The sequence below is a fragment of the Scytonema sp. UIC 10036 genome, assembly GCF_009725235.1.
This window is the reverse complement of record NZ_WJFC01000022.1, coordinates 57,672-101,558: the sequence shown is the minus strand read 5'-3', so window position 1 is coordinate 101,558 and position 43,887 is coordinate 57,672. Positions and strand designations below refer to the sequence as shown.

Annotated in this window: 24 protein-coding genes and 1 pseudogene; 18 read left to right on the top strand and 7 right to left on the bottom strand. The window is 43.2% G+C overall.

From position 1 onward, the window contains the following. The first annotated feature begins 300 nt into the window (after positions 1 to 300). Together F7734_RS13090 and F7734_RS13085 are read left to right on the top strand one after the other, a co-directional pair. Positions 301 to 2,487, top strand: a complete 2,187-nt coding sequence (locus F7734_RS13090) for a peptidase domain-containing ABC transporter (RefSeq protein WP_155745139.1) — start codon at positions 301 to 303, stop codon at positions 2,485 to 2,487. 174 nt (positions 2,488 to 2,661) lie between these two features. Then, positions 2,662 to 4,167, top strand: coding sequence for an HlyD family efflux transporter periplasmic adaptor subunit (locus F7734_RS13085; RefSeq protein ID WP_155745138.1), 1,506 nt, complete (start codon positions 2,662 to 2,664; stop codon positions 4,165 to 4,167). Positions 4,168 to 4,173: 6 nt separating this feature from the next. Here the strand turns inward: F7734_RS13085 and F7734_RS13080 are convergent, their stop codons facing one another. After that, complete coding sequence (locus F7734_RS13080; protein ID WP_155745137.1) at positions 4,174 to 4,317, bottom strand: hypothetical protein; 144 nt, start codon at positions 4,315 to 4,317, stop codon at positions 4,174 to 4,176. Positions 4,318 to 4,447: 130 nt separating this feature from the next. Here F7734_RS13080 and F7734_RS13075 point away from each other — a divergent pair, with 130 nt between their 5' ends. From F7734_RS13075 to F7734_RS13060, 4 genes are all read left to right on the top strand, one after another. After that, positions 4,448 to 4,774 carry a DUF1778 domain-containing protein gene (locus tag F7734_RS13075; RefSeq protein ID WP_243146854.1) on the top strand — a complete coding sequence of 109 codons (327 nt, stop codon included), beginning with the start codon at positions 4,448 to 4,450 and terminating at the stop codon, positions 4,772 to 4,774. Beyond that, positions 4,764 to 5,288 (top strand): GNAT family N-acetyltransferase, encoded by a 525-nt coding sequence (locus F7734_RS13070; RefSeq protein ID WP_155745135.1) that lies wholly within the window; start codon positions 4,764 to 4,766, stop codon positions 5,286 to 5,288. The genes F7734_RS13075 and F7734_RS13070 overlap by 11 nt, the downstream gene beginning before the upstream one ends. 29 nt (positions 5,289 to 5,317) lie before the next feature. Continuing rightward, positions 5,318 to 7,738 (top strand): filamentous hemagglutinin N-terminal domain-containing protein, encoded by a 2,421-nt coding sequence (locus F7734_RS13065; RefSeq protein WP_155745134.1) that lies wholly within the window; start codon positions 5,318 to 5,320, stop codon positions 7,736 to 7,738. Positions 7,739 to 7,968: 230 nt separating this feature from the next. Continuing rightward, positions 7,969 to 10,608, top strand: a complete 2,640-nt coding sequence (locus tag F7734_RS13060) for a CHAT domain-containing protein (protein ID WP_155745133.1) — start codon at positions 7,969 to 7,971, stop codon at positions 10,606 to 10,608. Between the two features lie 13 nt (positions 10,609 to 10,621). On the opposite strand, the gene F7734_RS13055 is transcribed toward F7734_RS13060, so the two are convergent. The 4 genes and pseudogenes from F7734_RS13055 to F7734_RS13040 form a co-directional block, all read right to left on the bottom strand. Continuing rightward, a complete protein-coding gene (locus F7734_RS13055; RefSeq protein WP_155745132.1) occupies positions 10,622 to 10,996 on the bottom strand; it encodes a hypothetical protein in 375 nt (124 codons plus the stop codon). Between the two features lie 976 nt (positions 10,997 to 11,972). Next, positions 11,973 to 12,731 carry a DUF3991 and TOPRIM domain-containing protein gene (locus F7734_RS13050; protein WP_155745131.1) on the bottom strand — a complete coding sequence of 253 codons (759 nt, stop codon included), beginning with the start codon at positions 12,729 to 12,731 and terminating at the stop codon, positions 11,973 to 11,975. Between the two features lie 388 nt (positions 12,732 to 13,119). Further along, entirely contained in the window at positions 13,120 to 13,365 is a 246-nt protein-coding gene (locus tag F7734_RS13045) for a hypothetical protein (protein WP_155745130.1), read from the bottom strand. 255 nt (positions 13,366 to 13,620) lie between these two features. After that, a pseudogene (locus F7734_RS13040) lies at positions 13,621 to 14,533 on the bottom strand (IS982 family transposase). A 325-nt stretch (positions 14,534 to 14,858) separates the two neighbouring features. Here F7734_RS13040 and F7734_RS13035 point away from each other — a divergent pair. Continuing rightward, on the top strand, positions 14,859 to 15,104 hold the full coding sequence (locus tag F7734_RS13035) for a hypothetical protein (RefSeq protein WP_155745130.1): 246 nt from the start codon (positions 14,859 to 14,861) through the stop codon (positions 15,102 to 15,104). Positions 15,105 to 15,410: 306 nt separating this feature from the next. Here the strand turns inward: F7734_RS13035 and mobV are convergent, their stop codons facing one another. Then, entirely contained in the window at positions 15,411 to 16,325 is a 915-nt protein-coding gene (gene mobV / locus F7734_RS13030) for a MobV family relaxase (RefSeq protein WP_155745129.1), read from the bottom strand. Positions 16,326 to 16,923: 598 nt separating this feature from the next. Between mobV and F7734_RS13025 the strand changes: the two genes are divergently transcribed. The 5 genes from F7734_RS13025 to F7734_RS13005 all read left to right on the top strand — a co-directional run bounded on the left by F7734_RS13025 (position 16,924) and on the right by F7734_RS13005 (position 37,663). After that, a complete protein-coding gene (locus F7734_RS13025) occupies positions 16,924 to 18,231 on the top strand; it encodes a ParM/StbA family protein (RefSeq protein ID WP_155745128.1) in 1,308 nt (435 codons plus the stop codon). Beyond that, complete coding sequence (locus F7734_RS13020) at positions 18,206 to 18,664, top strand: hypothetical protein (protein ID WP_155745127.1); 459 nt, start codon at positions 18,206 to 18,208, stop codon at positions 18,662 to 18,664. The genes F7734_RS13025 and F7734_RS13020 overlap by 26 nt, the downstream gene beginning before the upstream one ends. Positions 18,665 to 19,464: 800 nt before the next feature. After that, positions 19,465 to 20,190 (top strand): hypothetical protein, encoded by a 726-nt coding sequence (locus tag F7734_RS13015; RefSeq protein WP_155745126.1) that lies wholly within the window; start codon positions 19,465 to 19,467, stop codon positions 20,188 to 20,190. Between the two features lie 642 nt (positions 20,191 to 20,832). After that, the gene (locus tag F7734_RS63395; RefSeq protein ID WP_155745125.1) at positions 20,833 to 36,858 is read left to right on the top strand and encodes a CARDB domain-containing protein; all 16,026 of its coding nucleotides are present in this window, start codon (positions 20,833 to 20,835) and stop codon (positions 36,856 to 36,858) included. Between the two features lie 229 nt (positions 36,859 to 37,087). After that, a complete protein-coding gene (locus F7734_RS13005; RefSeq protein WP_155745124.1) occupies positions 37,088 to 37,663 on the top strand; it encodes a hypothetical protein in 576 nt (191 codons plus the stop codon). Positions 37,664 to 37,842: 179 nt separating this feature from the next. Here F7734_RS13005 and F7734_RS13000 read toward each other — a convergent pair whose 3' ends face one another. Then, the gene (locus F7734_RS13000; RefSeq protein WP_155745123.1) at positions 37,843 to 38,601 is read right to left on the bottom strand and encodes a glycosyltransferase; all 759 of its coding nucleotides are present in this window, start codon (positions 38,599 to 38,601) and stop codon (positions 37,843 to 37,845) included. Between the two features lie 261 nt (positions 38,602 to 38,862). On the opposite strand from F7734_RS13000, the gene F7734_RS12995 reads away from it, so the two are divergent. The 6 genes from F7734_RS12995 to F7734_RS61875 all read left to right on the top strand — a co-directional run bounded on the left by F7734_RS12995 (position 38,863) and on the right by F7734_RS61875 (position 43,118). Further along, positions 38,863 to 39,534 carry a sulfotransferase gene (locus F7734_RS12995; RefSeq protein ID WP_155745122.1) on the top strand — a complete coding sequence of 224 codons (672 nt, stop codon included), beginning with the start codon at positions 38,863 to 38,865 and terminating at the stop codon, positions 39,532 to 39,534. 262 nt (positions 39,535 to 39,796) lie between these two features. Then, positions 39,797 to 40,429 carry a PEP-CTERM sorting domain-containing protein gene (locus tag F7734_RS12990; protein WP_155745121.1) on the top strand — a complete coding sequence of 211 codons (633 nt, stop codon included), beginning with the start codon at positions 39,797 to 39,799 and terminating at the stop codon, positions 40,427 to 40,429. 309 nt (positions 40,430 to 40,738) lie between these two features. After that, complete coding sequence (locus F7734_RS12985) at positions 40,739 to 40,939, top strand: hypothetical protein (RefSeq protein ID WP_155745120.1); 201 nt, start codon at positions 40,739 to 40,741, stop codon at positions 40,937 to 40,939. A 79-nt stretch (positions 40,940 to 41,018) separates the two neighbouring features. Beyond that, positions 41,019 to 41,363 carry a hypothetical protein gene (locus tag F7734_RS12980; protein WP_347566188.1) on the top strand — a complete coding sequence of 115 codons (345 nt, stop codon included), beginning with the start codon at positions 41,019 to 41,021 and terminating at the stop codon, positions 41,361 to 41,363. 49 nt (positions 41,364 to 41,412) lie between these two features. Continuing rightward, on the top strand, positions 41,413 to 42,177 hold the full coding sequence (locus F7734_RS61880) for a DUF4277 domain-containing protein (RefSeq protein ID WP_207714087.1): 765 nt from the start codon (positions 41,413 to 41,415) through the stop codon (positions 42,175 to 42,177). Beyond that, positions 42,120 to 43,118 (top strand): transposase, encoded by a 999-nt coding sequence (locus tag F7734_RS61875; protein ID WP_207714086.1) that lies wholly within the window; start codon positions 42,120 to 42,122, stop codon positions 43,116 to 43,118. Before F7734_RS61880 ends, F7734_RS61875 begins: the two co-directional genes overlap by 58 nt. The last annotated feature ends 769 nt before the right edge of the window (positions 43,119 to 43,887 follow it).

Sequence of the window (43,887 nt, the reverse complement as noted above, 5' to 3'; positions counted from 1 at the left end):
ATTTGTGAAATATAAATAGGTCTAACAGAATGTAAAAATGTATAAAATTTTACTTGAATTGGCTGACCATACATTCCTACGAACAAGCAGGGCAAAGCTGAACTTACCTGAATTTTCTGACTTTTTCTGACTTATTAACCAAAAAATGTATTGAGCAGCTTCTGAATTTAGCTCAACTTCTATACAAAATTATCAATCATACTAACAACAGAAAGCAACCAAAAAGCTTTCTGACAGGGAATTCACAATCTTACTGAAAATTTCCTCAGAAAGTTTTTGTACATTAATATTATTACAATTATGAAATACCAAGTTGTTTTACAACATAGTGAAGAAGACTGCGGTGCTGCCTGTATTGCCACTATTGCCAAATATTACGGACGTACTTTTGCCATCAGTCGGGTACGAGAAGCTGTGGGTACTGGTTCGCGAGGCACTTCCTTACTGGGTTTGAAACGGGGTGCAGAAGCACTGGGGTTTAATGCTCGTCAGGTAAAAGCTAATCCTGAAATGCTTGAGCGTTTAAACGAAGTACCTTTACCAGCAATTATTCATTGGAAAGGATATCACTGGGTTGTATTGTACGGTCAAAAAGGTAAAAAATACATCGTTGCTGACCCTAGCCTTGGTATGCGTTATCTTACTCGCAAAGAGTTAACTACAGGTTGGGTTAATGGCGTAATGCTCTTGCTAGAACCAGACTACAGCCGTTTTCTAGAACAACCAGAAGATAAAATTGGTGGATTTGGACGTTTTATTGCCCGTGCTTGGCCTTATCGCTTTATTCTTGCTCAGGCAACTGCCATTAATATAGTTGTTGGTCTCCTCTCGCTTGCTTCTCCCTTGATGATGCAACTGCTAACTGATGATGTGTTGGTACGGGGAGATACTCAATTGCTAACCACTGTCGCAATTGGGGTCATTAGTATGAATTTTATTAGAAGTGCGATCGCATTAGTACAATCTCACCTCATTGGTCACTTTGGTCAGCGCTTGCAATTCGGATTAATTTTAGAATACGGACGCAAACTTTTACACTTACCCTTGTCATACTTTGAAGGTCGTCGCAGTGGGGAAGTCGTCAGCCGCATTTCTGACGTAAATGCCATCAATGCCCTTGTTTCCCAAATTGTTCTCGGTTTACCCAGCCAATTTTTTATTGCTGTGGTTTCCTTGGGGATTATGCTGTTCTACAGTTGGCAACTGTCTTTAGCTTCTTTTCTTGCATTTCTCGTCCTGACCTGCGTTAACCTGCTTTTTCTACCGATGATGCGGAATAAAACCCGTAAATCCATCGTTTTACGAACAGAAAATCAAGGTTTTCTTGTAGAAACTTTTCGCGGTGTCCAAGTGCTAAAAACAACTCAAGCAACCCCCCAAGCATGGGAAGAGTATCAAACAAATTATGGCCGCCTTGCAAACCTGGGGTGGAGTACGATGAAACTGGGGTTATACAGTGGCACTATCACCGGTCTTATTTCCACGTTCACCAATATTGCCTTACTTTGGCTAGGAAGTTACTTAGTCATTAATCATACTTTAACAATTGGTCAACTCTTAATGTTTAACGGTATGAGTGGTAACTTTCTCGGTTTCTTAGGTTCGGCAATTGGCTTAGTTGATGAATTTATTACCGCCCAAGTTGTCATTCAGCGCCTGACAGAAGTTATTGACGCCACCCCAGAAGACGAAAACGACTTCAAAAAACCTTGGGCAGAAATTCCCGGTAATGCAGATATCACCTGCACCAACCTCAACTTCCACCATGCAGGTAGAGTAGACCTACTGCAAGACTTTTCTCTCACTATTCCTGGCGGTCAAGTCATTGCTTTAGTTGGTAAATCAGGTTGTGGCAAAAGCACCTTAGCTAAATTGATTACTGCTTTGTATCAGACTCAATCAGGTAATATCGCTTATGGCATATACAACCAACAAGACCTATCTTTAGAATGCTTGCGACAGCAAATCGTACTCGTACCTCAAGAACCCCATTTTTGGAGCCGTTCAATCATTGACAACTTCCGCTTCAGTTACCCCAACATTACTTTTGAACAAATTGTACAAGCTTGCCAAATTGCTGGTGCAGATGAATTCATCAACAAACTACCCGATAAATACCAAACAGTTTTAGGAGAATTTGGCGCAAATCTTTCAGGCGGGCAAAAGCAAAGATTAGCTATAGCCAGAGCGATTGTTACTGACCCACCCGTACTTATTTTAGATGAATCTACGGGTGCTCTCGACCCAGTTAGCGAAGCCGAAGTTCTAAATAAACTGTTACGCCATCGACGAGGCAAAACCACAATAATGATTAGCCATCGCCCCAAAGTGATTCAAAGAGCTGATTGGATTGTACTCCTTGAACAAGGTCGCTTAAAAATCCAAGGAACTCCAGAATATCTCCGACAAATTCCTGGCGAACACTTACACTTCTTAGAAGAAGTTAGCATTCAAAGGTCATTATTAACAGTGACCAGCGATCGGTAAACAGTAAACAGTGACCGATGAACAGTGGAGCTTCAGAGTTTGCTAGTTCCTTCAAGTGAATGGTTTGCATAACCTAAAATCCAAAATCTAAAATCTAAAATCCAAAATCTAAAATCCAAAATCTAAAATCTAAAATCCAAAATCTAAAATCCAAAATCTAAAATCTAAAATCCTATGCTTAGTCACTTCAAATCAGAGTCTATAGCCTTCAACCAAGAAAATGATTTTCTGCCCCCTATTAGTCGTTGGACAACTTACGGTGGAATGTTCATCTTAGGTGTCATAAGTTTAGCAGTGCCAGTTGCTTCTGTTAGTAAATATAAAGAGGTTGTTAAAACAGAAGCTGTTATTCGCCCAGCAGGTGAACTGCGAATTGTTCAAGCAGCGACAGAAGGTCAAATTATAAGAATTTCAGTTCAAGAAAATCAACCTATTAAAAAAGGAGATGTCATAGCGACCATTGACGACTCCCGCCTGCAAACTAAAAAAAGCCAACTGCAAAGCAATATTCAACAAGCGAAGTTACAACTTCTTCAAATTAATTCCCAAATTCGTGCTCTCAACAATCAAATCCACGCTGAAACTGACCGTATAAATCGCACTATTGCTTCCGCCGAAGCTGAACTCAGTGGGCGCGTTCGCTCATACCAAGATAAAAGAATGACTACTGTTGCAGAAGCTCAAGAAGCCGAAGCAAATGTTGGGATATCTGAAGAGGAATTACACAAGGCTCATGCAGAGTTAAGATCGGCACAAGCAAATTTAAATGCTGCTGGGTCAGCCTTGATAGCTGCACGCTCCAAACAAAATCGATATGAAATGGCGGCTATTGCAGGAGCGCTGTCAAAAGACCAGTTAGAAGAAGCACAACTCGCTGCTAGCCAACAAGAACAAGCAGTGGAAGCACAAAAAGCAGTTGTTGAAGCACAAAAACAAACCATCACTCGCCTCGAACAAGCTGTTTCTGCATCTATTGCTAGGCGACAAAAAGCACAAGTTGCTCTGAACCCCAGCCATTCAGAAGTCGCGATCGCAACAGAACGTATTGCCCAAGAAAAAGCAGCCGGAAAAGCTAGCTTGGCTACATTGGATAAAGAACGTCAAGCTCTCATAGCACAAAGGATTGAAGCTCAAAAACAGTTAGACCGCGATATCCGCGAATTGCAACAACTGGGAATGGATATTAGACAAACAATCGTCACTGCTCCGTCTGACGGGACTATATTTAAACTCAACTTGCGAAACTCCAGTCAAACCGTGCGATCGGGAGAGGAAATTGCCCAAATTGCTCCTAGCAACTCAAAACTAGTAGCTAAGAGTGCAGTGAGTGCAGGGGACGTCAGTAAAGTCAAAGTTGGTCAACAAGTTCACCTGCGGATATCTGCGTGTCCTCATCCAGATTACGGCACTCTTAAAGGTAAGGTCACAGCCATTTCCCCAGATGCCATCTCACCTCAAGCCCAAGGTGCTAATCCCAATAGCGGGACGACTGCTAGCAAGATGATGACGGGTGGTGCTTTCTACGAGGTGAGTGTAGAACCAGAAAACCTGGTGCTATCTCAAGGCAAAAGCCAATGCCAAATAAGTTTGGGAATGCAAGGTAGAGCAGATATTATCTCTCGCGAAGAAACTGTATTACAATTCTTCTTGAGAAAAGCAAAATTAATCGCTGATTTTTAAGATATTTTAATCGATCTTGGCAGATGAGTTACTTTGCATCACGATAGTTCCAGTGGGATAACGGCTAGTTTCAGACGATTCCAACGTCACAAAAAATCCAGAGATACCCGTGTCATAAAAATCGGCAGGCATCCAGAATTTATTTAGCACCTTTCCCTGAGAATTAATTCTCACGTAAGGATTCAGGTGTAAAAAAGAGGCAAGCAGGGGATGCAGGGGATGCAGGGGATGCAGGGGGAGGAGATGTCTCTTTGATTTGTGTGGACATTGTCCACCTAAAATGCTAGGATTATATGTTAAAGACGCTTGCCATATTACTGAAATGTCAGAAACTTCTCCACCTAAAGACTGTAGAGTCGATTTGAGGGTGACACAACAACAAAAAGAACTCTTAGAAAGAGCTGCAAACCTCAAAGGAGTTTCCTTGAGTGCTTATACCCTTTTTCATCTTCTTCCCATTGCTAGACAAGATATAGATTCCCAAGAAAGGCTAGTGCTATCAGATCGAGATCGAGATTTATTCATGTCTGTGATGGAAAATCCCCCGGAACTTAAGGGAAAACTTAAAACTACATTGCAAAAGTTCCGGAAGAAATATGACAAATAGTGAGAGGAGGTGGAATTTTGTACCAATAGAAAAGAAATATAAAAAAGATTCCTTTGATTGTGGTTATCAAGCGCTGAACGAATACCTGAAAAAATATGCTCGGCAAAACCATCAAAAAGGGATTGCTAAAACTTTTGTTGCTCTTTTGGAATCAGACGGAGTTAAAGTTGATGGTTATTATACCATAAGTGCCAGTATTATTGAGTATGAATCTCTTCCGGAATTATACAGAAAAAGGTTACCTGCATATCCCATTCCTGCTACGTTAATTGGTAAGTTAGCAGTGGATAATTCTGTTAAAGGACAAGGTTTAGGAGGTGAGCTTTTATCAGACGCGCTATATCGTATTGTTCGAGCTTCTCAAGAAATTGGTATTTTTGCAGTGAGAGTTGATGCCATAGATTTACAAGCAAAGGAATTTTATCTCAAACACGAGTTTATTCCGTTTCAAGATAACCACCTGTCTCTTTTCTTGCCTCTAGAAACTATTGCCCAAGAGTTTGATTTTAACTAAATTTTTGAAGGGGAAACAAGTTTAAAACTATGCGGCAAATTGCGAGCGCTCTTCAATATACATTAACCGGATGTTTTGTCAATATTTTATCTGGGAACTGTGTATTGGCTCAGATTAATCCAGATGAAATAGGAACAGAACGCTCATCGCTCGTGCGAAATGTTGAAATTAGACAAGGTGTGAGAGGCGATCGCATAGAAGGTGGAGCAACACGAGGGAACAATCTTTTTCATAGTTTTCGAGAATTTAATATTAACGAAGGGCAAAGAGTTTATTTCAATAACCCCACTGGAATTACAAACATTATCAGCCGAGTCACGGGAACTAACCCCTCAAATCTTTTAGGAACATTAGGTGTCAATGGCAATGCCAATTTATTTTTCATCAATCCCAACGGTATTATTTTTGGTCAAAATGCCAGATTGGATATTAGAGGATCGTTTATTGCAAGTACTGCTCGTAGTCTGAATTTTGCTGATAGTACTCAATTCAGTGCAACACCTTCCCAAGACTCTTCTTTACTCACCGTTAGCGTTCCAATTGGATTGCAATTTACAGGTAATTCACAAGGAATTGTAGTTCGGGGGAATGGTCGAGGTTTAAGAAGGCAGGAAAATCCTATCATTGATACAAATAATGCTTTACGCATACAGCCCGCTCGAACCCTAGCTTTAGTGGGTGGAGATATTACCTTTGAAGGCGGGACATTGAAAACTGCGGGCGGACGAATCGAATTGGGTAGTGTTGCTGGTGCTGGTAATGTTAGTTTGACTGCTGTGGAGAAAGGATTTTCTTTAAGTTACGAAGGTGTTAATAATTTTGGAGATATTCAACTGTTGAAAGCTGCAGCAGTGGACGCTAGTGGTGAGGGTGGCGGTGAAATTCAAATCAGAGGCAAACGAGTGGTACTTCGGGATGGTTCCCAAATTGAAGCGACTCGCTTGCAAAGGGGTTTTGGTGGAAAGTTGACGGTAACTGCTTCAGATGTGGTAGAACTAAGCGGAACAACTGCCGATAATCCTGGAGATAACCGAAGATTTCCTAGTTCTCTGTCTGTGGACAATCGAGAAATAGGAGATATTCCTGGAGAACTGACAATAAATACAAGACAATTGATTATCCGACCGGGAGGAAGAATATCAGCGAGTAATGCAGGACAAGGACGAGGAGGAAACATAACTGTTAATGCTGCTGATTCTGTAGAATTAATCGGGATTTTCAACGCCATGGGAGGGTTACGTTCTAGTGGATTGTCTGTACAGACAACAGGTTCTGGAGACGCGGGAAGATTAGTCATCAATACCAAGAATTTAACGATCCGGGATGGGGCAGAACTTTCTGCTTCTACGTTTGGTGCAGGGAATGGGGGAAGTGTGGAAGTCAATGCTCTAGATTCTGTAGAAGTGCTCAATACCAACGAACAAATTCGCAGCCGAATAGTCGCTGAAGTTGGCAATTTGAGAGAAGTTAACCGACAAGGAGAGTCAGCACCTGCTACAGGGCGTGGTGGAAATTTAACAATTAGAACAAGAAACTTGACTGTTAAAGATAGTGCAGCAGTAACTGTTAATAGTAGGAGTGAAGATCCTAACGCTCGAGGTGCGGGTTCTTTAGAAGTGACAGCACAGTCTGTTCGTGTGGATAACAAAGGACAAATTACTGCAGCGACTTCTTCAGGTCAAGGAGGAGATATCATATTACGATTGCAAAATTTGTTGCTTTTGCGCCGGAACAGTACCATATCCACTACGGCGGGTTCAGCACGGGCTGGTGGTGATGGTGGTAACATCACTATTGAAGCTCCGTTCATTGTTGCTGCCTCAAATGAAAATAGTGACATTACTGCTAACGCTTTTACTGGCAGAGGTGGTAAAGTTCAAATTACAGCCCAAGGCATTTTTGGATTAAGGTCGCTCAGTAGGCAAGAGTTGCAGGCGTTGTTGAATGCCGAGCGATCGCGAGACTTGGACTCAAGTAGACTATCTAGTAATGACATTACAGCGATTTCCCAAGAAAACCCTTCCTTTAGCGGTCAAGTTATTACCAACACACCTGATACAGATCCAACACAAGCTTTAGTTCAACTACCAGTAGATATTGTTGATGTGACAGGATTAATTAATCAAAATCTTTGCGTTGCAGCCAATCGAGGTAGTGAATTTACTGTAACAGGTCGTGGAGGTTTGCCTTCCTCTCCTTATGAAGCCCTCAATCCTGATGCTAGTTGGGAAGATTGGCGCATTGTACAACAACCAGCTTTATCTGATAAGACAAGAAGTGCAAGAAATGACCGACTAAATGAAAAAGAATCTACAAATATTATTGAAGCCCAAGGTTGGGTTAGAAGTACAAATGGTACAGTGATTCTTACGGCTGAGCCTGCTGTGGTAACATCTCAAGGAACTTGGTTATCTCCTTTGGATTGCCTACAGTTGAGGGCAAATTTATGAAAATAAACTATTTGAACTGATTTACCCCACCTAACCCTCCCCTTGCAAAGGGGAGGAACCGGAAATCCAATTTCCCTTTCCAAGGGGGATTAAGGGGGTATATCTAATTTGTGTCTACTATGAAATGTAAACGGTTTAAGCTGATTTACCCCACCCTAACCCTCCCCTTGGAAAGGGGAGGGAACTGGAAATCTAGTTTCCCCCCTTTCCAAGGGGGGATTAAGGGGGGTATGTCATGTTTCAGAGTTATTTTGGTTGCAGCTCTCAGCTTTATACTCAGCCTAAACATTTCAACATTATTTTCTGCTACTGCACAGCAACCTGTTGTCACCCAGCAATCTGCGATCGCATTGTTGCAAGCAGGTAAAAAAAGCTATGATGAAGGACTATTTGCTGAGGCTACAAAAACCTTGCAACAAGCAGCAAAAATATACGCAGCAACAGGAGAAACTCTCAACCAAGCTCAAGCACTGAGTTTTACTTCTTTAGCTCAACAAAAATTAGGGCAATTACAAGAAGCTGAACAAAGTATTTCTACTAGTTTATCTTTGTTAAAAACCTTACCTGACCGTCAAGACATAACTCAAGTTCGTGCTTTAAGTTTGAATGCTCGAGCACATTTGCTACTTGCTATGGGCAATACTGAAACTGCTTTGGAAACGTGGCAAAAAGCAGAGAAACTTTACAGGCAAATTCGCGATCGCGTGGGAATTCTTGGAAGTCAAATCAATCAAGCTTTAGCACTACAAGTTTTAGGGCTTTACCGTCGTGCTGATAAAATTCTCACTCAGATAGAACAAGAAATTTATCAAGAACCCGATCCCTCTTTCAAAGTTGCTGGTTTACTAAACCTCGGTCAGATTCGCAGACAGGGGAGAGATTTGGAACAATCTCAGAAAATTTTACAGATAGGGCTAGACGTGGCTCAAAAAATGCGCTCGCCTGAAGTTCAAAGTAAAGTTTTGCTAAGTTTGGGCAATACTGAGATAGCACTGGCTAGAAATGCAAAAACCTTAAAAAATGAAGAAAATGCTCAAACTTACACTCAAAAAGCTTTAAGTTCTTATCAACAAGCAGCTAATCTTGCCATCTCACCAACGGCAAAAGTTCAAGCAAATCTCAATCAACTTTCTGTCTTGCTTGAAAATAAGCAATATTCCTCTGTTGCAGTTTTGCTTCCACTAATTAGGATTTCCTTAGAGAAATTACCCAAGAGTCGAGCTTCCATATATGCCCGTGTAAATTTTGCTCAAAGTTTAATCAAATGGTCATTAGACAGAAAAGAAAACATAACTCAAATACTTAATATTGCCATTGAGCAAGCAAGAAACTTAACAGACCAAAGAGCAGAATCCTATGCTTTGGGAACGCTTGGTGAGTTATATGAAAGTACTTTAGACTGGGCAAAGGCGATAGAATTTACTCGCTCGGCTTTAGTTATTGCTCAGGCGACAAATGCACCTGATATTGCCTATCGCTGGCAATGGCAAATAGGGCGGTTGCTTCAAATGCAAGCCGAGAGGACACATCACAACAAAAATGCTGACACCAAAGCGGTTAGTTACTACACTCAAGCATTTAAGACTTTGAATAATTTACGGAGCGATTTAGTTGTTCTCAATCCTGAAGTACAGTTTTCCTTTCGAGAAACTGTAGAACCAGTGTATCGCCAGTTAGTCGATTTACTTTTGCGACAGAACCCCAATCGAGATCGCTTGATTCAAGCCCGTGACGTGATAGAAGCGCTCCAGTTAGCAGAACTAGATAACTTTTTTGGAGATGCTTGTGCCAAACCAGAACAAGTCAAAATTGACGATTTAGATCCGCATGCAGCTGTTATCTACCCAATTATTCTACCAAACCGTTTAGAAGTTGTTATCAAATTACCAGGCACTGATAACTTACGTCATTACGGAAATCAAAATGTTTCTGACACTCAAGTAGACGAAGCTGTCAAACAACTGCGACAATCTTTAAAAAGACGCAGCACCAGCCCCAGTCAGATTAAAAAAGAAGCTCAACAAATTTATAATTGGCTCATAAAACCTTTTGAAGCTGAATTAGAGAGTACCAAAAACCGAGAGGAAAGCAAGGTAAAAAATTTGGTATTTGTTCTAGATGGTTCGTTGCGTAATCTACCAATGGCAGTTCTCCATGACGGAACAAAATATCTCGTAGAAAGATATGCTGTGAGTGTCACCTCTGGTTTGCAACTTCTCGAACCCAAACCACTTCAGAGAAAATCGCTTAGTGTTTTAGTAGGTGGTGCTATAGATGCTCCCAGTTTTGAAAAGGAAGGTTTAGGAGCCATCAGTAACGTAGCGGTAGAACTAGAGGGGGTCAAGAAAAGCGTTCAGCATACACAAATGTTGGAAAATCAAACATTTCTCCAGCAAAACATCCAAAAACAAATTAATTCCAATCCCTATAATATCGTTCACCTAGCAACTCACGGTAAATTCAGTTCTAACCCAGAGCAAACTTTTATTTTAGATTGGCAAAAACGTATCAAAGTTAAGGATTTTGATAACTTACTGAATTTAGATTATCAAAGAAGTTCCAAACCCATTGAATTACTTATTCTGAGTGCTTGCGAGACAGCAACAGGAGACAATCGAGCAGCTTTGGGACTAGCAGGAGTAGCAATCAAAGCAGGCGCACGCAGTACACTAGCTAGCTTGTGGCAAGTCAACGATGCCTCAACTGCTCAATTTATGATTAAGTTCTATCAAGAGTTGAAGAATCCTCAAATTACGAAAGCAGAAGCATTGCGAAATGTCCAACGTACTTTCCTAACAGAGTTTTCTAGCACAGATTATAACCGCCCTTATCATTGGGCATCCTTTATTCTTGTAGGAAATTGGTTTTGATTTTGTAGATATTTTAACGAACAATCTGCATTCTCTTGATTGAGGTAACTGTCTTACTTTTACCGCAAGGTTCAGCACTCTGACAATCATTCACTTTTTCTAGTCCGTAAAATAAACGCACTTTCTTATTTAAAAAAGTTTTTTCCTTTTCACAAATGTCATAAGATGCGTACAGTCCTTGATATTTTTTCCTTTTGCTATCTATTAAATCAACGTAGCAGGAAATATCTCCATTTGTGATACCTGTAACAGTGGCAATTTGAGGGAATTTAGCTGTCTTCTGTGCTTGAACAAAAGATGTGTTGGCAAAAATACTAGTAGTAGAAGTAGTAAAAATACAAATAGAGAATCCTATGGCTGATAGATGAGATATTTTTTTGATTTTCATAATTTGCTGTTTTTATAATCTTTCTTAGCTTCGGTGATTGGAAATCGCGGCTATACAAACTAAGTCCACCTATGCGGACTGGATTGTAAAGAAGGCACAGAATTTAGATTTGCGACCGCTAGAAATTGAATGTCAGTAAAAATACTAATATTTGAAGTTTTGGTAAAGCTTCGGAAAATATTTCTTGTGACCGATATAAGTAGATTGTCACAAATAAAGCTAACTAGTGAGGATCGTCATTTGTCATTTGTCATTTGTCATTTGTCATTTGTAGGGGTTCTAGCATATTTAAATATCTTTACATAGTTCGTTTTTTCTCACCTACCTACTTAATAAATTAATTTTATTTACTGCAATACGCGATCGTCAAATCAAAATTGAATCTACTTAATCTAAGTCCTTCTCAATATTGCCGTGCAATCCCAATTCTTGTAGTGCTACTTTAGTTTCTTCAATCTTCTGAGTAGAAACATCGCCTTTGGGTTCAATAAATTGGGCTTCATGTTCGGCTAGGACGGCTAAAGCTTCTGCACCGCCTAACTGGTAAGCGATTTCTCCTCACGGTGTTTTGCACAGAGGTGTGCGATCGTCACCACCGTGTCCTTCTACCGATCGTGCATTTAGAGAAAAACAGCGGTTGTCGTTGAAGTAGGGTAGCCACCGAGATACCTGCAAAATGGGACATATTGTAAAGTTTTGTAAATCTAATTGTCAAAAACCTTGATTTACCGTTGTTTCAGCCTCAACCATTACTTAACCATTTAAATGAAGACATTCCCTAAAAGGGTCATTTTTGGGCAAGTGTCAGGGACAAAAAGAGGTGAAAGCTTGGTTTTACCATGCAAAAATTTGATTTGCCCGATATCATTTTTGGGCAAGTTAGTAAATCAACAAGGGATTGTTTGCAATATTTATTTACAACGTGTCTCTTTTTGCACGTATCTCGGCAGCTACCCTAATTGTGTCGGTTGGTTGTTTATCGCTCAATTCCCCGGTTCTTCTGTTTCTGGTTTTGCTGTTGCTGTTGTCGCAACCTAGCCAACAGCTCCTCATTCCAATCCTTCAATGCAGGACGTACCCGCTGTGCTTCTGGCAGCTGCTCCCGAATCGCTTGAGCCAATTCATTCCCAGATGCATCACTATCTAAAGCGGCTATCACTTTTGGGATGGTTCTGAAGTATTCCACAGGCAGGCTCTTGGCACTATCAGCAACCAGATACATGGTTCTTTGTTGGGGGATTCCTTCAATCGCTACCAGTGATAGTGCATCAATGGGGGATTTTGTCAGCACAACTCGCTGGATATCACCATCAGGCTGTCCACCCCATCTGAGATAGAACCAACCTGCATCTCGTTTGGTGCCACGAGCGTATCCCATGAAAGAGTTGTCTTCACCCCTGGTGCCGCGCAAGAATGCCCCGGTGGTTTCTCCCGTGAGCGAGCGCATTCTGAATACAGCATTTTGGTTGGAGTCAGCATAAACCAACCCCTGACCGTGGAGGGCTTGCACCATTTCTTTTGGCAATCCCCTTTGTTGGGTGAGATAGCGTTCAACAGATGGCCACTGGCTAGAATCAACAGCGGGTGGTATGAACTGTGGTGTTGGTTCTGTTTGGGCAATCTGTTGCGCTTGTATCCTGGCATGGTGAGTGGCAGCTTTGAGCATACCCCCTTCTCCAAATCTATCATTCAACCAGGCTAGAGCTTCTCGGAAGGTACAACTGTTGACATACATCACCAAGTCAATCGCACCACCACCCCCCGAGTGGGAACTAGGGGCAAAGTCATACCACGAGTGTCCATCTATATTAACGTGAGTTCGACGGAGCTAAAAACGTAGAAAGCATACTGTATAAAGTATTGAGCGTATGTACTGTATGTTGGCTCAGCTATTGTGAAGGGTGAGAGGAATTAATGCCTAACAGGGTAAGGAAAAACCGACGTTGAGGATGAGATTGTGCTTCTATCGTGTAAGACGCCCAGAAAGGGGGAAGGGAAATAACGGTGTAATACACGGTATTGGCGATCGCGCAGTTCCGTGTATTACATTGTCAAGGAATTCACTCGCTGTGGTGTTACATGAATCCAGGTGATTCCGTGTAACGCAGGTTACAGCAGCACAATTAAGTTGGCTCTACAGTGTAATACACGGTAGGGGCTTCAACATGACTGTGATTCGGTGTATTACACCGTAGAACGCGCTGATTGGTAAAGGGTAGAATGTAACTTTGGAGCAATGCGATGAGGGTTTCTATGGAGCCAATGAGTGAGCGAGGCTGTTGCCGCCGCTGCGCGATCGCTTCGGCGCAAGCTGTACCCAGCTTATCGCCACCACTTGAAAAGCCAGTCCGAAAAAATATTTCTGACATTGCGGATTACGAATTGGGCATATTTACGATCGATAGCTACCATGTATTACACGGGAACACCTGATTTCCCCGATCCCATGTAATACACGCTCCCCTCGGCTTCTTTCACCAAGTATTACACGGGTGATGTTTTAGCCCATATTCCGCACCCTCAATTGTCACACCTCCAAAAATAGTGCATACGAACTATAAAAGAAGTATGATGTCTGAAGACTATTGAGAATATATGGTAAATTTGATCTGATCTCGACGGGTCTAAAAAATAGCAGGAGGTAGTGCAGGCAAATCTTTCGGATAAATATCAATAGATGGTTTTTTCGGTAAATAGCAGTATGCCGCGCTCACCAGCCATTAAATTAACCAGAAAGTTAAATGGACTCCGATGACGGGAATGTTCTATTTGACACACATTTTTCAGATAGTCATTAACCGACTCAATTACCGCGCGTTTGCGTAAAAGAATTTTGTCAATCAGTTTGACCAAACGATTTTTCATTTTCTTCTTAGACTTTGTGATTAGTTGTAAACCTCGCTCATACAATTCCTCAAATAATTTTTGTGAAATATACCCTCTGTCTCCAAAAAGCTTACCAATTAAATCTTTAGTTAGATCTGGAACTGGCTGACGATCATCAACATTCGCGGGAGTTAGCTTAAATGCAAGTAGTTCCCCACGGTCATTAATAATCAAATGAAGTTTAAATCCAAAGTGCCAGCCAACAGAATTTTTTCCCCATGTCACTAATCCTTTAAAAACCTGATGAGAATGCGCGCGGCAGTTATGACAAACATCAATTGGGGTCGAGTCGATGAAACTAATTCCTGTAATTTCTCCCGTCAGCGTATGTAAAAAACAAGACAATAGCATTAAGCACCAAGGCATGAGTTCCACAAATCTGGTATAACTGACCAAGTTTGGAAATGCCGAGCGCCAGCCAGGTAGCACGTGTAATGTATAAAATTCCTTAAAAGTCTTATAACCACTACCATGAAATGCGATGACTATTGTCATCACCTCTGATAAGTGCATCCGGGATTGAGAACGACGTTCCCCTTTAGTGGATGGTAACTGCGGCACAGAAAGCCACAAAGAATCCCATTGATTACAGAAATCATCCACGTCGGAGAAGATATGTGTAATGTCAAGACGAGATACAATGTCAGACATAGCCGAGACCTGATTTTGATAGATATTTTTTAGTCTTGGCTTTTTCTTGTCACTTTTTACCTATTTCTCCATAAATCTTAGCCATAAGTATTATCCATTTCTCTGTACATACGAATCGTTCGCTCCTGCTGGGAACAGAGAGAGGAATTCATGCCTGACAGGGTAAGGTTTCAAAAGAATTGTGGAGCGACTAAAACATCACCCGTGTAATACTTGGTGAAAGAAGCCGAGGGGAGCGTGTATTACATGGGATCGGGGAAATCAGGTGTTCCCGTGTAATACATGGTAGCTATCGATCGTAAATATGCCCAATTCGTAATCCGCAATGTCAGAAATATTTTTTCGGACTGGCTTTTCAAGTGGTGGCGATAAGCTGGGTACAGCTTGCGCCGAAGCGATCGCGCAGCGGCGGCAACAGCCTCGCTCACTCATTGGCTCCATAGAAACCCTCATCGCATTGCTCCAAAGTTACATTCTACCCTTTACCAATCAGCGCGTTCTACGGTGTAATACACCGAATCACAGTCATGTTGAAGCCCCTACCGTGTATTACACTGTAGAGCCAACTTAATTGTGCTGCTGTAACCTGCGTTACACGGAATCACCTGGATTCATGTAACACCACAGCGAGTGAATTCCTTGACAATGTAATACACGGAACTGCGCGATCGCCAATACCGTGTATTACACCGTTATTTCCCTTCCCCCTTTCTGGGCGTCTTACACGATAGAAGCACAATCTCATCCTCAACGTCGGTTTTTCCTTACCCTGTTAGGCATTAATTCCTCTCACCCTTCACAATAGCTGAGCCAACATACAGTACATACGCTCAATACTTTATACAGTATGCTTTCTACGTTTTTAGCTCCGTCGAACTCACGTTATATTAATGATGTGTCCTGTACCTTTCCAGCGACCATCTCCTTTGGCATCCTGAGTCAATCCCAACTGCCATGCCACTTCTTCTAAGGGAAGGTCTCGCAGCTGGTCAGCCAGTTGCGCTTGCGAGGAACGCAGTTGTTGGTTTTCTGCTGACAACTGCTGAATCCGTTGTTGCAGGAGTTCCTGCTCCTTCACCAACCGAAGGGCTGTTTCCTCCATTTCGCTTTTCTTTTGGACTGCCCTATCCCTATCAGCTGCCTTGGCTGTCAGTTGTTCTGCTGATAGTTCTCCCAATTGAAGGTCTCGACCTTCCTCAACAATTCTGTAGAAGTCCTTAATATCCTGATGTTTGGCGACACTGCCTTTGATGCCACGCTCCAACCCCAAGTGCTGCATGGCGGTGTAGTGGGAATCCTGAAAAGCTCGCATCTTCTGCCTGCCATCGAAGAAGTGATTGCACCGCAGTTGCCCCCGGTCATCCAATGGGACAAAGTAAGCGTGGATGTGGGGGGTCATCTCATCGAGGTGGAGTTCTGCCCTAACAATGCGATCGCCATACTCATCATTGAGCCAATTTTGGGCAGCATCAAACCAATCCTTGAGTTTGTCCTCTTCATAATACCCACCGTTAGTGGGGGCATCTGGTCTAAAGTAGCTGGGGGATGCAGTCAACAAAAGTTCTACACAGTACACAGCATCGGGACGTATCTTGCGCTTCTGGGTGTAGGAATTGATTTTGGCTTGTACGAGGTCTTCGAATTTCTCGTTTGGGTCAGTACTGCCAATAAACCTAATGTTTTGTTTGGTGAGGTCGGCATTGGGCGTGGGTCGTGTTCTGGCAGTATGAGAAGCACTGCCTGCTAGATTGTGCTTTTTGAGTTTAGCCAGCCGTGCGATCGCATAAGCCATTGTTCGGTCAAAGTCTGTGTTCCCTACTCAAGAGTATTCCCAGTTTCGGTTGATATCTTTCGTGTGGGCAAGTGAGCGTGGCACCGCACTATACTCTTATAAATGATGATGTTAGGCGCTGCTGAACCACAACAACTCCTGACACCACACGCGACACGCTGGCGGTAGTAGCCCCTCCGGGCGAACGTAGGCTTTTTGTGACTCGCGACAGCGAGGCATGGCGTAGCCACCCCTCTGGGGCAAAAAGCCGTAGTGAGTACGTCAAATATTGACTGCCCTACCCGAAACCCCTTTGGGGTAGCCCACGCTTGGGAATAGACACGCTGGCGGAAAGTGTTGTGTGGTGAGGGTTTGGGATGATTTGGCGGCTGAACTTTGGGTTGTGCAGTGGCACAGGCTTGGCACAATTTGGAGACTCAAGTTTTCCTAGCTGACTCTAGGGTTAGGCACAGTTCTGTCACACTTTTGGCGTGAAAGCTGTGCCAGCTGAAGGGGGATTGCTATAGGTGGGAAAATACTGGTGTTTTTAGCGATGACGGATTCAGAGGATACGTGGTTTTATTGGGGAAGTTGAGCAATCATTTTTGTCAGTCAGCCTATGGCCGCGTCCTTAACTCTCAATTTGTCAATCGATTTTGGTGGGTCTGGTAGTAAGGTGATTTATCAATTTGGGGGGAGTCAGCTTCAATACATGATGCTGCCACCTGGGTTGGAGGAAGTTAACCTTGAAGATTTCAAGCGCTACAAAGACCTGCAAGTTTGGAGGGGAGACCCATTGCCAGAGGATGACGCTTGGTTGGAATGGAAGGGCAGTATCTATGTGGTGGGGGATTTTGCTCTTGAGTTTGCAGCACAAGATAGGATTAAGGAGCGCAAGTACGAGAATGCGCTGTACAAGACACTGGCGATTATTGGCATAATTCTGGAGAAGCATCAAGTAGGCGCTAAGAAGCGCAAATCCTCTTCCCCCAAGATAATCTTGCATTTGGCGATACTCTTGCCGTGGAACGAGTACAACGACAACGAGCGTTTCCGCAAGCAGTTGGAATTGATGCTCAAAAGTTTCAAATTCCGAGGAGTGGCGTGGGATATTGCCCTAAAGACTTTTTTGTGCCGACCGGAGGGGGCGGGATTGCTGGCAATTCGGATTAAGCAGCAAGGTAAGTCTTGGTTTCAGGAGTCTACTGTATTGCTTCTCATGTTTGGGCATCGGAACACGACTTGCCTTTATTTTGAAAAAGGTATACGCAAAGTTGGGGATAGCCCTCTGTTGGGATTTAGCAACTTTTTGGATGACGTTTGTTCTCGTGTATCGGGTCTAGAGCGAGAGCAATTGGCAAGGGCGATTTTTTCAGGGTTATGCAGCTCTCGACACAAAATATACAGGGAGAATCGTACCAAACATCCGGAATGGGAGAATCTAGAAGCAATCAAATCGCTGGCAACCGCTCGTGACGAACAACTGCGAGCAAGTGAGGCCAAGGACATTGCAAGAGCGATTATTGATGCAACGCCTGACTATTGGTTCAGAGTGTGCAAGTGGCTCGATTCTAAAATCCCCTTTCTACCTGATGAAGTGATTGTGGGTGGGGGTGCGGCGGTATTCCTAGAGCCAGAATTGGAAGAATATTTCAACTGTGAAGCAAGCAAAGCTTATAACGCTCCCAATCGTAGAGAAGGAGAACGCCCCCAACAATACCAGGGTCGGAATTTCTCAGCTCATTCCGATTTGGTGTGGTTGAGCGATGTCCAAACCCAGATAGAAGGCATATTTCAGTTTGGGTATAACTCTCGATGCAACCAACTGCTGTCATTTCGACTGCTTGATGCCTTTGGGATGATGGATCAGCTTAAGGAGACGGTGAAGGAGGTGGTACAAAATGCCCAACAGCAAGAGGGTACGTAAAAGCTTGTCCCTACCTCGCTTCACTCCTGATGAAGGCACCTCACTGGCGATTGTTGCGGATTACTACAATGATTTCCCCTCTGATGAGAGGTCAACACTTATACGGGAGTTGCTAGTGATGTGTTTGCTGCCACTCGCTTTACACAAGAGCGGACATACCCAAAAGCAGGTACGAGAAGCTTACCTGATTGCAAGGCGCATGGCAGAGAACCACTTTGGCATTATGGCTGTTGAGTTGGGCTTGGATGCTCGAGTGTATGCGTATGTACCTCAACCCTTGTCGAATCCTACCGTTGTTGATGGGATTGGGGGTAATGGCAGTACGCCACCGTCATTTGAGGAAGTGTCTGAAGCGTTTTCTTCTGCTGAAGATGATTCTAGTTTGATTCCTGGGCTGGTGGACTCTGGCTTTATGGACAACCTTTTTGGGTAGTGTTTCAGAGTTTTTCTGTAGCATTTTCTACAAAAATATAGCAAAAGCGGATTCAGTACACCTAAAAATCGTGCAGCTGTGTGTAAGGTAGATGTCAAAAAGTTGATTGAATTGTGTTGGTTAGTTGGGTAGGGCAGGAGTGTTCTGACTCAAAATTATGTACTGACACAATCAAAGCACAATTATGTTAATCTCAAGGCATCCAAAAAACCGATTGAGAACAACAGTTTCCCCAAAGTTTACCACAGATAGAACACTTTGTAAGCACAAGGCTTATTGCTCGTCAACGCATGACTCAAGAGAAAAGCAGAACTGTTAGCTACCTCGAACTTTACACTTTTCTTACAAAATGCCCAAACATTTGTGAGAAGAATTTAAAAACAAAAGCAACAACTTCAGCCTTTCTACTGAATTTTTCTCATCCGGACACTTGTCAGTAAAATTTCGCTGTTATTATCCATTGAGACATTTAATAATAGGAATAAGAATTGAATCGGCTCAAAGTATTTGATGAGTCGGTTAACCGTAACCGCGCCGAAATACTCATTGTTTGGATTCAATTGCTAGAGCGTCTGTTCATTATTCAATATTGAGCAGAAAAAACTCAGTTTCTGTCCCTGCTAAGACCGAATTTTCGTTCCCATTACTTAAAGAAACTGGGTGGCATGAGATGACTGTACAAACGCTCTAGAAATTGGGAACTAAGAAACCAGATAGACCCCAAAGCTATCTGGTGTAGATTTGTGTGCCGTTCAAGACAAAAATGCTGAAATTTTAGGATGAAAAGAGAAATAAATTCAATGAGCCAAACTTTAGTTAATCAAGAATCTACGATTATCTTTGCTATCAAAGAGAATAATCCCGCCACTCTTACAGAAGATTTGCTTAAATATATTGGTGCTGTTCCAAAAGAATGGCAGGCGGCGCGTCCCCCTATTTGCAGCAATAGTGTTTCTCAAGTCATGTTCACATCAGGCGTTGGTGTTGTGTCTGAGCCAAATCGCGTCCTAATCATAGAAACTATTGCAGGAAAAGCAGCAGCAGAAATCTCTTGCCCGAGCGTTGCTAAAAAATATGTAGAAACCCTGTCCAATGTTGAATATCAGGCGGTCAGCATTAATCATCGCGGTTACGTTGCTTTCGAACGAGAACAAGATGCGGCGAGCAAGTACATGGCACAGACTTTGCTGTCACCCGGTACTTGGCAAGAAGTTGGTAACGCGCCGATGCGAGCGACGCTTAATTTAGCTTACTCCCTAGATCGCTGTCCGTTGTATCTAAGTATCACTGAAGCAGCGCTGCGTTTTCCAGACGAAACAACGACCCCAATTGTGATGTTCAGCAGTAGTTTCAGGTATGAAATTGCTGGCGGAACTGCACCAGAACGCCTCAGCCATCTCCATCAAGCCATTGATAATTGGCAAACCGATTTGTCAACTTACCAAGATATTATCAACACAAAGTTTCTTGCTAGAGCATCTGAAAATTCTGCTGTGGTTCCAAGCTTATTTGCGATGAGTGCCTGAGCCTCAGCTTAATAGCGTATAGTTATGACTGAAAAATTCCAAAAACTACTTTCAAAGAAGCCATAAGCAATAAGTGGGCTGGTCATTTTCCAAAAAACGTCCATAGCTTGAGCAAGTGAATCTATTGCGGTTCTTGAACGTGTTTGAGTTTCAAGCATCTATCACTTGAAACTCAAATCTCTATCTGTAACAACAATTTAGTAAACGTTTCACGCCCTGAAGCTAGAGTATGGTGTCGCCAAAAATCTGGAGCTTGTGAAAAACCATTAGCTGTACTTATCTACGGAAATCTTCGCTATGTAGCAATTAATTCCAGCCTAGATTTTGGGCTAATATTTTGTTGGCTGCCGACAGAAACTTTGGGATTTGAGTTTCTGCGAAAATAGCTGATAGTTTTCCGGGATTCAATTCATATCAACTTTCCGAGCTATAAAGAAAATATAAAAATCACACAAAATTCCATCAGAAAAATCAAAGGCTTTATTAAAAACATTGACTAAAGTCCTGATTGTATTTCTCATCGAGCAGCAGGCTATAAACTTAACACCGCAGCTACTAGCAGAAATTTTTACTAATTTTTGGACAGGATTACAGCTTTATTCACTTCAATAACAACAGATTTTTAAATTCAGGAGCATTCTTATGAGTAATAACAATCCCATTAACCTACCCTTTAGTTTGATTGATGGAGATGCTTTTCCCTGGGAAATCACAGCAGACGGAGAATTGGAATACGGTCGTATAGCAACCAACTCAGATACAGGCGAGCAATATTTTCTATCTTATGGAAAATTGAGTAATGATTATTACGGTTATCATAGCGCCGATGCTTATACAGAAGATAATGGTCGTGAAGTCGTCATAGCTCCTAGATATGTTGGCAGCGGATACGGTGGTGATTTGCCAATTTCAGTATCCCGAAAAATCTACATTTCAGAAAATTCTGGCTTTGTTCGGATTTTAGATATCGTCACAAATACGTATTCACAACGATGGACTTACGATTTTACGGTTGACAATGATTTGCCTTACTTGCAATCAAATGTTGTCAATACCTCTAGTGGTGACGATATTCTCACGCTTGATGATAACTGGCTTGTAGTCGATGGCATCTATCAAGAAGGTTCGCTTAACAATACCTTCGATATGCTTCAAGTCATCGCCGGTTCGGGTGGTTATCGACCTTTCAAGGTTTACACTTCCTCAGGAGCAGATTTTACGTATAAGCTGGATTTAGCTCCTGGTGAAACTCAGATTGTCATGCACTTTATTGCTCGCAATTCCGATGTCGCGACTGCCTTAGCAAAAGGAGATCAGCTTGCGCTTTTGGGTATGAATGCTTTAGCGGGAATGACTGAGGAAGAAAAAAGCCAGGTTATCAACTTTGACACTGGGGTTAATAATAATGTGCCTCCTGACTTGGTAGTTTTAAATCCTAATGCTCCAAATACTGCTATAACAGGTCAGGAGATCGCAGTATCTTGGGGTGTGAAAAACCAAGGAAGTGGTTTGACTTCATCTTACTGGGAAGACAATATTTTTATCTCTGATAATACTACCCTCGATCCAAGCGATATTCAATTATTTAACCAATGGCATTCCGCCGACACACCACTAGCTGTTAATAGTAGCTACGAACTTACCGGAAATATTCGTATACCAAAGGTAACACCAGGGCAAAAGTATCTACTGTTTGTAACAGATGGGTACTATAATGACTACTATGGCATTTACCGTGGTAATTACCAAGGAGAAGTTAACGAATCTAACAACGTCCTTGCTGTACCGATTGAAATCGAAGCTCCAGATTTGGTTATTTCATCACCCATAGGTATAGATAGCGTTATATTGGGTGAAAAAATTTCTTTGTCTTGGACTGTCACCAACCAGAGTAATGTTTCAGCCCCAGCAAGTTGGTACGATTATGTGTATATTTCCAGTGACACTCGGTTTGATAACAACGATACATACGTAACTGAAAATTTTACTTATGGTTTTGATAACCCGTTAGCTGGTAATGCTAGTTACACTATCAACAAACAAAATATTACTATTCCAATTACAGAACTTGGCGATCGATACCTGCTCTTTATCACAAACAAAAGTGACTTCCAAGCCGATACCAATGAAACCAATAATGTTTTCGCAGTACCGATAGAGATTAAAGCACCAGATCTGCAAATTTCAACCGTCCAAGCTCCTCAAGCTCCGGTTGAAGCTTCTTGGGGCGAGACTATCTCAGTGTCTTGGAGTGTTATTAACCAGGGTGAGGCTGCCGCTCCAGCCAAGTGGTACGACCGTGTATTGCTTTCTAGTGACGATGAATTAGGCTATGACACTGCTATAGGCAGTAAGTATATCGATCTTCAAACACCCTTAGCACCTGGTGCTAGCTACGAAAATACTATAGATATTACCATACCAAATGGGTGGTTTCATGGAAGTGGGCATTTACTGTTTGTGGCAGATGGGTCCTATAATTACCAAGGTGAAACTAATGAAGCCAATAACTACGTTGCAGTACCGATAGAGATTAAAGCACCAGATTTGAAAGTTTCAGAAGTCCAAGCCTTGGACACAGCCATTCCGGGTCAGAGTTTTTTAGTCTCCTGGACTGTTAAAAACCAAGGAAATGGTACAGCTTTTACTGATTGGACTGATTACGTCTATTTATCTAGCAATGATACTTATGAATACTGGCAAGATACACTTTTAACTAGTGAGAGTATTACTGCTCAAACACCGCTAGCTGCTGGGGAAAGTTACGAGATCCAAAACAAATTTATTACTATCCCAACTACAGCCGAAGGACCTCAGTACCTACTGTTTGTGACTGATGGGTATAATAAAAGTTATGAATACTATAGTTACTATTGGGAAACAAAGCAATCCGAAACCAACGAATATAACAATGTTTATCCTGTACCCATTCAAATCAGCACTCCAGACTTATCTTTTGCATCTGCTCCCATAGCTCCAGATACAGCCGTTTTAGGTGAGACAATTTCGGTTAGTTGGACTGTTAAGAATCAGAGTAATAATAGCCCTGCTAATGCTGATTGGTACGATCGCGTATATATTTCCAGTGACACCACCCTTGATGAGACAGACACATTTGTAGACTCTGAAAAAATTTCTAAGCAAACTCCTGGTGGTAACTACACCATTGCAAACAAAGAGCTCCTCATACCCACTACTATGACCGGGCCGAGGTATCTGTTGTTTATTACAAATGCAACTGGTGACCAAGGTGAAAATGATAAATCTAACAATACATACGCAGTTCCCATTGAAATCAAAGCACCGGATTTAACGGTAAAAGAGGCTGGAAGACCAAATCCAGGTACAACCACTTGGACAGCTAGTTGGGGTCAGGAAATACCAGTTTTTTGGACTGTAAAAAATATAAGTGATGGAGATGCTAAAGCTAATTGGTATGACCGCGTATATATTTCAAGTGACGACAAGCTCAATGGAGACACGCTTTTATACAGTGAATACATTGACGCTCAAACACCTCTAGCTGCTTATGCAAGCTACACTATCAGCGACAAACTGATTACCATACCTAACTATAGTAACGACATCAGAGGAAATCAGTACTTACTGTTTGTAACAGACGCAAATCAAGACCAAGGAGAAACGAATGAAGCCAAAGGTCTATTGGAAACCAACAATGTAAAACCAGTACCGATTTTTATAGCTGCGCCAGACCTTGTGGTTGAATCGGTAACTGCTGTTCCATCAACCTCTGCCCAATTTGGTCAAACCATTAATGTTACTTACTTTGTCAGCAATGCTGGCGATCCTGGTTCATCAACTGTTGCTTCGAGGTGGACAGATCGGATTTGGCTTTGCAAAGGATCAACGCTTGACAGCCCTAGAATTGAGTTGACACCTGTATCGGTAGAGAGAGATACACCGTTAAATTCTGGTACTTCTTATTCCAAAACAGTTACCGTACCTTTACCATTAAATCCGCAGTTCTCCAACGGGACTTACTATATTTGGGTGGAGACAGATACTTCATACAATCAAGTGGAATTTAATGAAAACAACAACACCAAATTCAGCCAACCTATTAACCTGACATTACCGACCATACCCGATTTGCAGGTCACTAGTGTTGTGACTCCGTTTGAGGGACTATCCGGACAAAAACTGGAAATTGTATGGACAATATACAATGGAGGGGATAAAGATGCCACTGGAGTATGGCACGATAACGTTTATCTGTCGAAAGACGGAAGTGTCGGAAACGACGATTTTTATGCATCTTTTTCCTTTGAAGGAACAATTCAAGCAGGCAAGCCAATTGAGCGCAGACAGTTCATTGACTTGCCTATCGATCTAGAAGGCGAGCGTTGGGTAGTTGTTAAGACGGATGCTGGTGGCGATGTCTACGAACACGGTCAAGAGAGCAACAATACTCTTATTTCCTCCAATCCTATCGATATTAGCAAGAGCGATTTTCCGAACCTGAAAGTATCCAGCGTTACTGCTCGAACCGATTCAGCTTTCTCCGGTCAGAAAATCACACTTGATTGGGTAGTAGAAAACACAGGAACTGGCTCAACTAGCGCTCCAATTTGGTACGACGCCGTTTTCCTGTCTTTAAACGGTCAAGAAACATACCTGGGTCAAACTTCTAACTTTAGCTACTTGGATAAATATGGTAGCGGCATACACAGCTATAACAATAGTTTAGAGGTTACCTTGCCTGATAACATTGAGGGCAACAACTACTACTTTGTTGTTAAAACTGATTACTACGATAATGTCTACGAATATCAAAAGGAGGATGACAATTTTCGGAGCACAGAATCACCCACCAACATTGAACTGACTCCACCGCCAGACTTGCAGTTGACTGTCAACGAACATTCCCCAGTGTTCTCAGGTCAGAGGATGACCCTGAATTGGACTGTTGTCAATAATGGTTCTGGCAAAACCTCTCAGCACAGCTGGTATGACGAAGTTTATATGTCAGCTGACCCCTACCCAGGCAATGGCGATGAGGAGTACTTCCTGGGTTCTCGTTACCACTACGGCGACCTTGATGTTTATGATGCTAACAGCACTAATGGAGCTACTAGCAGCTACACCACCAGTTTGGATGTCACTTTGCCAATAGGAGTGAGTGGAAATTTCTACTTCATTGTTAGAACTGATGCTGGCAATCAGGTTTTGGAATTTGCGGGCGACGCCAATAACATTGTTGCCCAACCTACACCTACTATTGTTAACCTCACACCACCGCCAGACTTGGAAGTCGAGTTGGTAGACGTTCCAACTCAAGCTTTGGCTAGCCATGCCCTGACCATCGATTACCGCGTTACCAACTATGGCTCAACCGCAACTCCTAACTATTCCTGGGTTGATGCTTTCTATCTATCCCAGGATGCTAATTTCAACCTCAACACGGATAGATTGTTGGGTGAAGTTACGCAGTATGGCTATTTAGACGCCGGTATACCCGATGACCGTTCTGTGACCTTCACTCTACCTGATGGGCTGAGTGGTACTTTCCACGTCTTTGTTGTTACTGACCAGCGCAATGACGTTTTTGAACTGAATAATGACAATAATGTTAATAATTACAACAATGTTGGTAATAATGTCGGAGTTGTTACAGTTTCATCGCGTCCGGCAGATTTGGTAGTTTCGGCGATCGATGTTCCCACAACTCTTGAGGCAGGCATTGCGAGCCGTATCAAATGGACTGTTGCTAACACTGGAACTGGTGACACTGCTGTCAGGGCTTGGACTGACAGCATAATTGCGTCTGGTGATACAAATTTAGGCAACGACGATGACGTTGTTTTAGGTTCTTTCTACCACAGCGATACATTAAGTTTGATAGACGGTACTTACCGAAGTGGTTTGTTGAACCCTGGGGATTTCTCCGAACGCAACGAACTGGTTACCATTCCCTTCACCTTGTCAGGTCAGTACCATTTGTTTGTTGTGACTGATGCTAACGCTCAGGTCTATGAAGCAAATGCTCTTGGCAATAACTATAAATCCCAATTAATTACCGTCAATCGAGACACTCCCGATTTGCAAGTGACTGGAGTTAATGCGACACCTTCTGTATCATCAACAGACAAGCTCGCTGTTAATTGGACGGTGAAAAACTTCGGAACTGGTCGCACCAATGCCTACTCCTGGTACGACAGCGTTTACCTTTCTACCGACACTCAACTCAACTCTCAACAAGACATTTACTTGGGACAAGTTTTCCATTCTGGTGCTCTAGACCAATTCGGCTCTTATGACGGTTCTGGTACCTTTAACCTGCCAATAGACCTTAAGGGTAATTATCACGTCATTGTCCGCACAGATAACAGTGCCAATAGCGAGTATAATGACCGGGTTTTGGAAGGTTCTTTAGAAAATAACAACGACAAAGCAACCAGCAACACCACTGCTATTACCCTAGGTGAAGTTCCTAACTTGGTGGTGGAAAGTGTTGATGCACCCATTGATGCTATTAGCAGTCAGCTATTTAATCTCACTTGGACTGTCCGCAACGATGGTGCTGCTACTGGCTACAAGCGTTGGTACGATGCCATCTACCTCTCTCGCGACCAAAATTTTGACCGCAGTAGCGATATCTACCTCGACTACCGATACCGTGTTGGCGGTTTAGCAGCTGGAGAGACGTACACGCAACAAAACCAACTGTTCAAAATCCCCTCTGGGTTGTCTGGTCCATTCTACGTCTTTGTTGTCACTGATGGTGGCAATGAGGTATACGAACGCGGTGGAGAAGGCAACACGGTGGGCAACAATTTGAACTATGACCGGAACTCCGTACAGGTGAGTTTGCCGAACCCTGCTGACTTGAGTGTCGGTACTATCACTGTCCCTGTCAATGCCGTTCCAGGGCTTGATGCCACCATCAGTTACCGAATTAACAACACAGGACCAAATGCGGCTCAAGGTATTTGGTATGACTCAATCTACCTTTCTGCTGATGATAAGTGGGATATAAATGATACTTTCTTTGGACGTAGCCAAGCACCAGTAAGCTACGTAGCTGCTCCAGGCAATGACTACAGCTATTACGACAATAGTATAACAGCTCCCTTACCCGGTGTAGTCAGGGGCGACTATCACGTTATTGTCAAGAGCGATATTCGCAACGCCATTGTAGAAAACGATGAAAATAACAACATTGGTGGTTCTTTAGACAAAGTATCAATTGATGTCGAGTCACTGCAATTGGATGTCTCAAAAACTGGAACGCTCTTCCAAGGACAATCTGTCTACTATAAGATTGATGTCGCCCTGGGAGAGACGCTACAAGTCACCTTTGATTCTGTTGCGGATAATGCGTTTAACGAACTCTACATTCGCTACGGTGAAATGCCTTCCCAAACAGAGTTTGACTATGGATTTGAGAATGTCTCTGCCGACCAGCAAATTGTCGTACCCTTTACCGAAGCTGGCACTTACTATGTTCTTGCCCGTGCCATCAAAGCTCCAGAGTGGATTCCTCGTCTAGTTATAGATGAGAATACTACCGTTTCTGGATTGGGAAATAACTACACGATTGAGGCTAAGACGATTGACTTTGGTATCACATCCATCGGTCAAACAGTAGGCGATCGCGGTGGTAAGATGACTCTGGAGATTGATGGTGCCAAGTTTAATTCGTTCATGACAGCAGAGTTGACTGATAGCACTGGTAAGTCAATTGTTGCTGAGAATATTTGGTTTGAAGATTCTACTGAGGTATTCGCGACTTTTGACCTGAGAAATGCTGCTGTAGGAACTTATGACCTGAAGCTGACACAGCCCTCATACAGTCAAACTGCTAATGGAGAAATTGCGCCCATCATCTCAGATATTTTGGAAGATAGGTTTTCTGTAGTTGATGCCCGTCAAGATAATGTCCTGATTTCAGTGACTTCGACACCTGCTGTATCTCCCGGACAAAGCTTCGACATCATTGTTTCCTACGCCAATCGCGGTACTCATGATGTTACGGCACCCGTAATTGTTTTGAATGCCAGTTCCGACATTCGCTTAGAAAATATTCAAGATGGAGATGAGTTTGCCCAATTTGGTTCAATGGCATTGCTCGGGACTAGCAATGAAGGACCAGCTGGTGTTCTTCGTCCTGGTGAAACGGGTATCATTCGCCTCCGGGGGACAGCGCCTTCGACTACCGGACCAATCAATATTAGTGCTCGCCAGATGATAGACGATGGCTCCCCAATCAACTACAACGACTTTATCGAGTACCTGGGCGGTGATGTTTCAACCAAGCCGTGGGCAGATGCGGCGGGGGCTTTACGCAATCAGTTTGGTAATTCTTGGACTAGTTTTGAAAAGGGTTTAGCTGAGCGTGCTACGGAGTTAGCTGAGATTGGCGACTACACTCACTCTGCTACTGAACTGTGGACTGATGTTGCTCTAGATGCTTGGGGTAGGACTGATTCTAATGACTATGCAACACCTTTAATTGAAAACAGTATATTGGATACTAGCAGTAGTGTTCAGTTGAAAAATACTATTGCAATCGAAAATGGTTTTTCAGAAGTCAACAATAATGTTCAGTCATTTAGTCTTGAGTCAAGCTCTCAGTTTTTGAATGAAGATTTATCAACCAATCTAGCTCAGACAGCTTACTTTCCTCAAGGTCAAATATTTGAAGTAGTGGAGGCTATAGCTCAAGTATTTGGCTACCCAGAAGATGCCGCAGTAGGAATAAAAGTACCAGGCGGTGTTGAACCTATTGGACGAACAGGACCTGCTCCGAATTCATCATTTGATTTCACTATTTCTTTAAATGATATTGGAAATCCCACATTAGCAGATGTATTAGATGATTTAACGGGAGTAAATCCAGCGGTAGATATAAGTTCCCATGCATTATCCATTGCAAAATCTGTTGATGTTGATAAAAACACCATCAGAGGTTTGCTTGCTTTACTTGAACCATATCCTGCTGCTTCTGATACTTTAGCGCAGCGAGCAGCGCTGCAGATAGATTTTGGTTTAGACAGCATTGCAGATTTACTAGCTTTACTTTCTTCTTACCCTGGTGCTTTTGATACTTTAATGCAACGGGTAGAGCAAAAAATATTAGCAACTGCAGATCAATTTGAGAATGGTGGAAATACAACAATACCGATACTAGGTGAACCTTTTGGATTGATTAAGCGACCACCTGCACCAACTGCTGGTGCTGCTTTAAGGCATTTTGTAGGTGAACTCGGTTCCACACCTGAAAACCTAGTGAACTCCTACGAGGAAAGTGTAAAGCAAGCTATATCCGCGACAAATCCCAAAGCTCCTTTTTGGTTCATTAACAAAGTTATTGAAGTTGGTAAAAACTATGGAGCAGTGTGGAAGACATTTAATCCCACCTATCCCTTTGCTCCTAACCCTACAGGTCACGTGCATATAGATGATGATTCCGCACTGGGAATAGTTGTCCCCAATGTTGATTCAGCAAGAATCCCCAATAACATTGTGAAGGACATCTCTGAAAGCCAAGAGTATAAATCAGAGATTGATTTTTTGAAGAAACAATTAGATTCAGCTGTTAAGCGTGGTTTCTTCCTTACGATACCTGAAGGAAGCTCTTATGGACCAACAATAATAAATATTCAAGTACCAACGGGTAAAAATAGCCACACTTTCGATTTTGACAAGAACCCTAATAAAGCTCCTATTATTCCTCTTCGGGGTATATATTATAGTTCAAATGAACCAAGTGATTTTTTTCAAGATACTGATGTACTTTTAACTCTGGGTCAAGTCAGTTATCAGAAAAATGAAAATTCCAAAACAGAAGGACTTTATGCTGTTGTTAATTCAATTCAAATTACAGAATCTTCTAACAGAAGAAACTACCAAGCTGATGTCTCTGTCTACGGAGTTGATTCATACTCTTGGCAAAATGATGACCGTGATAATGCAAGAAATTCTTTGTGGAGAGGAAGTGGTATTGACCCTGTAGTTTTTGAGTATCTGTGGCTAACTCAACAATATGGTTATGGTCAACCTTTCACTTTTAGTTTTCAGATTGATGAAATAACTTCAGGCTCCGTCAGTATCCCTGATGATTATCCACCTAAGAAGCCACCTCTACCGCCAACATCTTACAATTCACCAAACAATTCAAACCAACCAGGAAATCCACTAAATCCCTTCAATCCATTCGACCCGGGAAACAGTGTTACCAATGTTGTTGTTTCCCGCGACCCCAACGACATCCTTGGTCCTCAAGGGTTTGGTGCAGAACATTGGGTAACATCTGATCCCTTAAATTACACTATCCGCTTTGAAAACGACCCAGTTTTTGCGACTGCGCCTGCCCAAGTTGTACGCATTACCCAACAACTTGACAGCGACCTCGACTTCCGTACCTTCCGCGTGGGTGACTTCGGCTTTGGCGACACATTTATTGACGTACCAGACAACCGAGCTTTCTATCAAACCCGCCTGGACTTAACTGCTACTAAAGGAATCTACGTAGATGTAGTCGCGGGTATTGATATTGCTACAGGTCAAGCCTTCTGGGAACTGACATCCATAGACCCAACCACTGGAGTAGAGCCAACCAATCCCTTGCAAGGTTTCTTGCCACCCAACATCACCAAACCTGAAGGGGACGGCTTTGTCAGCTACTCCGTAAAACCCAAATCGAGTGTTGAGAACGGTGCAGTTATTGACGCCCAAGCACGCATTATCTTCGATATTAACGAACCCATCGATACACCAGCAATTTTCAACACCATTGACAAGAGTAAACCTACAAGCACTGTTAGTGCATTGCCAAGTGCGACTAACGACACCAGTTTCTCAGTCAGTTGGTCTGGTAGTGACAATACGGGTGGGTCAGCTTTGGCTGGTTTTACTATCTACGTCTCAGACAATGGCGGAGCATTTGTTCCTTGGCTGGAAAACACCACTCTCACCAAAGCCGCATTCACAGGCATTGCTGGTCACAGCTACGCCTTCTACAGCCGTGCCCGTGACAACGCGGGCAATACTGAAGATGCTCCGAAGAGTCCTCAAGCATCTACGACCATTGCTGGTGGTAACCCTGGTACGCTGGCATTCGGTGCTGGTGAGTTCAGTATTAGCGAAGATGGCACACCGATTCATGCAGTGACCATCATCCGTACCGATGGCACGACTGGTTCAATTAGCGCCACTGTTACCCTGAGTGATGATACCGCTATCTCTCCAACCGACTACAACAGCACTCCCATTGTTGTCACCTTTGAGCCGGGAGAAACAAGCAAAACAGTGCTCATCCCCATCGTCAATGATACGTTAATTGAAAGCGCACAGAAGCTAAACTTAGTTCTGGGCAACCCCACGGGCGGTGCGACCATTGGCGGTCAAAACAGCGCTACCGTCACCATTGTAGATGATGATGTGCAGCTAGCTTTTAGTGCTGCAACATTTAGCGCCATCGAAGACGGCACACAAGAGGCTGCTGTCACAGTCATCCGTACTGGCAGAAGCTCTGGAGCAGTCAGTGCCACTATTACACTCAGTAATGGTACTGCCACTTCCCCGACTGATTACGACAGTACATCTATAGTTGTAAACTTTGCTGACGGAGAAACAACTAAGACTGTTGTCATCCCAATTGTTAACGATACGGTCTCTGAAAGTGATGAGGCGATCGACCTCACCTTAAGCAGCCCGACTCTAGGTGCGACAATTGGGACTCAAAGCACTGCTACCTTCATAATTAAAGACAATGACACTCCGCTTAACCTCATCGGTACTCCCAACAACGATACCTTGGTTGGCGCGTATGGGAATGACACCTTAGATGGTAGAGAAGGCTCGGACACCTTAATTGGCGGTGCGGGTAATGACACCCTCATTGGTGGTACGGGCAATGACACGTTGGATGGTGGTATTGGCAATGACTCCATGGACGGTGGCAGCGGCAATGACACCTATATTGTTGATAGCGTCGCCGATACCGTTATTGAGAATGCGGGTGGCGGTGCTGATACAGTCCAAGCTTCTGTTGACTTCTCGATAGATGGGATGAGTATAGAAAATCTGATCCTAACTGGTAACGCCATCAGTGGTACTGGTAACAACCTGAGCAACCGCATCACAGGAAACGCTCAGAATAACATCTTGAGTGGTGGTATCGGTTACAGCGATGATACCTTGGATGGTGGGGAAGGTGATGACATAATGTCCGGTGGTTATGGTCATGACACTTACATTGTTGATTCGCCTAACGACATCATTGTTGAAAATGCGGCAGAAGGTTATGATACAGTCGAAGTTTCTGTTGACTACTCAATAGCTGGATTTGCCAATGTAGAAAATTTGATACTAATTGGTAATGCTATCAGAGGTACTGGCAACTCAGTCGGCAACTATCTTGGTGGAAATGCACTCAACAACGTTCTGGATGGGGGAGAAGGCGACGATACCCTTGATGGCTATGAAGGGGATGACACCTTAATTGGCGGTGTCGGCAACGATTATCTGTATGGTTATACAGGTAATGACACTCTTGATGGCGGTACTGGTGATGACAGAATGCTTGGTGGTAGTGGCAATGATACTTACATTGTTGATTCAGTTAACGACACCATTACTGAGAATATTAATGAAGGAACCGATACAATTAAGGCGGCGATTGACTACTCAATCGCTGGGCTGACCAATGTAGAACATTTGACACTAACTCTTAATGCCATTAACGGGACTGGTAACTACCAGAGCAACCGCATCACAGGGAACGATCTAGACAACGTCTTGAGTGGTGGCGCTGGCTATGACACTTTAATTGGCGGTGCGGGTAACGATACCTTGATTGGCGGTACTGGTGATGACATTTACATTGTTGATTCGCTCAATGATACCGTTGTTGAGAATGCGAACGAAGGTTATGACAGGATTGACGCTTCGATTGACTACTCAATCGCTGGGCTTGCTAATATAGAGCACTTAACACTCACTCTGAACGCTATCAACGGTACTGGCAACTCTCTCAATAACAGGATCTTCGGAAACTCTCTTGACAATACTTTAATTGGTGATGCTGGCAACGACTTTTTGGATGGCAGCACGGGTAACGATACTCTCATTGGGGGGACAGGCGATGACATTTACATTGTTGATTCTCCCAACGACACCATTGTTGAAAATGCTCTTGAAGGTACTAGCGATTGGGTGCAAGCTTCTGTTGACTACTCAATAGCTTCCTTTGCCAACATAGAATGGTTGACACTAACTCTTAATGCCATCAACGGTACTGGCAACTCCCAAAACAACTATTTTGAGGGAAATGCACTCGATAACGTTTTGGATGGGGGAGAAGGTGATGATTCCCTCAATGGCTTACAAGGCAATGACACCATAATTGGCGGTGCGGGCAACGATACTCTTGCTGGCGAGGAAGGAAACGATACCTTAGTTGGGGGTAATGGTAACGATAGTTATTATGTTGACAGCACGGCAGACACTATCATCGAAGAGTTAAACGCTGGGACAGATAGCGTTTGGTCATCTATTAGCTGGACACTTGGAGAAAATCTAGAGAAGTTGACGCTTTATGGTTCCAACTCCATTAATGGCACGGGCAATCAACTCAACAACACAATCACGGGTAATGCTGCTAACAATATATTGTCTGGTGGTCTTGGTTACGATAACCTCTATGGAGAGGCTGGGGATGACACTCTTGATGGTGGGGAAGGCAGCGATAGCCTGAATGGCGGTGATGGAAATGATATTTTGGATGGCGGGTCAGACCACGATTATCTCTATGGCAACGCTGGCAATGACACGCTCAATGGTGGCAGTGGCAATGATTACCTCAGGGGTGATGCGGGGAATGATACGCTCAACGGTGGGTCAGGGAATGATAGCCTTGATGGGAGCACGGGTAACGATGTCCTCGCGGGTGATGATGGGGATGACTACTACTCTGTTGACAGTATTTCCGACAGCATTTTGGAAGCAGCGAATGCTGGTACAGATACCGTTAGTTCGTCAGTCAGTTGGACGCTTGGTTCTCATTTAGAAAACTTAACCTTAACGGGTACAAGCACCATCGCTGGTGTGGGTAATGCTCTCAACAACACAATTAGGAGCAACAACTACGGAAACAACCTGTTTGGCAATGACGGTAACGATACTCTCATTGGCGGTACTGGTAATGATACCCTTGATGGTGGTACAGGCAACGACAGAATGGAAGGTGGCACTGGTGATGATACTTACATCGTTGATAGCACCACTGATACCATCATTGAGTTTTCTAATAGCGGTACTGATACAGTTATTGCTTCGATTGACTTCTCAATTGCTGGGTTAGCCAACATCGAAAATCTCACACTAACTGGTAGTGCCATCGGCGGTACGGGGAATTCTTTGAACAACCGCATGACAGGGAATGCCCTCGACAATACCTTGAATGGCGATAGCGGCAATGACACCTTAATTGGTGATGCGGGCAAAGACACCCTCATTGGCGGTACGGGCAATGACACGTTGGATGGTGGTACTGGCAATGACACGATGGACGGTGGTAGCGGTGATGATACTTACATTGTTGACAACACCACCGATACCATTATTGAGAATGCTAGTAGCGGTACTGATACAGTTATTGCTTCTATTGACTTCTCAATCGCTGGACTATTGAATATAGAAAACCTAACACTGGCTGGTAATGCCACTAGCGCTACTGGCAACTCCTTAAACAACGTCATCACTGGAAACGCCCTCGACAACACCTTGAATGGAGGTGTTGGCAGTGATACCCTCATTGGCGCTACTGGTAATGACATCCTTGATGGCGGTACAGGCAATGACAGAATGGAAGGTGGCATTGGTGATGATACTTACATCGTTGACAACACCATTGATACCATTGTTGAGAATGCTAGCAGCGGTCTTGATACAGTCGAGGCTTCTGTTAGCTTCTCAATCGCCGGGTTTACTTATGTAGAAAACCTGATACTAACTGGTAGTGCCACTAGCGCTACTGGTAACTCACTTAACAACGTCATCACTGGAAATTCCCTCAACAATACCCTGAATGGTGGTGGCGGTGATGACATCTTAAATGGTGGTGCTGGTAACGATACTCTCATCGGGGGTGTAGGTAACGATACTTACATTATTGATTCACTTAACGACACCATAACTGAATATTCGTCAGAAGGCACCGATACTGTCGAAGCTGCCATTGACTTTTCAATCGCCGGGTTTACTTATGTAGAAAACCTGACACTGACTGGTAATGCCACTAACGGTACGGGCAACTCCCTCAACAACCGCATGACTGGCAACGCCCAGAACAATACCTTAAATGGTGGTGGCGGTGATGACATCTTAAATGGTGGTGCTGGTAACGATACTCTCATCGGTGGCGTAAGTAACGATACTTACATTATTGATTCACTCAACGACACCATAACTGAAAATGCTTCAGAAGGTACCGATACTGTCGAAGCTACTATTGACTTTTCAATCGCCGCGCTCACTAACATCGAAGACCTGACACTAACTGGTAATGCTATCAGTGGTACGGGCAACTCCCTCAACAACCGCATGACAGGAAACGCCCTCGACAATACCTTAGATGGTGGCGCTCTTAACGACACTCTCATTGGTGGTGCTGGTAACGACACTCTCATTGGTGGCACTGGCAATGACACAATGGATGGTGGCACTGGCGATGACATTTATGTTGTTGATACTACAAGCGATATTATCATTGAGAATGCTAGTAGCGGTACTGATACCATCGAGGCTTCTGTGAGCTTCTCTATAGCTGGGCTTACCTACGTAGAGAACTTGACACTAACTGGTGGCGCTATCAGCGGTACTGGTAACTCACTCAACAACGTCATCACTGGAAATGCCCAAAATAACACCTTAAATGGTGGTGCGGGTAATGACACCCTCATTGGCGGTGCGGGTAACGATACCCTCGATGGTAGCACGGGTAACGATGTTCTCTCTGGTGGCGATGGAGATGACACTTACTACGTTGACAGTGCTAGTGACAGTATTACTGAAGCTGCTAATGCTGGTACAGATACCGTCAATTCCTCTATAAGTTGGACTCTGGGGGATAATTTGGAGAATTTGACCCTAACGGGTAATAGTACCATTGACGGGATCGGTAATGCTCTCAATAACACGATTACGGCAAACAGTGTCAGTAACAACCTCTTCGGTCATGACGGCAATGACAACCTGACTGGAGGTGTTGGTAATGACTTGCTTGATGGTGGTACAGGAGATGACACCTTGATTGGGGGATCGGGCAATGACACCCTCATTGGCGGTTTTGGCAATGATGTACTCACGGGTAGTACTGGAGTTGATTTCTTCGTTCTCAACAATCCAAACACTGGAGTTGATAGTATTACCGACTTCTCGGCAGTTGATGATACACTCCGTGTTTCTGCTGCTGGTTTCGGTGGTGGGTTAACTTTCGGTGCTACCATTACCTCAAGCCAATTTCTCATCGGTAGCGGTGCAGTGGCAGCAACTAACTCTAGTCAGCGATTTATCTACAACACCACTACAGGCGCTCTGTTCTTTGATGCCGATGGTAACCAGACGGGATTTGGGGCGGTACAGGTAGCGACGCTATCAAATAAACCAACAATTGGCACTAGTGACATTTTTGTCACCACTTGATGTAGACCATCAGCAAAAATCCTTCCCTAATAAAACAGGGGAGGATTTGTTTTGTGAGGTTTGTGAGAGGTTTTGTAGCATTTGTGGATTTATTGCTGGCATCTGGGCAAAATAATAGAGGGCTAACCAACTCAGATACCTTGAGAATTGCATATTCTCTCTAGTAAATATAAGTTGCGCTATTGAGTGACTTACTATTATCGCTTTACCTTACAAGGCTTGAACTTTCATGTCGAATCCGCAATTCAACGTTCAATTTTGGTCACAGTGGGTGATTGTCAATGCTACAAGCTTTTGTGCAAGCTGTTTTCTAACTCCAATTGTACTAGGGGTAGCTCAGTGGTTCGTTCTCAGAAGGCAGATTGCGAGGATTAGCGCCTGGTGGATACTAACTAGTTTTGTAGGCTTCTTCGTAACTGGGCTGGTGAGTTTTTATCTATTCTTTGGTAGTAGCTTTAGCTATTTTTGTATCAGGTATGCAGATACTAATGTGTGTTGGGTTGTTACCTACACTATTGGTGGTGCTATGGGCGGCGCTATTACTGGAACACATCAATGGTTATTGCTCAGAAGACATATTTCGCTCCCTGGCTTGTGGATAGTCTGGATAATAACTAGTACTTTGGGGTGGGCATTGGGTGGTGCTTTGAGCAGCGCTGTACATTGGAAGTTGCTCGATACTAACAGCAATTTCGGGGCATTAGTTATTTTTGGAATTATCTTCGGTGCTGTAAGCGGGGCTATTACAGGAGGAGTACTAGTCTGGTTATTGCAACGGTTTAGCCCTCATCGAAGGTTTGGGTAACGAGGTCTCTGAGCTTTGCTCTGACCTCATTGTGAAGTTGATTGGAGAGGGCACGTTGTGCTTGAGGAATAGTTTGAAACAAAGAAAACGAGCGCTCGTAATGAAAAAGTTGTGTAAAGTAGCCCAATTGACAGGAGTATTACCACCGACTCAAGATGGAAAGTAATGTAGACTGCCAGTTACACCTTTGGACGCAAGCTGTACCGCCCTACAATCTCCACATCTAATTCATAACGCTCGTTCAGCCCCCGACGTTCTAGAGCAAGGTTTATCGCATCCCGCGCTGCCAGTATTTGCTCAACTCGCTTTTGATGGGACGCACTCTCAGAGTGTCGCCGATAGTAGTAGAGGGGTTTTGCTAAGTGTTCTATCTCCGTCACTTCAGATAGTCGCAAACACAAGTCATAGTCTTGAGCTAGTTCAAATTGCTCGTTGATGCCGCCCACTTGCTCGTAGACAGATCGACGCTGTAGCCGGAAGTGGAAAATCATAAAATCAACCAACAATTGCTCTTTAGAATAGGGAATGCGACAGCGCTGTCCGTATCCCATGATTTTGTTGCGTTCATTGATGACTTGATAGTCGGTGTAGACTAGTCCAACTTCTTTTCGCGCATCAAGTACAGCCGCCGTTTCCTCTAGGGCAGTCGGTGCCAATAAGTCATCACTGTCTACCCACCCAAAGTAGGGACAAGTTGTTTGTGCGATCGCCGCCTTCAAAGAGCGTGCTCGCCCTTGATGATCTGCTGCTACTACACGCACCCGTGGGTCAATTTGAGCAAAATAACGAGCGATTTCAACAGAACGGTCAGTGGAACCATCATCCCAAATTAACAGTTCAAAGTCGGGGCAAGTTTGTATTAAGACACTCTTAATTGCGTCAGCAAGATAGCGCTCCCGATTGTACACCGTCATGATGATAGAAATCGATTTTTCCATAAAGTCTTTGCTAGGGTACAAACTTCGGCTTATTTGAAGCCCTATGTATATTTCATGACTTATTAAAGTGTTGGGATTTCAGACTGTAATTGTCTAAACATCAGATAACACATTATTTAGCTTTGTTATATTTAACCCTGACTTTAGAGTTTATCAACACAATTACGCGGTCAATAACAGTAGTCTTACTTATTTGTCATCAAAGATTTAGTATCTCTTACGTAGAAGCCTCGTTGTTTTATCTAAAACAAGCAAGCCATTATGCAATTGGGAAGCAACGATTTCAAAGAACGAGCTTCCCAAGACTCAGTTGCTATTGCTCGCTGCGATCAGAGCGAAAATACTTTAATCCAACTTGACTCCATGCTCTCTCCTAACAAATTCTCATCTAAATATTTTTTCATCGGACTCACTGCCACAGGAAATTATACGGCTGCTACTGCGATGCATATGCTGGGGTATAGAGCCGCGCACTTTCCGACAAGTCTTGCTTGGATTCTTGATTTTGATGTGTTAACTGATACCCCCGTCGCTTTTTGGTTTAGGCTGGGATTGCTACCTCTGGATGCTACTTTTGTGCTAACGGTAAGAGAAATTGAATCTTGGTTGGAGGCATGTCAAGTCTGGTTTGAGAGCAGACCACTCAGTACGCTTGACCCTTTTACACAACAAGTTCGTTGGTATCTGTATGGTGGACTCACATTTGAGCGAGAGCGTTTCATCAATTGCTACTGGAATCACTTAGAACAGGCAAGAAAATTAGCTCAAAAGTATGGTTTGAACCTGGTTGAGTGGAATCTGGTTGAAAATCCCCAGTGGGATTTTTTGTGCAACCTAACCCTGCAGGATGTTCCATCACAACCATTCCCTTTTAAATTTGATAAACAATATAAAAGAGGGACTTGGCAGGGTGTCCTTAACACTACCCCATGATGCATTGAAGACTTTACTCTTCATTAAATGCTTAACCATTTTCTCTCAACATCTACGCACTATTAAGTATCTATAGTTTTAATCATTTTAGTACTTATAACGAAGTTCATGTCAGCGTATTGATTCAATGAATAGAGTATTGAACTTCTTGCGGGTACTCTCAAGATAATGCCAAAGTACGAAAAAGAACAAACTAGGCGGCACTTGCATTTACCAAATAGTTTTACGTCAATTCTATTGTTGTTTTGGAGCAATCAGAAAAATGCTTACTTTGTCTATTTTGAAAAAGTTATCAAGGGCTACAGCGCTTGCGGTGGTAATTTTTCTGGGAATCAATGGTACAGCGCGGGCTGCCACTCTGACTTTTGATGACATTTTTACTGCCGATCAACAAGTTATCTTCAATGGTTATGGTGGATTAAATTGGAATCATTTTTCTGTGCGAAACAATTCAGTAGCGTCTCCAAGATCCGGATATAACAAGGGAACTGTATCAGGACAATATGTTGCATATAATTCATTTGCTAAACCTGCCACTATAAGTGTTGCTAAGGGACAATTTGATTTTAATAGTGTCTATCTAACAGCAGCTTGGAATAACGGTTTAAATATTCTAGTTGAGGGCTTCAATGGTGGTGTTACTAAGTATTCAAAAACAGTAACCGTAAATACTGTAGCTCCTACATTGTTTAACTTCGACTTCCAAGGCATCGATCGGCTGAAGTTTACTTCATCTGGTGGGACTTATGCAGGTGTTGGAGGTCGTGGAGAACAAATTGCTATAGACAACTTCACTTTTAATACAACAAAGTCTGTACCTGAACCTATCTCTGTTTTAGGTTTGTTAACCTTTGGTGCTCTTGGTGCTACTTGTGCTTTAAAACGCAAGCGGTAACAAGGGATCAGGCGCTTGTTCGCTTGCCCTACTTACTTAGGGGAGTTTAAACATCACTGTCGCCAATTGCTGTACCTCAAAGTACAAACAAAGATGAACTACAAAAATTACTAGAAAAAGATGCTCTTAACTTAAGGACTGTACGTTCGCTCATTTTGTGAGGGCGAGAGGAATTAATGCCTTACTGTATAAGGAAAAAACCATTATCTGGATCTGATGGCGGTCATACCGTGTAATACTTGGGAAAGGGCAAATGAAATTAAAGGTGTATTATGTGGTACGAGGGAAATCAACCGTCCCGTGTAATACATGGAAACACAGAAAATTCACAAAAAAGATTGCGATCGCAAAGCGCAAGCTGTACCCAGCTTATCGCCCTTGGCGCAAGCCTTAGCTTATCGCACCAGCTTTCGGTGTAATACACGGAAAAGGGAATGGACTTTTCTCCATGTATTACATGAAGGGATTTGCGACCGCCATCCTGGCGTCATCCCGTGTATTACATTTTGAAATTCGGCAACGTCAGGTTAAATTTACGGTGTAATACACCGAAGCCGAGTTATGTTGAAGCGGGACATTCAAGGGAAGTTTGCACGCTTTAAATGATGATTATCGTCAAGTGCGTTCAGTCAGATTAACTGACGAAACTTGGAAGATTATGGGGATTGCGGCTGAATGCTTGGGAATGAGTAGATCTGACTACTTGGAACATTTGATGAGGGGGTATGCCAGCCCAAGTATTACACGGGAAAAAGAGCCAATAGATCGAGCCAAAGCTACTGCTGTGGAACCTACGACTACGCCACGACAGGTGGTAACACTTGAAAATGTACGTGACCAAGTTTTACTACGATTAAAATTGGGTAAGCAAGCTCCTGGTTATAAAGCAGCACTTAAAGCCCTCAATGATTTTATTGCGGCACTCTCAAGCTAGTATACGTAACAATCCGTGTTCGCCAACATAAACTCTGGCAGAAACAACAATGGAAATAACTTCTGAGCGCATCGACGATATTCCTGTGATAGTGGAGTGGCTCAAACAGATGGAGATTGCCAAATGTATTGACCAAAAACTCAGTGAACCACACGGAAATCACAAAGGGCTGAGTTACGGTCAATTGGGTGTATTGTTACTAACATACATCATCACTCAGTCAGACCATCGGTTGTCTGCTGTGGAACCTTGGGTGCAAACACATCGAAAGATTTTAGAGTTAACTACGGGATGGTCAATCGCGGAAAAAGATGCCACTGATGACCGATTGGCAAGGGTAGTCGAAGAGCTAGGGAAGCAATCACACGCCAGAGTGGAAATTGAGGTAAAGCTAGGACGGCATCTGATTCGTGCCTACGAATTGCCAACTGTTGTAGCACGAGCGGATACAAGTAGTTTTAGTGTGAATCATACTCCAGGAGAGTCAGTTGAAGAAAACCTACTGCGTTATGGCTATTCCAAAGACTTTCGCCCAGATTTACTGCAATACCGTCAATTATTAGCGACCCTCGACCCAATGGGAATGCCATTGGTGAGCGCTACCGTTGAAGGTAATGGAGCCGATGACCCATTATATTTTCCCACTTGGGAAAAAATGGTGAGAGTGATTGGGCATAAAAAGTTCGTCTTCATTGCTGATTGCAAAGCCGGTGCGATTGCAACTCGCGGTGCTATGGCAGCAAGTGGCGGTATTTATTGTTTCCCTGTTCCCATGAGTGGACAACACCCCCAACAACTAGGCAATGGGTACTAAACCCACCTACAGAAATTCAGTCCATTCGTTTCCCGCATCAGGATGAAGATGAACCGGATGTGGGCAAGGGTTTTGAAGTGGAGTTAGGCAAGTTTTGGTTAAACCCAGAAACCAACAAATGGGTACGTTGGCATGAACGCTATTTGGTAGTTTATTCCACTAGCCTTGCAGCATCTGCTATCCGTGGTCAACAGCAACGCATAACGAGCGCGAGAACAGCTCTCAATAAATTAGCCACTAAACCAGGAGAAGATCCACAAGTACTAGCGCATAAAGTAGAAAACATTCTTGAGCGTTATCGTGTTAAAGATTTCTTCAAGACCAGAATTACAGAACAAATCATTCAAAAAACTCGTCATGTCGGACGAGGACGACCATCAAAAAATTCTCCCACTGAATTGGTAACCAGTATTTGTCTTCAACTTCAGATCCAGCTTCAAGATGCTGCAATCAAGAAAGCAGAAACTTTGGCAGGATGGCGATTGTACGTCACTAACGCACCCCTTGCTCAACTAAGTCTATCACTTGCTGTCATGTATTACCGGAATGAATGGGTATTGGAGCGAGGGTTTCACCGTTTTAAACGCGGTTCTCTACCCGCCCTACCCATTTACTTCACTGACCAAAACCGAATCACTGGCTTGATGTTCTTGCTGAACATTGCTTTACGGGTATTTACTTTGATGGAGTTTGTAGTGCGGCAGGCACTTATAGAAACTCAACAATCGTTGGCTGGTCTTTACGATGGCAATCCCAAGCGCAAAACTGAACGCCCATCAGCAGAGAAAATGCTCAAAGCTTTTTGTCATTTAACTCTCTATTTTTTACCTGATTCTACCATCTTCGTGACGCCTTTGTCTGAGCTACAAAAACAAATTCTTGATTTAATGAGAATGCCCGATTCCCTTTATCAGGTAGATTCGGTGGGTAGCTCAGCATGATTATACCATAGGCATGGATAATAATACACGCTCATTGCCATCCCATTTCAACATGAACTCTTACCGTGTATTACACCGGAGGTGCAACTTTAAATAGGGCGACCGTACCCTGTATTACACAGAATCACCTGTCTTCATGTAACACAAGCGTGCTCGGAATTCCTTCCCCATGTAATACACGGAAGCCTTCGGGGGCTTTTTCCATAGATTACACCGTTACTCCCCTCCACCTTTTCCCATGACTCTTCTCCCGTGTATTACATCGTAAGTTTAACCTGACGTTGCCGAATTTCAAAATGTAATACACGGGATGACGCCAGGATGGCGGTCGCAAATCCCTTCATGTAATACATGGAGAAAAGTCCGTTCCCTTTTCCGTGTATTACACCGAAAGCTGGTGCGATAAGCACATCTAAGGCTTGCTGTATAAAAACAATAAAGTTCAACTCTTGGCAATAAACCCTTACCCCAGACAATAAAGTTCTACACTGGAACCATCCATAGTTTGGTACGCTTGCGACTAGATTTTGTATGATAGGCCTTTATTCTCAAGCATTTTCACAAACTTGGTGTCAAACTTTATTGTCACTCTCGCTTCTGACAAAAGGAATGGGCAAGCGTCTGTTGGTAAAACTTTATTGTCAATCCAGTTGTACAACGAGAATAGTTAGCTGAACTTAAGATGCTCCCAAAGCGCGAATTTTACGTCCCTAGTTCAGGACACACTCAAAAATAATTACCTAGACTCGGCAGTTTTATTCTACATACA

Bases quoted from the DNA above. Each gene is read 5' to 3' on its own strand.
- F7734_RS13090 (WP_155745139.1), top strand. From the start codon at position 301: ATGAAATACCAAGTTGTTTTACAACATAGTGAAGAAGACTGCGGTGCT.
- F7734_RS13050 (WP_155745131.1), bottom strand. From the start codon at position 12,731: ATGTATGTCAACAGTTGTACCTTCCGAGAAGCTCTAGCCTGGTTGAAT.
- F7734_RS13085 (WP_155745138.1), top strand. From the start codon at position 2,662: ATGCTTAGTCACTTCAAATCAGAGTCTATAGCCTTCAACCAAGAAAAT.
- F7734_RS13035 (WP_155745130.1), top strand. From the start codon at position 14,859: ATGTCAGAAATATTTTTTCGGACTGGCTTTTCAAGTGGTGGCGATAAG.
- F7734_RS63395 (WP_155745125.1), top strand. From the start codon at position 20,833: ATGAGTAATAACAATCCCATTAACCTACCCTTTAGTTTGATTGATGGA.
- mobV (WP_155745129.1), bottom strand. From the start codon at position 16,325: ATGGCTTATGCGATCGCACGGCTGGCTAAACTCAAAAAGCACAATCTA.
- F7734_RS13070 (WP_155745135.1), top strand. From the start codon at position 4,764: ATGACAAATAGTGAGAGGAGGTGGAATTTTGTACCAATAGAAAAGAAA.
- F7734_RS13075 (WP_243146854.1), top strand. From the start codon at position 4,448: ATGCTAGGATTATATGTTAAAGACGCTTGCCATATTACTGAAATGTCA.
- F7734_RS61880 (WP_207714087.1), top strand. From the start codon at position 41,413: ATGGAAATAACTTCTGAGCGCATCGACGATATTCCTGTGATAGTGGAG.
- F7734_RS13025 (WP_155745128.1), top strand. From the start codon at position 16,924: ATGGCCGCGTCCTTAACTCTCAATTTGTCAATCGATTTTGGTGGGTCT.
- F7734_RS13065 (WP_155745134.1), top strand. From the start codon at position 5,318: ATGCGGCAAATTGCGAGCGCTCTTCAATATACATTAACCGGATGTTTT.
- F7734_RS13055 (WP_155745132.1), bottom strand. From the start codon at position 10,996: ATGAAAATCAAAAAAATATCTCATCTATCAGCCATAGGATTCTCTATT.
- F7734_RS13045 (WP_155745130.1), bottom strand. From the start codon at position 13,365: ATGTCAGAAATATTTTTTCGGACTGGCTTTTCAAGTGGTGGCGATAAG.
- F7734_RS12985 (WP_155745120.1), top strand. From the start codon at position 40,739: ATGGAAACACAGAAAATTCACAAAAAAGATTGCGATCGCAAAGCGCAA.
- F7734_RS13000 (WP_155745123.1), bottom strand. From the start codon at position 38,601: ATGGAAAAATCGATTTCTATCATCATGACGGTGTACAATCGGGAGCGC.
- F7734_RS13015 (WP_155745126.1), top strand. From the start codon at position 19,465: ATGAGCCAAACTTTAGTTAATCAAGAATCTACGATTATCTTTGCTATC.
- F7734_RS12995 (WP_155745122.1), top strand. From the start codon at position 38,863: ATGCAATTGGGAAGCAACGATTTCAAAGAACGAGCTTCCCAAGACTCA.
- F7734_RS13005 (WP_155745124.1), top strand. From the start codon at position 37,088: ATGTCGAATCCGCAATTCAACGTTCAATTTTGGTCACAGTGGGTGATT.
- F7734_RS12990 (WP_155745121.1), top strand. From the start codon at position 39,797: ATGCTTACTTTGTCTATTTTGAAAAAGTTATCAAGGGCTACAGCGCTT.
- F7734_RS13020 (WP_155745127.1), top strand. From the start codon at position 18,206: ATGCCCAACAGCAAGAGGGTACGTAAAAGCTTGTCCCTACCTCGCTTC.
- F7734_RS13060 (WP_155745133.1), top strand. From the start codon at position 7,969: ATGTCATGTTTCAGAGTTATTTTGGTTGCAGCTCTCAGCTTTATACTC.